Origin of the sequence: Microbacterium sp. AISO3 (assembly GCF_002204305.1) — a bacterium.
GTDB classification, from domain to species: Bacteria; Actinomycetota; Actinomycetes; order Actinomycetales; family Microbacteriaceae; genus Microbacterium; species Microbacterium arborescens.
In genome coordinates, this window is sequence record NZ_NHRF01000010.1 from 1 (window position 1) to 56027 (window position 56027).

A 56027-nucleotide genomic window follows, 5' to 3' on the forward strand; every position below is an offset into this window, starting at 1 on the left:
GACCCACGGCGAGCAGGAACGCGATGACGTTCACGACGATGACCGTCGCAACCGCGAAGCCGGCGGTGAACAGATAGCTCTGCAGGATCGCCGGGTCGCCCGCCGGTGGAACCACCGAGACGGCACCGGCCGAGGGCCTGCCCGCGGTGTTCTGGATCGTCGTCGCGGTCGTCGTGGTCGCCGGTGTGATCGCCCTCGTCATCGCCCTCGTCGCGGCGTCTCGGCGGCGCACCGAGGACTAGGCTGGGAGCATGCCTCACTACAACGTCGTCATCCTCGGCGCGGGCCCCGGCGGGTATGTCGCAGCTGTCCGCGCTGCGCAGCTCGGACAGTCCGTCGCGATCATCGAAGAGAAGTACTGGGGAGGCGTCTGCCTCAACGTCGGCTGCATCCCCTCCAAGGCTCTGCTGAAGAACGCCGACCTCGCCCACACCTTCAAGCACAAGGCCGATCTCTTCGGGATCAGCGGGGATGTGAACTTCGACTTCGGCACCGCGTTCGACCGCAGCCGCAAGGTGGCCGAGACGCACGTCAAGGGCATCCACTTCCTGATGAAGAAGAACAAGGTCACCGAGTACGAGGGACGCGGGTCGTTCCTCGACGCGAAGTCGATCCAGGTGACCAAGGCCGACGGCTCGCAGGAGACCGTCACGTTCGACAACGTCATCATCGCCACCGGCTCGACCGTGCGACTCCTTCCCGGTGTGCAGCTCAGCGACAACGTCGTGACCTACGAGGAGCAGATCCTCACCCGTGACCTGCCGAACTCGATCGTCATCGTCGGCGCCGGCGCGATCGGCATGGAGTTCGCCTTCGTCATGTCGAACTACGGCGTGAAGGTCACGATCATCGAGTTCCTCGACCGCGCCCTCCCCAACGAGGACGTCGAGGTCTCGAAGGAGATCCAGAAGCAGTACAAGAAGTACGGCATCGACATCCTCACCTCGACCAAGGTCGAGCAGATCGTCGACTCGGGCGATAAGGTCACCGTCTCGTACTCGGCCAACGCCGACGGCGCGAAGGGGCAGATCGAGGCCGACAAGGTCCTCATGTCGATCGGCTTCGCTCCCCGGGTCGAGGGCTTCGGTCTCGAGAACACCGGCGTGAAGCTCACCGAGCGCGGCGCGATCGACATCGACGACCACATGCGGACGAACGTCGAGGGCATCTACGCGATCGGCGACGTCACCGCCAAGCTGCAGCTCGCGCACGTCGCCGAGGCGCAGGGTGTCGTCGCGGCGGAGACCATCGGCGGCGCCGAGACGCAGACGCTCGGCGACTACCGCAACATGCCGCGTGCGACGTTCTGCTCGCCGCAGGTGGCATCGTTCGGCCTGACCGAGCAGCAGGCGCGCGACGCGGGCTACGACGTCAAGGTCGCGAAGTTCCCGTTCTCGGCGAACGGCAAGGCCAACGGCCTGGGCGAGCCCGTCGGTTTCGTCAAGCTCATCGCCGACGCCGAGCACCTGGAGCTCCTCGGCGGGCACCTCATCGGCCCCGACGTCTCGGAGCTGCTGCCGGAGCTGACCCTGGCTCAGAAGTGGGACCTCACTGCGCTCGAGGCCGCGCGCAACGTCCACACGCACCCGACCCTGTCGGAAGGCCTTCAGGAGGCCTTCCACGGTCTCGCGGGTCACATGATCAACCTCTGACGCTCGCGTCGCCAGAAGACGAACGCACCGCTCGGCCCCGGCCGGCGGTGCGTTCGTCTTTGCGGCTGATCGAACCCGGGATGCTCAGCGTCCGAGGGCGCGTCCGAGCTTGGATTCGGATGCCGCGGGCGCTCCCCCGGCGGATGCGACCAGCTCGTCGGCAGCTGCGAAGAGCTCGGCGACACCGGCCGCGCTGGCGGGCGCCGCGGGGCCCAGCTCGAGCTCCCACTCCCGCCATGAGCTCGTTCGTCCCGACCGTTCGTCCGTGGCCGTCACCCGATCGTCGACGAACTCCGCGACCAGATCGCCCGCGGCGTCGAGCAGGGCGAAGGCGGTGCGCGAGTTCCGGATGCGGGCGATGACCTCGAAGGGCGGCTGCGCCACCTCGGCGAGCTCGGCGACGATGGCGTCCGGCACGTCGGGTGGGGCCGCCTCATCCGCGTCGTCGAGGGGCCAATGGGTCTCGAGCTTGCCCTCGGGCGTGGACCGCTTCACGTGCCACCCCTCGTCGGGGCCGCCTGTGCGTCGCCGCAGCGCGGTCAGCGCGGCGGCGAGTCGTCCGTCGGCGGTGTCGAGGTAGCGCGCATCGAGTTCACGGGGCTCGGCTGCGCCGACGGTCGCGACGCCGGGGAGGAGCGACCAGTCGGGAACGCTCGCCTCGTCGCCGACGTCGTACTTCCGCTCGACCTCGAGTGAGCTGCGCGGCTCAGTCGTCACTGGTGACGCGGTCGTCGCGCTCGTCGGTCGAGGGGTCGATGTCGCCCTCGGCTTCGACGAAGTGGAACTCCGACGACGTCGGTCCGTCGCCCTCGCCGGTGTTCTCCGGCTCGCCGGAGCGTTCGTAGACCACCTGGGTCTCGCTGTAGGGAAGGATGAGCCGGTCTGACGCGTCGTCGTCCAGCGGAAGGGTCTGCCCGTCGAGGGGACCACCGTGCAGTCGTGCAATAGCCATGTTCTGACCTCCTGTCTCCCGACGATACCCGCGCCGTCCGGACCGGCCGATACGCTTGCGCCATGCGTGCTCGGCGACTACGAAAGCTCCCCTCGGCGTGAAGCCGTTCGTGCTGCTCGCCACCCGGGCCGAAGACGTGCCCGCCGACGAAGAGTACGAGCTCTTCCTACGCCACACCGGGCTCGAACCTGCCTCGCTCCGGCGCGTGCGACTCGAGTCGGAACCGATGCCCGAGATAGACCTCGACGACATCTCGGGCATCTTCGTCGGCGGTGGCCCGTTCAACGCGTCTGATCCGTATGAGCAGAAATCCGCCGTTCAGCGCCGGGTCGAGGCCGAGTTCGCCGACCTTCTGGCACGGGTCGTCGCACAGGACGCCGCGTTCCTCGGTGCGTGCTACGGAATCGGCACGGTGGGTGCGTTTCTCGGGGCGACGATCGACCGACGGTTCGGCGAGCCCATCAGCGTCGTCGACGTCGAGCTGACGGATGCGGGGCGGCGCGATCCGCTCCTGGCGGGGATGCCGCCGACGTTCGCCGGCTTCGTCGGACACAAGGAAGCGATCTCGGCCCTTCCTCCCCGTGCCGTCCTGCTTGCTTCCTCCGAGGCGTGCCCCGTGCAGATGTTCCGGGTCGGCGAGAACGTCTACGCGACGCAGTTCCATCCAGAACTCGACCTCGCCGGCATCACGACTCGCATCCACGCCTACGCCGACTACGGCTACTTCGCGCCTGACGAGCTCGACCTCACCCTGAGCGCCGTGAGCCGCAGCCCGGTCACCCACACGGGGTCGATCCTCCGCGCGTTCGTCGAGCGCTACGCGCGCTAGGTCGCTAGTCTCATGCCGTGATCCATTTGGTGGCTCGGCGTCTTCGCCCCGATCATCGCGAGCGCGTCATCGAGTGGTTGCGCGAGATCGACGGCCCTCGGCGCGCGGAGGCGCTGGAGTCGCTCGCGGCTGAGGGGGTCGAGCACGAGACCGCGATGATCATCGATACGACGGATGGTCCGGTCATCGTCTACGCCATGCAGACCGACGACCTCGCGCGCTCGCAGGCGGTCGCAGATGCGTCGCCTCGTGCGATCGACGCGGAGCACCGTGCGGTGATGCGCGCGGCCGCGGGCGGGCGGGTTGAGAGCGAGGTCGTCCTGGACCTGCGCGCCGGACTGCGCCCTCCTCGGACGAGCTCCGTCGGCGACTGAGGCCGGCGAGTCAGCCGCCCGCTTTCGCGCGTTCCTCGGCCTCGAGCTCGCGCGCCTTCTCGAGCTCCCGGGCGGCGGCGGAGACGGCGTCCTCCGCGCGCTGCACGCGACGCTGCAGGAAGGTGGTGGCGCCGAAGCGCGCCCGAACGCGGTCTTCCTCTTCACGCACGCCCGTGACGATGTAGGCGGTCGCGATGAGGATGACCTGCGATGAAAGGTTGAGCCACAGCAGCAGCGCGATCAGTGAGGCGAACGACGCCAGCAGCGGGTTCGAGGTGGCACCACCGACGAACAGGCCCGACAGTTGCTGCAGCACCGTCAGCCCGGCGGCGCCGAGCAGCGCGCCGCTCCACAGTGCACGCTTTCGAACCTTCACCCCGGACAGGACCCGGAAGAGCACGGCGACAGCGACCGCGTCGAGGGCGAACACCACCACCAGCGACACGGCCCAGCCGCCGAATTGCACGAGCGGGTTCTCGTCGGAGAAACCGAGGAGGTCGGCGAGCAGTCCGACCCCGGCCGTCCCGAGGAACGTCACGCCGGCAGCGGCGACGAGCGCCCCGCCGATGCCGATCGCGAGTGCGAGGTTGCGCAGCAGGACCCAGACGAAAAGCACATCATCGGTCAGTTGATCCGCGATCGCGCGCATGGCGGTACGGAGCGAACCGATCGCACCGATCGCCGCACCGACCAGACCGACGGTGGCGATGACACCCGCGATGGTCAGCCCGGCCGGGGCCTGGATGTCGTCGAGCTTGATGAGGCCGTTGTTTCCGACGAGTCCCGGGATGACACGGTTCACGGCGTCGATGAGCGCCTGCCACGCGACGGGGTCACCGGCAAGCCAGAGCGCCGCGACGGAGAACCCCAACAGCACGCCGGCGAACACGCTGAACAGGGTGCGATAGGTGACGCTGTCGGCGAGCACCGGTCCACGGTGCTCGCTGTACAGCAGGAACGCGCGCACCGGTTTGCGCTGCAGCGCCCACGCGATCGAGCGGGAGATGAACGTGGACTCGGCCATGCCGCCACGATAGCGCGGCGCTCACCCTCGCCCCCGCGCACTTGACACGCCTCAGATCCCGGCCCAGACACCCCCGACGACTGCCCATGCGCCGAGCAGCATGAAGGGGCCGAACGGTATCCGGGTATGCCGGTCGCCGCGGCGGGCGGCGATGACGACGACGGCGACGAGACCGCCGCAGAAGAACGCGAGCGCGGTCGCGACGAGCGGCGCCACCCAGTCGTGCGTGCCCGTGAGCAGCCCGATCGCCGCCGCGAGCTTGACGTCTCCCCCGCCCAGCGCCCGACCGCCCCGGTGCAGGAGGTAGTAGACGACGAACAGCACGACTCCGGCGCCCGCCGCGCCGGCGATCGGCCCCATCGAAGCCTGTTCGATGGCGGAGAGCACCGCGAGGCTCGCGGCCGCGCCCGTCAATCCGAGGACGAGGCGGTTCGGAAGCCGGTGCGTCGCGATGTCGACCGCCGCCAGCGCGACACTCAGCGCGGCACAGGCAGCCACGACCACGATCGTCGCGATCGCCAGCGGCGTCACGCGTCGAGGACCTCGAGTATCACCCGGACGACGCCGTCGGATCCGATCGATTCGGCGCGGCGGATCGCTTGCTTCAACGGGAGGACGTAACCGCCGCGCCCGGCATCCGGAAAGATCGAGGTCTCCCACGTGGAATCGCCGATCGTCGCCCGCACCCGAACGGACCCGAACCCCCGCGGCATCCGCGGGATCTCTCGGATGTCGGCGCTGGGCTCTTCCGGCACCGCCGCGAAGTACCAATCCTGGGTGCGGGCCTCCCAGCGGAACACCTCCGCGTCGAATTCCATCTTCACGCGATCAGCGTAGGCCGCCCCCGAAGCGAGCGTGGCGGGGTGTCCACAGGAGACACCCCGCCACGCCGCTCGCACGGTCACCAGTGCGGGTGGATGTCTGCTCGGAGGAGCTCGTCGTAAACCTCCGCGGCCGCGTCGGAGAAGCCGGTCAGATCGGTGCCGTCATCGAGCAGCGCCGCCGCGGCTGCGTTCGCGCGGGCCTGCTCGGTCGTCCGGGCTCCCGGGATGACGCTCGTGACGCCCGGACGCGACGCGATCCACGCGAGCGTCGCCGCGGGCAGGGTGATGCCTTCGGGAAGGGCAGCCGCAAGCCGCCGGGCTGCCTTGACGCCGGTCTCGAAGTCCACCCCCGAGAAGGTCTCGCCGCGGTCGAAAGCCTCGCCGTTGCGGTTATACGACCGGTGGTCGTTCGCCGCGAACTCGGTGTGCTCGGTGTAACGGCCGCTCAGCAGCCCCGACGCGAGCGGGACGCGCGCGAAGATCGCGACGCCGGCGGCTCGGGCTGCCGGGAGCACCTCGTCGAGCGGCTTCAACCGGAACGGGTTGAGGATGATCTGGATGTTCGTGACGTTCGGCCGCGCGATCGCGGCGAGCGCCTGCGCCGCGGTCTCGACCGAGACCCCGTAAGCGGCGATCGCTCCGTCTTGAACCAACTCGTCGAGCGCGTCGTAGGTGTCGTCCGACTCGATGACGGCCGACGGCGGGCAGTGCAGCTGCACGAGGTCGAGCGTGTCGACGCCGAGGTTGCGGCGCGACCGCTCCGTCCAGGCACGGAAGTTCTCGCGGTTGTAGTTCTCGGGCACCTGCGCCTCGCGGCGCCCCATCTTGGTTGCGACGGTGATGCCGTGGCCGGGTCGGCCGGCGAGGAATCGGCCGATGGTCGTCTCGCTGCGGCCATCGCCGTAGACGTCGGCGGTGTCGAAGAGGGTCACGCCGGCATCGGCGGACGCTTCCAAGACGGCCAGAGCCTGGCCGTCGTCGACCTCGCCCCAGTCGGCACCGAGCTGCCAGGTGCCGAGGCCGATGGCCGAGACGGAACGGGAGGTCGAAGCGAGGCTGCGCTGCTGCATGGCTACAGCGTAGGCGCAGGGCCGGACACCTCGGTCCGGCCCTGCGCTCCGCGGATCGCCGTCAGGCGCCGTGCGCCGCCTTCGCCTTCCCGCTGCCCTTCTTCGCGGGTGCGTCGGGGGTCTGCGCATCGACGGGAGTCGCCGGGAGGGCGGCGTCCGCGGCGACGACGGCCGCGGCACGGGTGGCGCGCACATCGGCGAACGAGGTGCCGTAGTACGCGGCTTCCATGAGCGTCTTCATGTCGTCGATCATCGGCATCCGCGGGTTCGCGGGGGCGCACTGATCCTCGTAAGCGGCCATCGCGAGGCTGTGCAGGTTGTCGAGGAAGCGGGCCTCGTCGACGCCCTGCGCCTGGAACGAGCGCTCGATGCCGACGCGGTCACGCAGATCCTCCACCGCGCGGGCGTAGCTCTCGACACCTTCTTCCGGCGTCGCGGCGGGAAGCCCGAGGTGCTGCGCGATCTGCTGGAAGCGCTCAGGAGCGATGTACCGCTCGTACTTGGGCCAGCTCGTGAGCTTCGTCGGGACGGTGCCGTTGTACCGGATCACGTGCGGCAGGTAGACCGCGTTGGTCCGTCCGTGCACGAGCTTGTACGTGGCGCCGGTGACGTGCGCCATCGCGTGCACGATCCCGAGGAACGCGTTGCCGAAGGCCATACCGGCTATCGATGCAGCGTTGTGCATCTTCTCGCGAGCCTTCCGATCCGCGCTGTCGGTCGATCCCGGTTGCGCCTTCGTGCTGCGCTCGATGTTCTCGAAGATGAGCTTGATCGCGTGCAGGCAGAGCCCGTCGGTGTAGTCGTTGGCGTACACCGACACGTAGGCCTCGGTCGCGTGCGTCAGAGCGTCGAAGCCGGCGTCGGCCACGAGGAAACCCGGAAGCACGCGCGTCAGCTCAGGATCGATGATGGCGACGGACGGTGTCAGCGCGTAGTCGGCCAGCGGATACTTCATCCCGGTGGCGTCGTCGGTGATGACGGCGAATGGAGTCATCTCCGAGCCCGTTCCCGACGTGGTGGGGACGCAGACCAGCTTGGCCTTCTTGCCCATCTCGGGGAAGGTGAACGCACGCTTGCGCACGTCGAAGAACTTCTCCCGCATGTCGGAGAATTCGATCTCGGGGTTCTCGTACAGCAGCCACATCACCTTCGCGGCATCCATCGGTGACCCGCCACCGAGCGCGATGATCGTGTCGGGCTGGAACTGGCGCAGCTGCTCCGCGCCCGCCACGACCTCCGAGACCTTCGGCTCGGGCCGGACCTGGTTCAGCAACTGCACCTGGACACGGTTCTCGCGCCGGTTCAGGACATCGGTGATGCGGTCGACGTAGCCGAGCGAGGTCATGGTCTCATCGGTGATGATGCTGACCCGCTCGACTCCCCTCATGTCGGCCAGGTACCGGATCGCGTGCGGCTCGAAGTAGGTCTTCGCCGGGATCTTGAACCACTGCAGGTTGTTGTTGCGCCGTCCGACGCGCTTGACGTTCACCAGGTTCACCGCCGAGACGTTGTTGGAGACGGAGTTGTGACCGTACGAGCCGCAGCCGAGGGTCAGCGAGGGCAGGAAGGCGTTGTAGATGTCGCCGATGCCGCCGAGAGCCGACGGCGAGTTCTCGATGATGCGGACCGCCTTGACGACCTCCGCGAAGCGGGCGATCACCTCCGCGTCGTTCGAGTGGATCGCGCCGGAGTGACCGAGCCCGTCGAACGCCACCATCTGCCGCGAGAGCTCGATTCCCTCATCCGGAGTCTCGGCACGGAGCACGGCGAGGACGGGGGCGAGCTTTTCGCGCGTGAGCGGCTCGTGCGGGCCGACGCCTGCAACGTCGGCCAGGAGGATGGACGTGTCCGCGGGGACCGTGAAGCCCGCCTGCTCGGCGATCCAGACCGGCGATTGACCGACGACCCGCGCATTGAGCTTCGCGTCGGCGCAGTTGGCGCTGTCGGCGGTGACACCGAAGATGAACTCCTCGAGCATCGCCTTCTCCTCGCTGCTCACCCGGTAGGCGTGCAGGCGGGCGAACTCCTCGAGCGCCTCTTCGGCGATGGGCCCATCCAGGACGACCGCCTGCTCGCTCGCGCACACCATGCCCATGTCGAACGACTTCGAGAGCACGATGTCGTTGACGGCGCGGCCGACGTCGGCGGTGCGTTCGATGAAGGCCGGAACGTTGCCCGCGCCGACACCGAGGGCGGGCTTGCCGCACGAGTACGCGGCTCGGACCATCGCGTTGCCGCCGGTGGCGAGGATGAGAGCGACGCCCGGGTGGTTCATCAGCTCGCCGGACGCCTCCATCGACGGCTCTTCGATCCACTGGATGCAGTCGGCGGGGGCACCGGCCGCGACCGCGGCGTCGCGGACGATGCGGGCGGCCTCCGACGAGCAGCGCTGCGCAGACGGGTGGAAGCCGAAGACGATCGGGTTGCGCGTCTTGAGTGCGATGAGCGACTTGAAGATCGCGGTCGAGGTCGGGTTCGTCACCGGAGTCAGCGCGCAGATCACTCCGACCGGATCGGCGATCTCGGTGATCCCCGTGAGCTCGTCGTGCGCGATGACGCCGACGGTCTTCTGATCGATGATCGAGTGGGTGACGTGTTCGCAGGCGAACATGTTCTTCACGGCCTTGTCCTCGAAGAGGCCGCGCCCGGTCTCCTCGACCGCCATGACAGCGAGCTCGCCGTGGTGGTGCAACGCCGCCACCGACGCCTTGCGGACGATGTGGTCGACCTGTTCCTGGGTGAAGTGCGCGTACTCGTCGAGGGCACGCTGTGCCCGGGTGACGAGGGCGTCGACGGCGATGGACATCGTGAGCCTTCCCGGCGCGGACGGTCTCCGCGTCTGTGTCCGAATCCGGGATGGAGGGACCTCGACCCCGTGTCCCCAGTGTGGCTCATGTGGTCTGACCACAAGAGTCCCCGGGCCGGAACAAATCGAATACGGGTTTTCCCGCTGCCCCGCACTGCCTCGGGCGCTCTACCGGCGCAGACTGGGCCCCGTGGCGCAACTCCCGGTCTACTTCTTCTCCTCGACCTCGAACCTCATCCGCCGCTTCGCGCGTAACCTGCACGACTCGGACGGACGGCCGGTGCGGGACCTGTCCGAGCGGACGGTGCGTGCGAGCGAGGCACCGGGACCCTGGGTCCTGCTGACACCGTCGTACAAGGCGGGCAATGATGCTCACGCGACTCTGCCGGCAGCAGTCCGCGCCTTCCTCCGCTCCCCCGCCAACCGCCGGCGCCTCGTCGGGATCATCGGCTCCGGCAACCGCAACTTCGGAGACCACTACCAGGCGGCGGCCCGCGAGCTCGCCCGGGCGTCGGGACGTCCGGTCGTGTTCGAGTTCGAGCTCGCCGGCACCCCGGAGGACGTGCTGGAGTGCGCTCGTGTCCTCGCCGCTTTCGATGCGCGCTTCGGGAGCGACCCCACCGCGCAGCATCCATGAGTCGTATCGCGTCTTTCGACGACATTGCACGAAGCATCGCCCCACGGGCGTCCGAAATCGCGTAGCATTCGAGAGTCGGTGCGTCACGGCGCGCCTCTCCGTCGGTTCGCTCCGACGTGCACTTCGTTTCATTCCGCCGTCGATCTCACGCACCCGGGCCGTGCTCTCGGCCCCGCGACCGCACCTATCTGGACCGGTCGCCCACACCGGCGAGTATCTGCTCGCCCCCACACACTCCGCAGCGGCCCGGCCGCAGCGGTATCCGGATCATCACAGCGGTGGTCCCAGAACACAGAAGGAAAATGACGACATGGCCACTGGCACCGTCAAATGGTTCAACTCGGAGAAGGGGTTCGGCTTCATCGCTCCGGACGACGGCACCGCGGACGTGTTCGCGCACTTCAGCGCCATCGCCGGCACTGGACACCGCAACCTGTTCGAGAACCAGAAGGTCGAGTTCGACGTGGAGCAGGGCCAGAAGGGCCTGCAGGCGACGAACATCCGCGCTCTCTGAGCGTTCGACGCAGTGAAGGGGTCGGTCCGATCGGACCGGCCCCTTCCGCGTTTCTAGCGGGCTCCGCTGTCCGCGGGTCGATCGACTCGATGCGCGGCGCCGGCCACGAGTGACTCGAGGGGCCCACGGCCGCGGCTGAGAGCCCAGGTCGTACACGCGGCGAGAAGGGCCGCGACGCATCCGATCCAGAACCAGCCGCTGGCGGCGGGGTCGCCGTCCCACGACGCGAGACCCGGCGCGAGCGCGAGCGGCGAGATCAGGACGGCGAAAGAGACGACGTGCGCCGTGTACGCCGTGAGGGGCATCGATCCGACGGCGGCCAGCGGCACGAGCAGCGCCCGGAACGGACTCGCGGCGAGCAGGCAGGCGCCGACGACGGCGAAGGCGAATCCGCCCGACCCGATGATCTCCCATGTCCCTCCCGAGTGCGGCGTCACACCCCACGCCTGAGACAGCGCGGCTCCCAGATCGACCTCGCTCAGCTGTTCGAGATAGCTGCGCGCGTCGGGACGCATCGACGAGGATGATCCCGGCAACAGCGACGACACTCCCGAAGACGACAGCGCGGATGACGACGAGACGCTCCCCGATCCCGTGAGCCACCCGCGGACCGTTCCGTTGAACGCGTCACCCAGGCCGTAGCCGAAGGCGGCGAGCCCGACTCCGGACCCGAGCAGCACCGCCGCGGTCCGCGGCCGGTCGAGTCGCAGCCGCCCGAGCGCCATCCCGGCGAGGACCAGGGGCAGCCACACGGTCAGCGGATAGGAGCCGCTGAGGAGGAAGTCGACCGCGGTGCCGCCGATTCCCTGCGGGATGCCGGCGCCCGAGAGCGTCACCGCACGCAGGAGCGCGACGACGGTCGGCCCCGCCACGGCGATCGCGGCCGCGGTGAGCGCGAGGGTTCGGCGACGCAGGCCCAGGAACGGGATGAGGATCAGGAAGAGGATGCCGTAGATGGGCAGGATGACGGCGATCCCGCTGCCGAGCATTTCCAGCGCCAGCCCGAGGGCGAGAACGACGAGGGCGCGGCCGGCCATGCGCAGACGCGCGGACCGCAGTGCCTCTCCCCGGGGACGCTGTCCGCGTCCGGTCGCGAGAGCGACGGAGATGCCGGCGACCACGGCGAAGAGGATGGAAGATCGTCCCTGGACGATCGCCGCGAGGTCGGGGCCGTCGGGACCGGCGACCATCCACACGATCCCGGTATGCGCGCCGATCATGCCGAAGATCGCGAGGCCGCGCGCCACATCGACGCCCATGAGACGGGGCGGGCGGCCGAAGTCGTGCCAACGGTCGCGGAAGGAACGGCGGGTCGACTCGAGGGCTCGAGCGATCGGGGTGGTCGGCAGGGACACGGCAGGCTCTCCTCGGCGACGGGCCGGATGATGACACGGGCGCGTGCGGCAGATACCGCGCGGCCGGTCGACGGTAGATCGTGGCCCTGTGCGCGAATTAAGCGCGCTGGTCGCGTGCGGCGATCAGGCGGTGCTCGTCGGAATCCGAATCCCGAATCGCGTGCCCGCGCTCGAGCTGGTGACCGAGACCTCGTAGCCCGAGGCTGTCGCGAGCGCCTGCACGATTGCGAGACCGAGCCCGACCGTGGTCCCGCGTGTCTGCGACCGGCTCCCCGCCTGGGTGAAGCGATCGAAGATGGTGGGCAGCGCCTCGGGGTCGATTCCCGGTCCGTCGTCCTCGACGACCACTTCGACGGAGGTCGACGTCGTCTCGATGGACACGGTCACACTGGTTCCGTCCGGAGTGTGGTGCCCCGCATTGGCGACGAGATTCAACAGCATCTGCCGGATCGCGCCCTCATCCCCGACCACCGTGACGTCCTCGTCGGGCAGAGCGATGCGCCAGACGTGCCCGGGATAGGCGAACCTCGCGTCGGAAGCGGTCTCCGCCACGATCATCGACAGTTCGACGTCGTCGCGCGCGACCACCGGGTCGGCGTCGAGACGCGCGAGCAAGAGCAGGTCGTCGATGAGCGCGCTCATCCGCGACGCCTCCGACCCGATGCGCTGGAGGACGCCCTGCGTCTCGAGGGGGTCGGCGCCGGCATCGGGTTGCGCGTAGAAGTCGGCGTAGCCGCGGATGGAGGCGAGGGGGTTGCGCAGCTCGTGGCTCGCCTCGGCGATGAAGCGACGCATCGACTCCTCGGCGCGGTGACGTGCGTTGAGCGAGAGCTCGACGTGGTCGAGGAGGCGATTGAGCGCGTCGGCGACGCGGTCGGTTTCGGACCCCAGATGCCGCACGTCACGGGGAACCCGGCGTTGCGGGGCGATCTCGCCGGATGAGAGCGGTGTGGCCGCCACCTCATCGGCGATCTCGGCGACCCGCTCGAGCGGGTCGAGCTGCTGCCGGGTCCACCGCCAGCCGAACACGGCGGCGAACGCCGCGATCGCGATCCCGACGACCGCGAGCCAGAGGGCGTAGGTGCGGACGACCGTCTCGGTGTCGGTGAGGCCCACACCGCTGACGATGGTGAGCTCCTGCCCGTCCGCCGCCTCGACATCGGAGGCCGTCACGAGGTACCCGCCGTCGTCGGCGACGTCCATCATCGTGGTGTAGCCGCTCTCCGCCATCCCGTCACGAACGTGGGTGAGTTCGCGCTCTGTCATCGGACGGTAGGTGTAGTCACGGGTGAAGAACGCCGACATCGCGACCTCCCCGTCCTGGATGACGAAGAAGAACCCGTCGGAGGGAACTGCGAGTGACACGTCGTCGAACGTCGGAACGCTTCCGCTCGCGTCCACGGCCGTGAGAGTCTGCCCGATGGCTGTGTCGTTCGCGAGGTACAGCGTCGACTCGGCCTGGGTGACGAGACTCTGCCGCAGGATGGCTACGGAGACGACGCCGAAGACGGTGACGGACGCCAGAAGGAGCCCGGAGATCATCGCGACCGAGCGCCCACGCAGGGTGCGCAGGCCTCCCAGCCGCGCAGGCGTCACGATGAAGCCGGAGCGGTCGGAGCTGCACGCAGGATGTAGCCGACGCGACGCAGCGTGTGGATCATGGGCTCACGCCCGTGATCGATCTTCTTGCGCAGATAAGAGATGTAGATCTCCACGATGTTCGACTCCCGTCCGAAGTCATACTCCCAGACGCGATCGAGGATCTGCTCCTTGCTGAGGACCCGGTCGGCGTTGAGCATCAGGAAGCGCAGCAGCGAGAACTCCGTCGCCGTCAGCCGGATCTGCTCCCCTGCCCGCGTGACCTCGTGGTTGTCCTCGTTCAGCCTCAAATCGCCGACCTCGAGCATCGGCGTCGGAGCGCCCTGCATGAGCATGGGGCTGCGCCGCAGCAGTCCGCGAAGGCGCACGACGACCTCTTCGACGCTGAAGGGCTTGGCCACGTAGTCGTCGCCACCGGCAGCGATGCCGGTGATGCGATTGGCGACGGTTCCGTTGGCCGTCAGGAAGAGGACCATGGTCTCGCTCAGCTCGCTCCGGAGCGTACGCAGCACCTCGACTCCGTCGATGTCGGGCAGCACGACATCGAGGACCATCAGATGCGGCCTCATGCGACGCGCGGTCTCGATGGCGCTCGCCCCCGTCGCGGCGACCTCCACCTGCCAGCCCTGCCGAGACAGCACCGCTCCGAGCAGATGGCGGAGGTTCGGCTCATCATCGACGACGAGCACGCGGATCGCGGGATCGGACAGCGGGGACGACGAGAGCGACATGTCTTCATGCTCCCGTGCGACGATATGCGCCCGTTAAGAGAACCCGCGACAAATCTCAGGCGAGCACGAGGTCGAGCTCGGGGTGGCCGGCGAACACGTCCAGCACCAGGTCGAAGTAGGTCTTCCCGGCGCCCCGATCGAGATCGTCCAGCGCGGCGCGTGCCGGCGCCGCCGCGTACACGTCTGGGCGCTCGAGCTTCGCGGCCAGGTAGGCCCGGGTGAGCGGGACGCCCAGTGCCTGCCGCGAGGCGGTCGCATCAGCCCACACGACGCGGGCGGACGACGCGCGGGCGAGGACGCCGAACCCGCCGTAGAGCAGGTCGTCGAGGGCGTCCAGGCTCTCCCCGAGAGTCCAGTCCTCGTCGGGCATGAAGACGCGGTTGAGCTCCGCGTAGAGCGAGGGGATGTCGCGGACGCGCGCCCCCTCGATGCGCAGGTCGACGGCAGCGGACGGCGCACGATTCACACGCCGAGGCTAGCCGCCCATGACGATGACGCGCCCGCGAGGCGAGGCCGAAACAGGCGGGCCACGGCGAGGACCGTTCTGCTAGCGTGCGTGAGAGCGCTCCCTGGGAGCGCTCTCAGGCGAGCGAAGGAGCTTGAATGGAAGCAATGAGACAGCGTCACAGGAGACGCGTGACGTCCGTGATCACGACGGGTTTGCTCGTGGGGGCAGCGATGACCACGGCCCCGCTGGCCGCTGCGGCGGCGCCGGCCGAGCTACTCCGGAACGGGGACTTCTCGACGGGTCATGAGCCCTGGTGGTCGGCCGGCGTCGATGGCTTCGACACCGCGACCGGCGCCTTCTGCGCCGGGGTGCCCGACACCGAGAACCCCTGGGATGTGCTGATCGGTCAGAGCGACCTCGCTCTCGTCGACGGGGCCGCCTACACGCTGACGGCGCGAGTCCGCGCTGATGCGACCGCCACGGTCGTCGCTCAGGTCGCCCCCACCGTCCCCGACGCCGCTTACACGACGTACCTCGCGCAGAGCACCCAGCTGACCGACGACTGGCAGCTGATCCGCGCGGAGTTCACAGCACGCGACCTGGGACAGGGCACCGTGTCGGAGCTGCAGTTCCGCCTCGGCGCGAACGGCGCCACGCGATTCTGCGTCGATGACGTGAGTCTCGTCGCCCACGACGCCTCGACTCCCCCGGTCACCCCGATCGGCGACGACGAGCTGCTCCCGAATCCTACGCTGGACGACAGCACGAACCCGTGGTGGACGAGCGGCCCCGTGTCGCTGTCGAACCCCGGCCAGCGGATGTGTGCGACGGTGACCGAGCAGACGCCGAATCTGTGGGACGTTCTCCTCGGCCACAACGACATCTTCCTGCCCGGTGAGACGGGCTTTCGCCTGAGCTTCACCGCATCCGCTTCGTCCATCGCGACCGCCTCGGCGAAGGTCGGGACCTACACAGGCGCATCGCCGACCGACTGGCTCGAGCAGTCCTTCACACTGGACACCCAGCCGCAGTCGTTCGACATCGCGTTCACGACGACGCCCGCCGCCGACTACCACCTCGGCCAGGTGCAGTTCCGACTCGGCGCGGTGCCCGCCGGCACCGAGATCTGCTTCGACGAGATATCACTCCGGGGCACCGTCTACTCGTACACTGCCGATCCGGGCCCCGCCGTCAAGGTCAATCAGGTCGGGTATCTACCCCAGGGCCCCAAGCGCGCGACCGTCGTGTCCGACGCCGCCGCGCCGCTGCCGTGGACCCTCGAAGCACCGGACGGATCCGTTCTCGCCATGGGCGAGACCGAGCCGGCCGGCTTCGACGCGAGCGCCGGGGCGTCCGTCCACCGGATCGACTTCAGCGACGTCACCGAGGAAGCGGTCGATGTGCGGCTCCGGGTCGGCACGGACATCAGCCATCCCTTCGCGATCTCCGCCGACCTCTTCCAGTCGTTGCGCGCCGACTCGATGCGCTTCTTTTACACGAACCGCTCCGGCATCGACATCGACGGCGACATCGCGGGCGCGGAGTACGCTCGCCCCGCCGGTCATATCGGCGCCTCGCCCAATCAGGGTGACGACAATGTCGGGTGCCTCGAGCCGCAGCCGTGGTCGGACGGCTGGACCTGCAGCGATCGTCATGACGTCCGCGGCGGCTGGTACGACGCGGGCGACCACGGCAAGTACGTCGTCAACGGCGGCATCGCGGTAGCCCAGGTCCTCTCGACCTACGAGCGGGCCGTCGCCGCCGGCACGGCGGACGCGCTGGGCGATTCGACCCTCGCGGTTCCCGAGCGGGGCAACGGCGTCCCGGACATCCTCGACGAGGCGCGGTGGCAGATGGAGTTCCTGCTGCGGATGCAGGTGCCCTCCGGCGACCCGCTCGCCGGAATGGCCTGGCACAAGGTGCACGACCGAGCGTGGACGGGACTGCCGCTCATGCCGCACGACGACCCGCAGGAACGACTGCTGCACCGGCCGTCGACGGCGGCGACGCTGAACTTGGCGGCGACCGCAGCGCAGGCATCCCGCCTGTATGAGCCGTTCGACGCCTCGTTCGCGCAGCGGCTGCTCGAAGCGGCCGAGCGTGCGTACGACGCCGCCCTCGCACACCCCGACCTGCTCGCCCCGGAAGAGGACGGCACGGGCGGCGGCACCTACGCCGATGACGAGGTGACCGACGAGTTCTACTGGGCGGCGGCGGAGCTCTACATCACGACCGGCAGCGACCACTACCGCGCAGAGGTGGAGGGCAACCCGCTGCATCAGGCCGACGTGTTCGAGCCCGGCGGCTTCTACTGGGGCGAAGTCGCGGCCCTCGGACGAATGCAGCTCGCTCGATTCGCAACGGACCTGCCCGACATCGACCGCATCCGCGCGTCGGTGATCGATGCGGCCGAGCGTCTGATCGCCGATCAGCGGGCACAGCCGTTCGGCCAGCCGTACGCGCCGGATGAGGGACTGTACGACTGGGGCTCGAACTCATCGGTGCTGAACAACCAGGTCGTCCTGGGGACGGCGTTCGATCTGACCCAGCGCCCGCGGTACGCCGAGGCGGTCGTCGAGGGCTTCGACTACCTGCTCGGGCGCAACGTGCTCGGTCAGTCGTACATCACCGGGTACGGGACGAACGACGCACGCAACCAGCACAGCCGCTGGTACGCCAATGCCCTCGACCCGGCGTTCCCGAATCCTCCGGTGGGCACGGTCGCCGGCGGACCGAACTCGTCGATCCAGGACCCGGTGGCAGGAGCCTGGCTGCAGGGCTGCGCGCCGCAGGCGTGCTACGTCGACAACATCGGGGCCTGGTCGGTCAACGAGATCACCGTCAACTGGAACTCGGCCCTCGCCTGGGTCTCCTCCTTCGTCGCCGACCTCGGAGACGGCTTGGTCGCCGTCTCGCCGCGCGCCGTCGACGACGTCGCCTCGGGGCCCGCCGGTGGCAGGATCGCCGTGCATCCGCTCGCCAACGACGTCGCCGGCGATGCCGACATTCCGCTCGTGGCGGCGTCGCTCGCGCTCATCGATGCCGACGGCGCGCCGACGACGACCGTCGTCGTCGAAGGCCAGGGGCGATACGAGCTGAACGGGGACGTCGTGTCGTTCATCGCGGATGTCGCGTTCGAGCGAACGGCCGACCCGGTGAGCTACCGCGTCGCAGATGCCCGCGGCACCGAGGTGACCGCGACCATCACGGCGACCGTCACCGCGAGTCCGGCATCCGAAGAGCCCAGCGGCTCCGGTGCTGCGGGCTCCGCGGCACCGAGCGCGACCGGCGGCGTCCTTGCACGGTCGGGTATGGACCCGCTTCCGCTGTGGGTGCTGACCGGCGTCGCCGCGGCTCTCACGGCGGCGGGAGTCTGCTTGCTGCGGCGGCGGCTCGACTGACACCGCACGGGGCGCTCGGAGCCAGGTCGCGAGCGCCCCGTCGCGTCCGTGTTAGCTTTCGAACAGCGCGACCATCATCCGGAACGAGGACATGACCGACACTCCCCCCGCCCGCCGGGCAGCCCGGGTGACGCTGCGGGAGGTCGCGGAGCGCGCCGGCGTCTCACGTTCCGCCGTCTCGTTCGTGATGAACGGTCGCACCGACCAGCGCCTCTCCGACGACGTCTTCGATCGGGTTCGACGCGCCGCAGACGAGCTCGGCTACCGCCCGAACATCACCGCGCAGACGCTGCGCACCGGGCGCTCAGGCACGGTCGCGCTGGTCTCCGACTTCGTCAGCAGCACCTCGTTCGCGAACTCGATGGTGCGCGGCGCGATGCAGGAGCTCCGGGAGCACGACACCCTGTTGTTCACCGTCGACACCCAGGGCGACGCCGACCTGGAGGACCAGCTGCTCCACAGTCTTCTCGGCCGCAACATCGACGGGGTCATCTACGCCTCGATGTTCACGCGGACCGTCACCTTGCCGCGAGTGCTGGAGGGCGTGCCGACGGTCCTGCTGAACTGCGTGACGGTGGACGGGTCGATCGACGCCGTCGTGCCCGACGAGATCGCCGCGGGCCGCGATGCCGCGCGGATGCTGCTGGATCACGGCCACCGCGACGGGATCTGGTTCGTCGGAGACCTGCCGGCGGGCTCGCGAGGCGGAGCCGCCTGGCCCGAGTGGGACCCGATCGCGCTGACCGAGCGGCTGGCGGGGATCGACCAGGCGCTGACCGCGGCCGGAACGACCCTCGCCGGTGTCACCGCGATCGACGACGACTGGGATGTCGCGAACGGTCGACGAGCGGTGTCGCGGATGCTCGCGGAGGCCCGGGGCGCGCCGACCGCGCTCGTGTGCGCGAACGACGCGCTCGCCGTCGGTGCCTATCAGGCGCTGCATCACGCCGGGCTCAGCGTCCCCGCCGACGTGTCGGTGATCGGGTTCGACGGCAGCCCCTACGCCCGCGCCGTCGAGCCCGAGCTCACGTCGATCGCGCTCCCCCACATCGAGCTGGGGCGGCAGGCGGCGGCGATGCTCGCGGCCCCCGGCGATTCGCCGCGGATCGAACGCGTGCCGATGCCGATCCGGGTCGGCGGGTCGGTCGGGGGACCTCCCTCCCTGTAGCGGCTCAGCTTCGTCGCGTCAGCGGAACCCGCCCGGTCCGAACAGGTCGGGGCGTTCGGCCTTCAGATGTGCCAGGAGCTGTCCGTAGCCCGTCATGGCCGAGGTCGCCGTGAAGGCCGTCCGCCGGCCGCGCTTCGCGAGAACCCCGCTGTACCGATGAGCCACGTGCGGGCGCAGCCGGGTGATGTCCGCCAGCTCGACCCGGATCGGCGGCAGGAAACCCCGCGAGACGAAGACCACCTGGGGGGCGACCTCGAGCCGCATCCGGCTCATCCCGTGCGCCAGCCACACGAGCGCCGCGCCGATGAGCAGAGCGCCCAGCCCGACGATCCGCCTCGCGGGCGAGTCCTCCGGACGGGAGAGCGGACCGACGAGATTGATGACGCCGATGATCGCCATCATGCAACCCCCGACGCGCACCATGACCCGCCGCCAACGCTGCGTCGATACGACGAAGAGCACCGTGGCGCGTTCTTGACGCCACGCCGCAGCGACGTCGGACGATCTCGCCAGTACGGCGCTCGCGCCCGCGATCGCCAGCATGACGACAGCGACGGCGAAGCCGATCACGGAGAACAGAGCATCCATGGGCGACGGGCCTCTCGTCAGGATCGGGCGACGCTCGACGGTATCGCATCAGCCGATCCGCTCGACGCGGACGTCGTCGATGTTCAACCAGGTGCCGCCTGCGGCCTCCGAGGAGAACCCGAACTCGAGGGTTCCGTTGGTGACCGGCACCTCGAGCGACACCCGCGTCCAGTCGTTCGGGCTCACCGGCAGTGCCGCCTGACGCTCGGGTACGCCGGAGTTCTTCGCGTAGAGGTACGCGGAACTCTGGCCACCACTGTTGAGCGTCCACGCGGAGACGCGATAGAGCCCCGACGGGAGCCCGCCGAGCGTCTGATAGATCGACGCGGTATAGGCGGTCGACTTCCAGAACGTGAGCTTGAGCGCACCGACGACCGCCGGGTCCTGAGTGAAGACCGCGTTGGCGTGCGCGCCTCCTGGCGACCACACACCCCAGCCGGTCGGCTCGTTCGTGTAACCGTCCTGCTCGAAGCCGCCGTTGACGGCGAGGTTCGTCGGAGGCGTCTCGCCGAACACGTCGAGGGTCGGCAGAGCCGCGCCGCTCCAGTCGAACAGCGTCTGGTTGTCCCACGGGTTGGAGAGGACACCCGGGTCGTCGTTGTCGATCTTCCCGGCCTCGGTCCCCCAGTTGGCGCCCGGGACGGGAAGCCAGCCGGGCTCCCACCAGATGAGTCCGCGCCCCCGCCCGTCGGGCACCGCGCGCACGATGTCGCGGAGGTCACGGAGGAAGGCGGTCTGACCGACGACGCTCGCGGGGTAGCCGCCGGTCGCCGCCTCTGCCGTGTAGAACGAGTTCCCGAGGCCGTCGCCGTCGCCGAGCGTCCAGCCGTACGCGGTCTCGACGATGAGGACGTCTTTGTCGTACCGCGCGCTGATGTCGTTGAGATTGACGGCGAGCTGCCCCATGGTGCCGTGCCAGAACGGGTAGTAAGACAGCCCGATGATGTCGAACGGAACACCCTGCGCCGTGATCGCATCGAACCACCAGCGATACAGCGCGTTGTCGCCGCCGTGATCCAGGTGCAGGACGATCTCGATGTCCTCCCCCGTCCGGAGCGACGCATCGACGCCCGCGATCCCCGCTTTCAGCAGGCCCGCGAGCTGGGTGAAGTCCGAGACGCCATTGCCGACCCGCCCGTGATCCCAGAGGATGCCGCCGGGGATCTCGTTGCCCATCTGGACCATGTCGGGCAGCACCCCGGCCGCTCGCATCGCGTCGATGACGTCTTCGGTGTATGCGCGAACGGTCGACACCAGTTGCGAGTAGGTCAGACCGCGCCATGCCTTCGGTACGGTCTGCGTGCCGGGGTCGGCCCACCAGTCGCTGAGGTGGAAGTCGAGCAGGATGTCCATCCCCGCGGCCTTCGCTCGCTGCGCCGTCGAGATCGTCGTGGCCAGGTCGTTCGTGCCGCCACCGTACGGTTCGCCGGTGACGGTGTACGGATCGACCCAGAGGCGCAGCCGAGCGAGATTCATGCCGGCATCGCCCATGATGTCGATCGGGTCGCCCACGACTCCGCCGCGGGAGAACGTCCCGCCGAGCGACTCGACCTCGTGGATCATCCCGAGATCTCCGCCCATCACGAAGCCGTCGGGTTCGACGGCCGCGGCCCTCGTCGCGGGCAGCGCCGCCCCGACGAGGACGAGCGCCGCCGCCGTGATGAGCGCCGATGCTCGCCGCCGTGCTCTGTGCGTCATGTGTCTTCCTCTCTCATCGGTCGGAGCGGATCCGCCGTCGCCCCCAGTGCGCTCAACGAGGCGAGAGCGCATCCGCCCTCGTCGAACAGCGTCTGATTGGCCCACCCGTTGCCGGGCTCGGCCACGTCGTTGCCGTAAGCCATGCCCGCCGTCGACGCCCAGGATGTTCCCGGAACGGGCAGCCAGGCGGGCTCCCAGTACACGACTCCCCGGCCACGGCCACCGGGCACGTCGCGGACGACCCGGGCCAGGTCGTGGAGGTACCGCGACTGGCCCTCGACCGACGCCGGGTAGACCGCCGCCGGTGAGCTCGCATCGAACATCGACGTCCCCGCCGGGTTGTCAGGTCGGTACGCGTAGGCGGTCTCGACGACGATGACGTCCTTCTCGTAGCGTTGGACGAGCTGGTGCAGGTTACCGCTCAGGTCGGCGAGCGATCCGTGCCACAACGGGTAGTAGGACAGCCCGATCGCGTCGAAGTCGACGGCTCGCGCCGTGATCTGGTCGAACCATCGACGGTAGAGGTCGGCGGCGCCTCCCGCATCGAGGTGGAGCACGATGCGCGAACGGTCGTCGGCGGCACGAACGGCGCTCGAGCCCGCGTGCAGCAAGCGGGCGAGACGGTCGTACTGCTCTCGCGCCTCGTCGGTGGGCACCGCCTCGAAGGCTCGGTTCACGAGGTCGTACCGCGGTGTCCGGCCGAGCGGCCACAGCATCCCGTTCGTCGTCTCGTTGCCGACCTGGACCCACTCCGGGCTGCCGGCATTCGCGCTCACGGCCGAGATGACCTCGGTGGTGTGGGCAGCCACGGCCTCGCACAGGCCGTCGAGGTCGAGTGCCTGCCACGAGCGGGGAAGCGACTGCTTCTTCGGATCGGCCCAGAAGTCGCTGTAGTGGAGATCGATCATGAGGCCGAGGCCGGCGTCGCGCGCACGCTCGGCCAGGCGCACGGTCGTGGCGAGATCGTTCGTGCCGCCCTGATACGGGCGTCCCTCCGCGTCGGTCGGATCCACCCACACGCGAAGCCGCGCGAGATTGACCCCGTGGTCGGCGAGGATCCGGAAGAGGTCCCTCGCGCCCGCGGCATCCGAGAACCACCCCCCGAGCGCCTCGACCTCTGCGGTCATCGATACGTCGGCACCCCGGATCTGCAGTGGTGTCGTCATCATTCCTTCTCTCCTCCCTGAGCGAGCCCCGCGACCAGGTAGCGCTGGAGCACCACGTAAAGCACCGTGATCGGCACCGCGACGAGGATGGCCCCTGCCGCGAACGTCGTGAAGTCGTTCCGGGTCTGATCCGAGATCAGTTGGAACAGTCCTATCGCGACGGTGTAGTTCTGCGGGCTGCTTATCAACAGGCGCGGCAGGATGAAGTCCATCCAGGGGACCGCGAACTGGGTGACCGCGACGAACGTCAGCATCGGGGTCATCAGCGGCAGCAGGATGCGCGTGAAGATCTGCAGATGCGACGCGCCGTCGAGCACCGCCGCCTCGTCGAGGCTGGTCGAGATCCCGTCGAGATAACCCTTGAGAAGCCAGATGTTGTAGGGCACCGCGGCGGCGACGCTCGCGATGATCAGACCCGCGAGGCTGTCGAGCAGTCCGAAATTCAGGTACAGGATGTAGATCGCGATGGCGGTCATGAACGTCGGGAAGATCTGGATGACGAGCATGACCAGCAGGCCGGTGCGCCGGCCCGAGAATCGGAGTCGCGCGAAGACGTAGGCGGCGATCGCCGACAGCAGCACGCTGAGCACCATGTTCGATACCGCGACGATGAGGGAGTTGCCGTACCAGGTCGCGAACGGCGTCTCGGCGAACAACCGGATGTAGTTGGCGAACGTCGGATCGGCGGGGATCGCCGACGCCTGGGCGAGCGAGCGTCCCGAGCCGAGCGATGATCCGACGATCCACGCCAGCGGGTACAGCACGATGACCGCGACGACGACGAGCTCGACGTGGATGAGGACGGTGATGAGACGGCTTCGGGTTCTATGCATCGGTGAAGGCCTTCGAGCGACGCAGGCTCCAGACGGAGAAGCTCCCGACGATGACGAAGATCAGGATCGACATCACCGAAGCGATGTCGTACAGACCGTTGTCGAGGGTGAGTTTGTAGAGCCAGGTGATGAGGATGTCGGTGCTGCCGGCGTACCGGTAGTCGGGGTTGGCCGGACCACCCTGCGTGAGGAAGTAGATGACCCCGAAGTTGTTGAAGTTGGCGACGAATGACAGCACGATGAGCGGCGCCGTGGCCCGCAGGACGATCGGCAGGGTGATGTAGCGCACCTGCTGCGCGGCGGAGGCGCCGTCGATGCGGGCGGCTTCGTAGTAGCTCGACGAGATGTTCGTCAGTGCACCGCTGACGAGTGCCATGAAGTATGGAAAGCCGAGCCAGAGGTTGACCAGCAGCGCGATGATCCGGGCGAGCCACGGATTGGCCGGGTCGGTCAGCCACATGACCCGCTCGGACGTCACGCCCCAGTCGACCAGGGCCTGACTGATCGGCCCGAACTGGCCGTTGAACATCGAGCGGAAGACGAGTGCCGAGATCATCGCCGGCACGGCCCACGGCAGGAAGAAGATGCTTCGCCACACGCGGGGGAAGCGGACGCGCCGACTCGAGACGAGGACCGCCTGCAAGAACCCGAACGCGTAGGTCGTCGCCGTCGCCAGCGCCGCCCATGCGATCGTCCAGCCGAGCACGCCGAAGAACGTCGCTCCCCAGGCGCCCGCGCCGAGCAGCTGCCGGAAGTTCGCCAGCCCGACCCACTCCACGAGCTGCATCGGCGGCAGATTGTCTTTGCTGTAGTCCGTGAAGGCGATGAGGATGCCGAAGGCGACCGGCAGCGCGGTGACGAACAGCAGCAGCACGACGGTCGGCGCGAGCACGAGATACGGGAATGAGCGCTGCCGCGCGTCGCGGACCCAGGCCCGGACAGCCACGCGTTCGCCGGTCTCAAGGAAACGGCGTCGCGTGTTCGCGGCATCGCGCACCGCCCACACCGCGAGGGCGAGGAGCAGCGAGAGGACGAGCACCGCGATGATCCCGTTGATCATCAGGATGATCGAGTGGTCACCCGCGGACAGCCCGGCCACGGTCATGGCCCGCGGCTGCGCGCCCAGCGTCACAAGGCCCCAGAGACCGCGGACGAAGAAACCGCCGTGCGTCCGAGGCGTGTACTCACCGATATCCGCGTAATGCCCCGTCGTGAGCTCGACAGCGACGGCGAGCGCAGCCACGACGGCGAGCGCGATCCCTTTCACCCACTCGCGGTTGAGCACCTGCCCGAGACCGGGCACGAGGGCGGAGGCGAGTCCGATCGACCAGGGCGCCGTCGGGCTCGCTCCGCGATGATGCGGGGTCACTCCCCCAGCCCGGTCAGATCGGCGTACCCCGAGACGGCCTGCCGCTGGGCAGCGGGGGCGTCGAGCACGCCGTCCCACACGCTGGAGACGAGGGTGTTCCCGACGGTCCAGAGCTTGTCGCCGACATCGGAGACGAGGTCCGATCGCTCGGCCTGCGCGAGGATGCCACCGGCGTGCTCGTCGTCGGCGAGGCCGGGAATGGCCTCGGTGTTCTCGCTCGTCAGCGCGGGGATGCCACCCGTCGTCTCATAGAGGGCGGCGGCGGCCTCGTCCGAGGCGAGGAACGCGGCGAAGACCCGCGCGGCACCCGGGTGGGCTGAATAGCCCGACACGACACCCACGCCGAGCCCGGCGAGCGTCGCGGGCTCCTCGCCTCCCTCGACGGCGGGCAATGTTGTCACGCCGAACTCGAACCCCTCGGACTCTCCTGCCGCGGTGAAATCGCCGATCGACCAGGGTCCCGTGATCACGTACGGGGTCTCCCCCTTGGCGAACTCCATCTCGATCGAGTCCCAGGTCGCGTCGGCGGCGTTCACCTGCCAGAGATCGCGAAGACCGCCGTAGTAGGCCAGCGCGGTGGTCAGTGCGGGGTCGTCGAGGCCGGGAGCCGCGGGGTCGCCCGTGAGATGCCACCCCAGCGAGGTCAGCACCGGATAGGCGTAGTAGAGCTCGCCGCTGAGCCAGCGCACGGTCCAGCGATTCGTCCGGGGGTCGTTGTAGCTCGCCGCGAGTTCGCGGATCTGCTCCCAGGTCTGCGCCGGTTCGCTCGAACCCGTGAGCTGTTCCAGGAGGGTCTTGTTGTAGAACAGCGCGATCGACTCGGTCGACACCGGCACGCCGTACAGGTCGCCGTCGCGGCTGACGACGCCGGCGAAGGTCTCGCCGACGCGCTGCGTGATCTCGCTGTCGTACTCACCCAGCGGCGCGGCGACACCCGAGTCGATCGCCCCCGGGAGATCGGTGAAGTTCGTGAAGTACACATCCGCGCCGGTGCCGGCCTCGCCGTCGAGTTCCATCTTGGCGACGGCATCGACCTTCGACACCGTCGTGAGCTCGATGCGAATGTCGGGATGTACCGCGGTGAAGGCCTCCACCAGCGCTTCGCCGTACTCGGGGTACTCCACCCAGACCTTCAGCGGCGCCTCTCCGTTGGCGACGTCGGGCTCGATCTCATATGCCCGCGCCTCGGCATCCCAGGTCAGGGTCGCTTCCTCGTCGGGCGGCGCGCTGGAGCACCCGGCGGTGGCCGCGAGCGAGAGGACGATGGCCGCTCCCACCGTGGTACGGGCAGTGGCTGCTGTGCTTCGGATGGTCATGCAAACTCCCTCGTTGCCGTGACTGTGACCGGTCCCAGTCAACTGTCGCCGTCCATCTGAGTCCATGACAGTAGTGGCCGGATCGCCCCCGCGTGCGGTCTCCCCCTGGGGAGGAGTCGGTGTCCGACGGAGCTCGCGATCATCCGCCGCCACTGGCACAGTGATCAGCGAGAGCAAGGATCGGTGACTATGGAACAACTGGTACTGCCCAACGTGTACGTGCTCGCACGCGAACGCGAGCATCCCTCTCGTGTACTACTGCAGCAACGCTGGAAACCGGACACGGATCCCGCGAACAGCGGGCGCTGGGAACTCCCCGGAGGCAAGTGGCGGGCGTTCGAGACGATCGCCTCGTGCGCCGCACGCGAGCTGCACGAGGAGACGGGCCTCTTCGACGTCGACGTACGGGGCCAAAGCAGCGACCACGAACTCCTCGGCGACACGGTGCAGGTCAGCGAGAGCGTGCAGCTGGTGCAGATGATCGAGGGGCCCTATCCCTCTCTGCTCGCGGTCGTCGACGCCGTCGCGTCCGGGCAACCGCGCGCGACCGGCGACGGGTCACGCGGGGCGCAGTGGATCGAGGAATCGCATCTCCGCGACATTCTCCTGACCGAACCGGAGACGTTCACGGCGTTGAGCTACGCCGCGCTGAGCCACCGGTTCGGAGTGGAGCCGTGACGACTGCCCGACCCGACGCCGCTTGCGCCGGTCGCGTCGTCCGCGGCGCGGCTGGCACAGTGAGGGGATGAGCACGTTGGAAAGCGACATCATCGACGAGCGGGCGCTGAGGTCCGCGATCGCAGGTGCGCCGTTCTCCGGGGTCATCAGCGTCGACTCGGGCGACGCTCCGGTATGGCGGAGCGCGCACGGACTGGCTGACCGCGCGAACGGGACGCCGGCGAGCGAGGCCACACAATTTGCGATCGCATCCGGAAGCAAGACGTTCACCGCGCTTGCGATCATGCGGCTCGTGGAAGAGGGCACCCTCGCGCTCGACACAGCGGTCCGAGACCTGCTCGGTGACGACCTTCCGCTCATCGACCACGCCGTCACCGTCGAGCATCTCCTCGGCCACACGTCGGGGATCGGCGACTACATCGATGAGGACGACGATCTCGATGTGTCGGAGTTCTTCCTCGGAGTGCCCGTGCACACGCTGACGACGGCGGAAGCGTTCCTTCCCCTGCTCGACGGCATCCCGCCCCGGGCCGCTCCCGGCGAGACCTTCTCGTACTGCAACAGCGGGTACGTCCTGCTGGCGATCATCATCGAGCGGGTGACGAGGCGCGGGTTCCACGAGGTCGTGCATGACCTCGTCATCGCCCCGGCCGGCCTCACCGACACCGATTTCCCCCGTACCGACGAGCTCGGCGCGGATCATGCCCGCGGCTACGTCTTCGACGAGGGACTGCGGGTCAACACGCTGCACCTGCCCGTCCGCGCCGGCGGCGACGGCGGCGCTTCGACCACGACCGCCGACGTGCACCGGTTCTGGCGAGCGTTCTTCGACGGACGCATCGTCTCCCCCGCGTCCGTGGCTCTCATGACGGCGCCACGTTCCCGGGTCGAAGACGAGGAGATGAGATACGGCCTGGGTTTCTGGCTGACCGAGACGGGGGCCGGCGTCGTGCTGGAGGGCTGCGACGTGGGAGCGTCGTTCCGTTCCGTGCATCACCCGCCGACCTCGACGACGGCGACCGTGATGAGCAACACGGCCGACGGCGCGTGGCCCGTCGCGCGCGTGCTGGCCGATGCGATGGCCGCGCTCGACGATCGGTAGGCCGCTCAGCCTGCCGGGACGGCTTCGTTCTCGTCGTCTTCGATGACCGGCGGTGCTGCCGCGATGTGCGTGATGGGACGCCACACCAACAAGAGGGTGAGCGCAGCACCCACGAACGCGAACCACCAAGGACCCGTCGGCCCCCAGACCTGCGCGATCACCCCGCCGAGCGCCTGACCGATGACGAGGCCGCCGAAGACACCGACCATGTTCACCGAGGCGATGCGTCCCTGCAGCTCGTGTGGAACCAGGCGCTGGCGGACCGTGGTCGAGATGGTCGCCCAGACGAACGCGTAGGCGCCGAACGCGATCATGATGACGAACGCCACGACGCCGGACGTCGTCAGGGCGAACGCGAGGTGCATGAGGACCTCCGCAGTAAGGCACACCCTCATCAGCGCGGCGAACGAGAAGCGTCGTTCCAGCCTTCCGAACAGCAGCGTCGCCGCCAGTCCCCCGATGGCCGAGGCCGTGGTCAGCGCGCCGTACCCGACGGGACCCATTTGCAGGTAGTCGGTGGCGTACAGCACGAGCACACCCCAGGGCGCGGCCCACGTCACGTTGAAAGTGAGGATGATGATCACGAGCGTCCGCACAGGTGGGTTGCACCACAACCAGCGGATGCCGCTCAGGATGTCGGCGTGCACCGCGGTCCGCTCACGCGCTGCATCCACTGGTTCGACTCTCTTCGTCGCCGTGATTCGCGAGATGAGGACGATCGCGAGCGCGACGCACAGCCCCTGGACGGCGAACGGCCAGAACGACCCGATGGCGAACAGGAAGGCACCGAGGGGCGGGCCGCCGAGCTGGTTCGCCACGAGGAACCCGGCCTGCAGCCGCGCGTTGCCGATCCCGAGGTCGCTCTTGCGCACCATCATCGGCAGCAGGGTGCTGCTGGTCGTGTCGACGAACACCTCGGCGGTGCCGTAGAGGAAGGCCACGATCAGCACCATCCAGATGCTGGCGAGTCCGGTGATGAGGAAGACGCACAGACCGATCAGCACGAGAGCCCGGATGCCGTTGGCCACCATGATCAGGATGCGCCGGTCGACCCGGTCGGCGATCGCGCCGGCGTGGAGTCCGAACAGCAGCCACGGCAGGAACTGCATGACGGCACCGGAGGCCACCAGGATGGGCGAATCGGTCATCGACGCGATCAGGAGCGGCGCGGCTGCGAGGGCGATGCCGTCGCCGATGTTGCTCGTCAGCGACGAAGCGAACAGCCACCGGAAGTCACGGCCGAGGCGCCGCGGCGCGACCCACTCTGCGATACCCACCGCACGAGCCTAGAGCGCACCTCGGACACGTAGGCTTGCCCGATGTCCGGAGACCGCCGCACGACCCCCGATGCCTTCGTCCGTGTGCGCGGAGCGAACGAGAACAACCTCCGGAACGTCGACGTCGACGTTCCGCGCGACGCGATCGTCGCGTTCACCGGGGTGTCGGGCTCAGGCAAGTCGTCGCTCGCGTTCGGGACGATCTTCACTGAGGCGCAACGCAGGTATCTCGAGTCCGTGGCCCCTTACGCCCGGCGCTTGATCCAGCAGGGCCACAATCCGCACGTCGAGTCGATCACGGGGCTTCCGCCGGCCGTCGCCCTGCAGCAGCGTCGCGGTGCGCCCAGCTCGCGCTCGAGCGTCGGCACCGTGACGACGCTGTCGAACTCGCTGCGGATGCTGTTCTCGCGCGCCGGCACGTTCCCCGACGGGTTCACCGACCGGCTCGACTCCGACGCCTTCTCCCCCAACACCGCCGCCGGTGCGTGCCCGGAGTGCCACGGCATCGGCGTCGCGCACACGGTCACCGAGGAGACCCTCGTGCCCGATCCCTCCCTCAGCATCCGCGACGGCGCGATCGCCGCGTGGCCGGGCGCGTGGCAGGCGAAGAACCTCCGCGACATCACCATCGCCCTCGGCTACGACGTCGACCGCCCGTGGCGCGACCTCGACCCCGCCGACCGCGAGTGGATCCTGTTCACCGACGAGCAGCCCATCGTCGAGATCGCGCCGCAGCGCGACCGCGTGGCCAAGCCCTACAAGGGCATGTTCTGGAGCGCGAAGAAGTACGTCTTCCACACCCTCGCCGATTCGAACAGCGCGAAGATGCGTGAGCGGGTGCTGCGGTTCGTCCGCACGGGCATCTGCCCGCTGTGCGGCGGGTCGGGTCTGCGGCGCGAGGCGCTCGCCGTCACCTTCGCCGGCCGCACCATCGCCGAGCTGAACGCCCTGCCGATGAGCGAGCTCGCCGACATCCTGCGTCCCACCACGGAGCTGACGGATGCCGCGCCCGCGCTCACGACGTCATCGTCGGGCGAGCGCACGGATGTCGCCGTCGCGATCACCACCGACCTCGTCGCCCGCATCGAGGTGCTCATCGACCTGGGGCTCGGCTACCTCGGGCTCGGTCGCGTGACCACCACCCTCTCCCCCGGCGAGATGCAGCGCCTGCGCCTGGCGACGCAGCTGCGCTCGGGCCTGTTCGGGGTGGTCTACGTGCTCGACGAGCCATCGGCCGGGCTGCATCCCGCCGACGCCGAGCCGCTGCTCGATGTGCTGGAGCAGCTGGCGGCATCGGGGAACTCGGTGTTCGTCGTCGAGCACAACATGGACGTCGTCCGAGGTGCGGACTGGATCGTCGATGTCGGCCCCGGAGCGGGCGAGGGCGGCGGCGAGGTGCTCTATAGCGGAGCCATCGATGGGCTCGCCGAGGTCACCGCATCAGTGACGCGGCCCTTCTTGTTCCCGGGCACCGAGGGTGGCGCCGTGGAGTCGCGCTTCTTGCGCTCCCCCACCGACTGGCTGACGCTCGAGGGCGCGTCGCTGCACAACCTCGCGAACGTCGACGCCGCGTTCCCGCTCGGGACGTTCGTCGCGGTCACGGGGGTGTCGGGGTCGGGCAAGTCGTCGCTCGTCGGCGGAGTGCTCCACGACGTGGTGCGGCGTCATCTGCGCGGGGATGAGACGGCGGACCAGTCGCACGACGAGACGACGGATGCCACAGAGCCGGGCGAGGCGGGCCCGGTCGAGGCGCTGCCGGACGGGCAGGCCGAGGTCCCCGCGGTGCGAGCGGTCACCGGCCTCGATCACATCGACCGTCTGGTGCGCGTCGATCAGAAGCCGATCGGACGTACGCCGCGCTCGAACCTGGCGACGTACACGGGCCTGTTCGATGCGGTGCGCGCGGTCTTCGCCGGCACCGACCTCGCACACGAGCGCGGGTACACCGCCGGCCGCTTCTCGTTCAACGTCGCGGGAGGCCGCTGCGAGACCTGCCTCGGCGAGGGTTACGTCTCGGTCGAGCTGCTGTTCCTGCCCGGCAGCTACGGAAAGTGCCCGACGTGCGACGGCGCTCGGTACAACGCCGAGACGCTCGAGGTCACCTACCGCGGCAAGAACATCGCCGACGTGCTCGCCCTCACCGTCGATGACGCTGCCGGCTTCCTCGAGCCGGTGCCCGCGGCATCCCGGAGCCTGCGCACTCTGCGCGATGTCGGCCTCGGCTACCTGCGACTCGGTCAGCCGGCCACCGAGCTGTCGGGCGGCGAGGCCCAGCGCATCAAGCTCGCGACCGAGCTGCAGCGCGCCCGTCGCGGTCACACCCTCTACCTGCTCGACGAGCCCACCACCGGACTGCATCCCGCCGATGTGCGCCTGCTGCTCGCGCAGCTGCACACACTCGTGGACGCCGGCAACACGGTGGTCGCGGTCGAACACGACATGGATGTCGTCGCCTCAGCCGACTGGGTCATCGACCTCGGCCCGTCCGGCGGCGACGCCGGCGGGCGCATCATGGCTGCGGCCGCGCCCGCCGAGCTCGTCCGGCATCCCTCCAGCCGGACGGCGCCGTATCTCGCTCGGGTCCTCTCGAACGTCATTTCCGCACCAGCCGAATAGCACGCGGAAGCCGAAAACCGGAAACCGCTTGTAATTAAGGCGAACGCCCGTGTTACTATCGCCACGTATGTAGCCAGATGTGGCAATAGGCCGCACGTGGGGGGTCATCGGTTTCACCAAGCGTGGCAGTTTCGTCGAGTTCTGATGGCTCTTCGTAACCCGCTCACACGCGTCTGATCGCCTGCATTGCCGCCGGGATCCCGGCCACGGGAAGGGGGTGGAATCGATGACTTTGGAACAGCTCGAAGCGCTTGACGCGAGTTCGGAGGCGGCGGAAATGGCCGCCAGCCTCGGCAGCCAGTCCTGCTGACAGATAAGCGGGCGGACGCGACCGCGTCCGCCCGCTCCGCTTCCCCTCGACGAGGAGGTCTTCGTGAACGCATTGACCCGCGTGCTCCATGCCCCGAACACCGCGGCATCGATCGGCGTCCCGGCATGGTTCGACGACGTGGCCGTCGATAACTTCCTGGACAGTGGGTTGGTGGCCGTCACGGACGACGACGCGTGCCACGTCGGCTTCTCGCTCGCGCCCGAGCACCCGACCGCCACATGCTTCGTCGCGATCCCCGACGGACATGACGCGCCCGGCTGGGTGGCATCCGCCTTGACGGAAGCCGCGGCCGGGGCCCGGATGCGCGGGGCCGACCGGTTCGAAGCCTGGGTTCCGGCGTGGAACGCGGCAATCGTGCACGCAGCCGCACAGTCGATGACCCGGGAGGGCGTCCTGGAGAAGGCCGTCTTCGCTTACGGCGAGCGCTGGGATCTGATCCTCTACTCCGTCCCCGGCGGTGGACGATGACGCTCGACGCGCTCGACAATCCCGGCGATCTCGATGTCTCGGTGGAGCGCAGCTTCGAGCAGTCGCTGATCCGCAATGCGCCGCGACTGCTTCACCGGCTGACCGAGCAATGCACACTCCACAGCGCCGAGATCGAGTTGGCGCAGTCTCTCCGGCTCGCACGGAATCTCGAACGGCTCGCGAGCGTTCCGGCTCGGCGCCAGAGCCACCCCGCAACGGTGTACACCTTTCTGCCGCGCAACAATCTTCTGTATTCGATCGCCCTGTACTGCCTGATCCCTCTCTCCCTCGGGCTCCCGGTGCAGGCGCGACCGCCCGCGGCGCTCTCGGGTCTGGTCACCGAGCTCTGGCAGCTGACCGGGCTCGACCGCTTCGGAAGCGCCCACCTTCGCGACGAATCGCAGCGGGATTTCACCTCGCGTTCCTCAGCCGAGGACGTGCTGATCTTCACGGGACGAAGCGAGAACGGCCGCCGTGTCGAGAGGCAGACGTCGCATCGGGCCTTCATCGGATTCGGGTCCTCGCTGAATCCGGCCATCGTGATGCCCGGGGCGGATCTTTCGAAAGCCAGCGACGACCTCGTCTTCGCGCGCCTGTACAACTCCGGCGCCGACTGCCTGGCTCCGGACTCGGTCTTCGTACACGAGTCGGTGTACGCGGAGTTCCACGAGCGGCTGACCGCCCGGTTGACGCTGCTCGAGATGACCGATCGCAGATCCGCCGGCACGATCGCGCATGCTCCGAGCCCAGACGAACGAACCGCGACGCAGGGGCGACAGTTCCTCGCCGAGATGGCGGATCGGACGACATGGTCGGGTCCTGACTGCGACTCGCCCGATTTCGTTCCGACAACCGTGACGACGAGCGACCTCGCCGAGGCCTCGCATACCGAGCTCTTCTCCCCCGTCTTCAACGTCGTGACGTTCTCATCGTGGGAGCGTCTCCTCGAGACCTTCGCCGCTGCACCCTACGCGGGCAGTGAGATGTACCTCAGCCTCTACGGCGGCGCCGGGGGGCCGGTGCCGGACGCCTACCGGCTGTGCCCGTCGTCTACGCCGTTTCACCACGAGGCGGCATTGCGGCCCTTCGGCGGCTACGGTGCGGACGCGACCTGGCTCACGGTCGACGGGATGACGACAGGCAGACCCGTCAGTGTGTTCCACACGCTGAGGAGGGAACTGTGCGCGTGACCATGGTCGCCACGGGGGCTGTCTCCGCCGCGCACTTGCCGATGTACCTCTCCTGGCTACGTCGCCGGGAGGCGCACGGTCTCGAACGCATCGTGATGACCCGCTCCGCCTCGCAGTTCGTGAGTCCCCTGTCGCTGCGCAGCATCGCCCGGGTTCCGGTGATACAGGACGACTGGGAGTCGTTCTCGACCGCCGACCTGCACCATGTCGAACTGGGCGAGTCGAGCGATGTGATCCTCGTCTACCCGGCGACCGTGAACTATCTGATGCGCGTCAGCCTGCTCGCCTTCGACACCCCGTCGGTGGCCGCTATCGCGACGGGCGAATGCACGACGGTTCTCTGCCCGTCGCTACCACCGCGGATCGTCGCGCATCCGTTGTACACGGCAGCGCGGCAGCGGATCGAGTCCGTGCCTCGGTATCGGATGGTCGAGCCGGTCGCCGGGGAGAGCCTCGCGAGCGCGGCGCCCGGATCCGTGCCGCCGCCGCTGTGGGAGTTGTGGCCCGAACTGGAAGGGATGGTGACTCAGCCATGACATACCTCGACGACCTCGCAGACCCCGTGATGACCGCTCCCATCACTCTCTGGCGCCCCGAGGGGCAGGACTTCCCGATCGACCCGCGGTTCTTCGGCCCTCTGGGACAGCGATCGCCGGATCCGACGTCGGATTGGGGCATCTGGCGTGTCATACGCGGGCGCCGCCCGCTGCCCGCTCAGGGCTTCAAGATTCATCTCGCCCCGTGCTTCGACGAGTTCGACGAGGTCCTCGCCATCGCCGAGCGGGTCGCGCAGGAGTTCGAGCTCACACTGAAGCACGTCGCGCGACGCGAGTTCCTGTGGGCGCTGTACTCCAAGAACGCCCCACGGGCGAATGCCGGTAAGGCGATCGTGCTCTACCCGCGACCCGAGGACCTGGCCAGATGCCTCGTGTCGCTCCGGAGGGCGCTCGGTCCGCGTTCCGGGCCTCCTGTCGCCGGCGACCACTCCCTCAGCGACACGATCATCCACTGCAGATTCGGCGCGTTCGAGTTCTCGGATGCGACGGAGTTCAACGAATGGGGACAGGCGCTGATCGAGGGGCCCGACGGGACGCTGCGGCCTGATGCCCGCGCTGTGGTGCCGGTAGCGGCCGATAAGGATCAGCTGTTCGAGCTGACCGGTCTCCGCTTCGACGCTGAGCCTCATGCACTCCCGGACAGGTATCGCGTGCGCGCTGCCGTCGCGGTGCACGCGGGCGGCGGGACCTACCTCGCCGACGACCTCGCAACGGGTGACAGAGTGGTCATCAAACGGGGCATCCGTTTCATCGGCCTCGACGGCCATGGCACCGACGCGGCGCAGCGGATCCGCGACGAGGCGGCGACTCTTCGGTCGATGGCCGACAGCCCCGAGCTGGATGGTCGCGTCCCGCGGCTCGTCGACACCTTCGAGATCGGCACGAGCAGTTTCCTGGTCGAGACCAGGGTCGACGGAGTCACGCTTTTCGAATGGGTGGCCTCGAACAGCCCGGTGTACGCGGGCATCGACCGGGGTACCGACGAGTACCAGGGTCTTGCCGCGACGTATTCCCTGCGCGTAGCGACGATCGGCGATCGATTGCGCGAACTCGTCGTCGATCTGTCGCGAGCAGGCATCACGCACAACGACCTCCAGCCCGCGAACGTGCTCGTCACGGATGCGGGAGTCGCTCTCGTCGACTTCGAAGCGGCGAGCCGCGGGGGGCCGTCGGGTGTCCGCGGAGTGCCGTGGGTGTACGGAACCCGGCGCGAATACTCGACCGGGAGCGATGTCGACGCAGTCGACCGGCTCATGGCCTATGCCTACTGGCCCCCGGTGGTCTCGGCGCACCTCGACCCCGACTGGAGATCGAGGTTCACGGCAGGCGTGCAACGTTACTTCTCCGGCCATGCGCCGACATCGCACGCGACGACCGGCGGTCACGCCGGGTCTCCGGCCACGCCACCCGCGGCTGCGGACATCTATCGGGCTTACGCGAGAGCATGCCGCCATTACCTAGATACCGGAGTCGGTCTACCGCATCCGCTGCGCTCGCCGCGAGGAAATCTCGACAACCGCCCCGTCGCAAGCCTCGGATCGGGCCTCCTCAGCCTGCTCTTCCTCCCCCGCGACGACGACGAGGTGCGCTCGGCGCAAGAACGGCTGATCGACGTCCTCGCAGGGGGCCCGTCTCGGCCGTTGCGTGTCTCCGACCTCGGACTCATCGGCGGAGTCGGCCTGCTCCCGGCAGCTCTCCGACGCCACGGCGAGAGAGACACCGCAGCGCAGTGGTCGGAGGCCTACCTGGACCGCCTCGAGGCCACTGAGGTGGATGCGCTCAGCTCGCGGTTGGACACGGGACTATCGGGCATCCTGACCGCCATTCTCCTCGGCACCGAGGGGCGACCGTCGGGTCGTGCCGCGGCCGTCGCGGACCGCGTCGGGAAGGAGCTCGAGACCCGAGCCCGACATCTGCTGCGCAACGACCTCGGGCGGTCGCCCGACGCCGAGCAGCGTGGCTTGATGGGCGGTGGCCCGGGGATCGCCCTCGCGCTTTCCCTGTGGGCCCGGTCGCACGGGGGCGATGCCGGTCTCTCGTACGACCTCATCGACAGCGAGCGGCGCCGATATCAGGTCGTCAATCGTGCGCTCTACTTCGTGGACGGAGACAAGAAGTTCCGTCCGTACCTCGACCGGGGCAACGCCGGGCTGCTCGTCGCCGCGTCGGCGGTCCTCCCGGCGGACGAACTGGCGAATCCGCGTTGGCAGCGGATCGCCGCCGGGCTCAGGACCGCCCTCGGCGTCGCGCCGGGCCTCATGACCGGAGCCGCCGGGCTGCTGTTCGCCGCGAGCGTCGTCAACGCGCGTCTCGGACACCTTCCGGGCCGGATCGACTCGGCCGGGCTGTTCGCCGACCTCCGATCGATGCTCGTGCAGACGCCCCATGGTCCGTTGACACCGGGGGGCCTCGGCCGCCGGGTTGCCCTCGACGGGGCGACGGGAGCAGGCGGGGTCGCGGTCGCGGTCGCGACTCACCGCGGCGATCTCTCGCTCGCCGGTCTGATCGACAACCGAACCCACTATGGAGAGCGCGCACATGCCCCTGTCACTACCCACTGAGCGCCGACTCGATGGTCGCCGTGTGACCGCGATCGACCCGTCGCTCCCGGCATCCCAGCTGCTCGACTCGTTGAGGGAGCGGTGGGACCGACATGAGGTGATCCTCGTCGACTCCGCGTCAGCGCCCGTCGGCGAGGCCCGGCTCGACGTCGACGGGTCGGATGTGGCGCTGCTTCAGCGCACCAGCGGAACCACGGGCGTGCCGAGGATGTTCGCATTCGCGCGTGCAGGCGTCCGAGAGCACGCCGCCGCTACGGCTCGCGCGATGGACGTGCGGCCGGGATGCCGCGTAGCCATGGCGATTCGCGCGGGGACGGCGTACTACACCAGCGTCGTGCTGATGTCGCTGTTCAACGACACCGCGCTGGTCGTCTTCGACCCGCTCGACATCGACTCGGCGATCCGGGCCATCCTGGAGCGTCGCATCGACACCTTCGACGCCGGTGTGCGCTTCTGGCAGACCATCGCGCTGAAAGCACGGCGCGACCCCGCCGTCCTCGATGCCCTCGCCGACCTCTCCGTGCGCGGGGTCGGCGGCGATCCGCTCCCTCGCTCCGTCGAAGCGCACTACCGAGACAACGGGATACCGCTGGCCAACGGGTACGGACTCACCCAGGCCGGTCCGAATGTCGCGATCGGGTTGCACGCCTCGGCGACGGAGGGCAGCTGCGGCCGACCGCTGGACGGCGTCGAGTGCACCATCCGCGACGGCGAGCTCGTGATCCGGTCACCGTTCGCCGCCCTCGGAGAGGTCGTGAATCACCGGATCGTGGATCCGCCCGAAAGGGACGACGACGGCTGGCTGCGCACGGGCGACGGAGCTCAGATCATCGACGGTGAGATCGTTCCCCTCGGCCGGTTGCGCGATCAGGCGGGAACGGCGTCATGACATCCGCACCGGCACGGGCCGTCATCGCGGCGACCAGCGTGAGCTCGCCACGAAGCGAGCGGTTCGACGTCGGACTTGCCGACGTGGGCGACGATGTCGAATGGGATCCGGATGCCGCCGCGCATGAGCTCCGCGACGCATGCATCAGCAACGCGCTCAACGCGGCTCAGGCCAAGGGCTACGTCATCGGTCGCAGGGTCGTCGTCATCGTCGGCGCGCAGTGCATCGGGGCGGACCCGGCCACCTCGCGCTACTACCCGGAGAGTCCCGAGCGGCATGTGAAGGCACTGCTCCCCGGGTCCGAGGTCACGTCGCTGGTGCTCTCGCATGCGTGCGCTTCGACCGGTGTCGCCGCCGGCGTGGCCGCCGATCTCTGCCGTGCGGGGGCAGCCGACACGGTCGTGGTGTGCTCATCCTCCATCGACGGGTCGCTCGAAGAGGACACGTTCCGAGACGCACGGGCATGGGCGCCCGAGGTGCGCCCCTTCGATCAGGCCGCAGCCGGCACACGCGTCTACGGTTTCGCCGGCGCGTTGATCGTCCAGGCCGCCCCGACTCCCCTCGGTGATGACCCGGTCATCACCGGATGGCACGCACGCAGCATCGGCGGCAAGACCGTCTCGGACCCCGACGAGGAATATCTCGTGATGAGCGAATCCGCACGAAAGGCGGGCCGAGCGCCCACCCTCGTGATCGCGCACGCGACGGGCACGAAGCAGGGCGATCAGGCCGAACTGCAGGCGATCGCACGGTATGCCGAGACGTACGGCCTGGCGGTCGACGTGCTCGCCAACAAAGGCGCCGTGGGTCACGCGGTGTTCGCTGCGGGTGTCGCGTCGATCGTCACCGCCGTGCGCGTTCTCTCCGGTGTACCTGTCGGGGGCAGTTTCGGACTTCGCGAGCCGCTCGCCGCTCCCGGCAGCATCCGGCTTCTCGCGGAGGCGGAGGGCGAAGCCCGCCTCGATCTGTCCGACCGGCACCGGGCGGCATTGGTCAACGGATTCGGATTCTCGGGCAGCAATGTCGCTTTGATCATCGAAACAGAAGGAGAGAACCATGACTGACTCGGAACTGTACGACTTCGTGCGCGTCGAGGCCGGCCGGATCAACGAGGAGAGCTACGCGGATGTCGTCGTCTCCGACGACACCGTCCTCGCCGACGACCTCGACATCGACTCGCTCGCGATGCTCGAGCTGTGCATCCGTGTCGAAGAGGTGTTCGGGGTGGCTGTGGCCGACGAAGTGGCCGCGGAGATCAAGACCGTGGGAGACCTGCGTCGGTTCCTCGACTCCGCCGAGACGGTCAGCGCTTAGCGGCAGCGGAGGAACCGACGTGGAGCCCGACACCAGCTGGCGAAGCCATCTGCACGGCAAGTGGACGTATCTGCGGCGATCTGCCGAGGCGGGATCGTCGCAGGACTACAGCAGATTCGACATCCACCGACTGTCCGACGGCGATCCGGTCGGACGCATCGATTCGCGGCAGACATTCCCCCGCGTGTTCCAGATCGGCATCGAGCTGGATGATCGGGCGCTCTCGAGCGGCGCGGGGCTGGACGCCGCCATCACGTTGGGTGCATGGCTGTTCGACTTCCGCGAGGCGTACGCGCTTGCGGTGATCACCTCGGTCGAGAACAGGCCGCTCGACGGTTTGTTCCGCCTGGGGGTCGCGCGCCAGACGGCAGTCTCGCCGTCGTATCTCGGTCAGGGGTCGCTGTCGCGCACCGCGCGATGGGGCATGGTCACGAAAGAGGATTTCGAGCCGGCCAACACCCTCCTGTCGCGCATTCGGGAGCGGTATCCCCCGCTCCCCTCCCGCGCGATGGCGAGCGAGCCGGCATGACGGTCCTCATCGTCGGCGGCGGCAGAGGCATCGGCGCGTCCCTCGTGAGTGCACTCGACCGCCGCGGCGTCGAGGGCGTGTTCACCTATCGATCGAGCAGAACTCGCGCGACACGCCTGGCCGCAAGATGCTCGGGCTGGCAGGCGCGGCAGCTCGACCTCCTCGACGAGCCCGAGCCCAGGCCCGCCGGGATCCTGGCAGCGCTGGGCGGGAAGATCTCGACAGTGCTCCTGTGCGCTGCGGCGGGCCTCGAGAGCGAGCCCGATGCGACCGGAGCTCGGACAGTCAACGCCACGGCGCCCGCGAACCTGGTCCGCGGCATCGCGGACACGAACCGCGTTCCGTTCGGAGTGGTCTACGTGACATCCACGGACGCCCACAACCATCTGCCGGATCGACCCGACGACGAGGAGCCCGATATGTACGAGCTGACGGCACGCACCAAACGAGAGGGAGAGTCGTTGCTGGCTTCCGTCGCGGACGCATCGAGCACATGCCGTTCGTTCACCGCGGTCGTGGCCGACCTCGTCGTGCCTTCGACCGCCCACACCATCTACCGCCGGCGAGATCCCGACCTTGTCGATCGCTTGGTCTCGGCCGGCCGGTGGGTCGATCTCGCCGCTGTCACCGACCGGTTGGTCGACGCGACACTGATGTCCGAACGCGGCGAACGCCTGCCACGCGTCATCCGGGTGCAGCATGACGCTTGATCTCGACGCACCGCGCACCGCGTTCCCCGGCACGCCTTCCGGACCGGGCGCCTACTTTCTGCCGTCGATCGGCGAGTACCCCATCTACGACGACGACGCCTATCAGTTCATGATGGACGATGAGCCTCGGGTGCGCGCTTTCGAGGAGACTCTGACCGACGCCGTCTCCGCAGACTCGGTCGTCGTCGAGCTGGGCTGCGGCCGGCAAGCCCCGTGGGCGCGCCTCGCGGCACGGCTCGGCGCGCGCCGAGTGGTCGCCGTCGAGCAGCTGGACCACGTCCGCGAGGCCCTGACCGCCGAACTGGCGAACGACCCCCGATATGCATCGATCGATGTTCTCTCCTACGACGAATATGTCGAATCGGAGATCCGCCCCACGATCCTCGTGAGCGAGATCGTCGGTGCCATCGGCAGCTCCGAAGGGGCTGAGCAGGTGGTGGGCCGAGAGATCCGACGTATCGGCGACCCCGGGATGCTCGTCGTCCCGCAGGGCTGGATCACGAGCGTGAGCGCGTTCAGCTGGCGGCGGATGCTGAGGGGCGCCGAGCCCGTGTTCGCGCGCGAAGCCCATCGTTATCGCCGTGCGCTCGCGGAGACCGTCGGCTGCGGCGACGTGCGGCTGTGCGTCGTGGGGCGGCAGGTCCAGCTTGGCCTGCTGTCCCGCCGTACCACCGTGGAGACAGCGAATTTCAGCGGGAGCTTCTCGGAAGTCGCATCCGCTCCGGCCGAGGTGGCGGTGTCGCGTCCGGGGACGCTGGACTCACTGCTGTTGTCGGTGGCGGTGAAGATCGGGACGCACTCCGTCGACAGCCTGAGCTCTCGGTCGAGCTGGTTGCCCGTCGTGGTTCCCCTCGGCAGCACCGAGCTACCGGTACGTGAGGGCGACACGGTCGACGTGCGGATGCACCGGAGGCTCGAGACGAATCCGGTGTGCCCCGACTACATCGTCGACTGGCGTCTCCGACGCGACGGCGAAGAGATCGCTCACGGAACCGCCGAATTGCCCTGGCGACCCGACCCGCACGCCACGAGCAGCGCCCTGCACGTCAGCCTGACGAACAGCGACTCCCCTCTGATCGGAGACAGCCATGACCACTGAGCACACCGTCGCGGCGAATGTCTCGCTGGATTACCCGTCATGGCACGTGACGATGGGCGAGATCGTCCTCGCCGCGTGCCATCTGCACAGCCCCGACCTCGAAGACGATTTCGATGTCTGGTTCGACTGCGGCCCGCTCCTCGACTGGATCTCCGTCGAGTACCCGCGACGCCGATACAGCCCGGGCTACCGCGTCGTGCCCACCGAGCTCATGAACGCGGACGCGTGCCGGGCCTTCGGGCTGCTGGCGAAAGCGGGGTTCGACGGCAGTGCGTTCGCGGTGGGAGCCACCGACCCCACCCTCGTGCATGTCGCCGCCAGCGCCCACGACGGCGAGCGTACTGCGCTCATCATCCGCGTCCGGAGAACGCCCTCGGGCACCTGGGACGTCACTTCCTCGGCTTTGTCGGGACACCCCGCGTGACGTCGGAACTCGCTTGGGGTCCGGCGGCGGCGGCGCTGCGCGACCTGGGCGACCTGCAAGTGTTCGGCCTGCCGCTCGACGCACCAGGCCTCCTCGACGCTTGCACTCGCGAAGAGCGGTCGGTCTTCAGCGACGAGCGCACCGCCGCGTTCGCCGCGTTCGGGCGCGCGACTCTCCAGCCCGACGCGTTGACGGTGCTCAGCCTCGAGACCGGGCCCTCGTTCGTCAACGCGCTCCTCGGGCTGTCCGAAGCAGCGTCAGGTCGCGTGCCCCTGCTGGTCGTCGTCGAGGCGGCCGCACCGGAGCGGCGGGGGTGGGGCGCGTTCCAGGATCTGCCGATAGAGGACATCTGCCGATCCCTGAAGATGCCGACGAGGACGATCGAGAACTCAGCCGATCTCATCGCGGGGATCACCGCCGCTTCGCGGCAGGCGTTCCGCCACCGCTCGCCGGCGGTCGCGGTGGTGCGCACGCGCACGGGGTCGGACGAGGAGCACGGAGACGGGACTCGGCGCCGGTGGTCTCGCGATCGGAGCGTTTCGATCCCGGCAACACGGGAATCGATGTCCGCTCTGCGGGCGGTCGACGAGCTTCGGGATGCCGCGGCCCAACGCGCGCGGATCGCGGTGATCGTCGGCGGGGGCGCGAAGCGGGCGCACGTCCGCGGCGGGGATCTCGACGCCTTCGCGGCTCAGCTCGGCGCGTCGACGCTGGTGACCGCTTCGGGCCGAGGCGCGATCGACGAGTCGAGCGAGAGCTTCGTCGGCCTGGCCGGGCTCTATGCGACGCCGGAAGGCCTCGATGCGCTCGCGGCGGCAGATGTCGTCGTGTCGCTCGGATCAGCGCTCGAGGAAACCGTGCGCGAGAGGTGGGCGCCGAAACAGGGCGCCACGCTCCTCGTGGTCGACGAGTCCGAGGTCAGCTGCCCGGCCCACGACGGCCGGAGGATCGACGTCACGTCCGACGCAGCGGCGTTCTTGGCGCTCGCCCGCGACGGGCTCGTGGCCTCCGCAGCTCCGCCCCCGCTCCGCGGGGCCCGGCCGATCAGGCAGCAGGGCGTGTCCGAGATGGCCGCGACATGGGCTCAGATCGAGGGCATCATGGTCGATGGACACTTCGACATCGTCTGCATCGAGAACGGTCTCACGGACATGTGGGGTTACGACCCGCGCTTCCTCACGGTTCCGCCGTCGACGTCACTCGTCGTCGCTGCCGAGCAAGCGGCCATGGGTGCCGCGCTCTGCGGCTCGCTCGGCGCGAAGCGCTCGCAGAAGGCCCTCGTGATCTGCGGCGATGCGACCCTCCGCATGCATCTGGCGGCCGTGACGGACGCGGTGGAGAATCACCGGCCCATCGCTTACGTCGTGTCGAGCAACTCCGGAATGGGCTGGCCTTCTCTGTCGAGGACCGACCCCGAGCTCACGACGTTCGCGTGGAACCGTCGTCTGCCCGCCGTGCTGTCGTCACTCGGCGTCGATGTGATCACACCCGCAGAACTCCGGTCACAGAAGCACCTCTCGGCACCCGCTGCGACATTTTTCGACGTCCATCCTGCGGCACCGCCCTGGGAGTCATGACGCTCCGGCGCCGATATCGACCCAGCCGAGATTCGCCACCGCGTTCACCGCGAGCAGGAACCCCACAATGCCGATGATCCAGGCTGTCGTCGCCTGAGCGTTGCGCGTGAGCCACCGATCGAGCCGCGTGAGCGGTCCTTCGAGCGCATCGTGCGCAACCATCCGCCCGACCAGGAGGACGAGGGCCGGCAGGACCATGACGACGCAGTATCCCGCGATCGTCACCACCGACAGGCCCGGGCCGACGCCTGCGGCCGCCACGATGCCGATCGCCGCGAGATAGGGAACCATCGTGGCGAGTTCGAGCACGACCGCTACGAGTGCCAGACTCACCAGACCGAGCGTCGCCCCGCGCGTGCGCCCGTCCTCCATGATCCGGTTCCGCCAGTTCAGAATCCTTCCGCCACCGGCCGCCGCGCGCTCCGCCGCGCGAGCACGCGCCTTCTTCGTGTCCATCAGCCAGCTCACCGCCATCAGCACGATGCCGAGCACGAGGACCGCGATCAGGAAGCCAGGCGAATCCCATACGGCTCGCGTTCGCGTGACGATCGCGGAGAGACCGAGATACAGGAGAACTCCCACGAGGAAGTAGGCCGCAGCGACGGTCGCGAGGTATCCGACGACGCGACCTGCGCGGACCCGTCCCGGAGCTGTGAGAAGCCACACGGGAATCAGCAGCGTGCCGAAGCTCGTCGAGTCGACGAGCGCAAGGACGACGAGGGTTCCGAGGGTGCCGACATCCATCAGGACGGCCCGAGCTGGAGCCTGCGTTCGCACACCGCGGTCGAAGCGCCTCCCTCGGCACGGTGGGTCGCGACTTCTTCACCGTCGACGATGATGCGACATTCGATCCACGTGGCCCCCGGTCCCGCGTCGACCTCGATCCGACTTCCGCGGAACGGGAACGCCACATCCGTCGGCACGCTGAATTCGTGCTCGAACGGCAGCTCGACCGAGTCCTCCGCGAAGCTCTGACTGTCGCGGGGCGCGTCGACGGTCACCAAGATCTCGCCGGACTTCGCGGCGTCGCTCGTCACGATCGCGGTCACCACGATGTCGGTGCCGGTGCCCTCGGACCCATCGCCCCCGGCAGGCGGGGCGGGCGTCGCCGGACCGGTCGCCGTGAGTCCTTCGATGGTGTCGTCGATCACGCCGCATCCGGACGCTGCCACCGTCAGCCCGCCGACCATCGCAACCGCCAGGATCGTCTTCCGGAGTGCCTTCATCGCGTCGCTCCCCTGCCTTGGTCATCATCGCCGGCATTACTAAGTCGTTCGCACCAGTTAATCATGGCACGAACGGGCATCCATCTCGCTCTAGCGTTACCTGTGTGCCATAAATAAGCTGACCGCATGGCTTACTCGCATCGATCAGCTGCCATCTCAGGAGCGGTCGGCGCGAGTCTGGACGATCTGCTCGGTCCCGCATCCGAGCGCTACCTGGCGAGCCGATTCCGACACGTCGCGCGAGCATTCACCGGCTCTGCGACGCGCTCCGGCGATCAGCAGCTCGCCCTCGAAGGCCGCGCCGCCCTCGAGTATCCCGAGACCTGGACGGTCAAAACGGGAAGATCACCCGCGCCGCATTTCAGCTCCATCGATGCGATCGTCCTGACTGCGGCACTGTGCTCGCACCCGGCACCGATCGACGGTTCCTCGTCGCCCACGCCCCCGCGCTTACGCAGCGTCAGTCTTCGTGCGGGGACGACGGCGGATGTCGAACTCGAGAGCGTTCCCGTCTCGGGCACGCTCGGCGCGCTGGGTTCCACGGCGGGCGTCGAAGCACGGCTCACCCTGGGCGCAATGCGCACCGTCGCGCACCTGGATCGTCCGCCTGCGCTGATTCAGGCGACACCGTCGGACGGAAGCCCCCTCTCCGTCGAGCTCGCCGCCGACTGCGCCGTGGAGCACGTGTGGAAGTCCCGGTTGACACGCATCGAGGCGGGGCGCTCGGTCGAGTTCCAGCACGAGATCGCGTCCGACTGTCCCCCCGCCCGAAGAGTCGTCACCGTGCTCGACCTCCTGCGCCTCTCCGCGCAGCAGGCGCAGGCGCTGATCTACTGCAGCGACGGACTGGATCGGGCGTCTGCCAACTCCATCTGGATGCGGAGCGCGTCGTTCGACGTCGGCGAGCGTCGACAGCTGCACGGACCGCTCTTTCTGGAGGTCAGTATCGCCCGAACCCAACGGATAGACCGCGCGTCCGTGCGGTGGAACGTGTTCGACGTCGTCGCGCGCGGCACCGGAGGCCTCCAGGCTGCAGCCTCGCTCGCCTACTCTCGTTAGGCGGGCCGGAATGCTGCCTCGACGGCGGCGACGGCGGCATCGCGATCCGCCGGGGGCACCATCGCGTCTACCGCAAAGAGCCACATATCGCGGAGACCGGCGAGCAGGTCGTCACGTGAACTCATCGCCTGCGACATGAGCTGCACACCGGTGAAGAAGCCGATGAGCGTCTTCGCGAGGGTCTCGGGAGACAGCCCGCTCGTGAGCTCGCCTCGTTCCAGCGCAGGTGCGAGCATCGCACTCGTCATCTCGACCCAGTTGAGGTAGAAGTTGCCGGCCGGCGCGCCGAGGGCGCCTTCTTCCATCGCGAGCCGGATTCCGGCCCGCACGACGGCATCGTGACGCAGCTGGTCCGCCATGGCGCGCGACACCGCGACCAGCCTCTCGAAGACGCCGGGCGAGGTGTCGACGGCATCCGTCAACAACGGGAGCGAGCGCGCGTGCTGCTCGTTGATGACCGCGAGCGCGATCTGCTCCTTCGATTTGAAGTGGAAGTACATCGACCCCTGGGAGATCCCCGATTCCTCGACGATCATCGAGAGACTGGCTTTGCCGTATCCCTCGCGGTCGAACACGTTCGCGGCCCCCTCGACCACCGCGCGCTGGGTCTCCTGCGACCGACTCTGCTGCGGCGTCCGCCGAACAGCCGTCGAGACCTCGCGGTTTGCTTCATCCTTGCGCACGAGAGCCCATTATCCTCTGGCCGATCCGCGGCCGGTGCTCACACGTTCAGCGCGCCGACCGCCCGTGCTGGACGTACCACGACAGCGCCGCATCGGTGAGGTGAACATCGCGGCTTCCCGCATCGGGCACGAGATCGCGGAGGCGCTCGGACGAGAGAAAGTAGTCGTGGGCGAACTGCGCGACCTTGCGCGCTGGGATACCGCGCGCCTCGAGTGCCGCACCGGCATCGGCGGCGCTCAGCGACCGGGAGGGAAGTATCCCCCACTCGGCGAGGATCGGCGAGAGGAGGTCTCTCACGGCGACGGGCCGATCCGGCACGACATGCACCACCGCACCCGCTCCACCTTCCAGGCGATGCCGCACGGCAGCGACGGCTGCCCGGGCGACGAGGCCGGCAGATGCCACCGACAATCGGGCGGCACCGTCTTCGATCCATGCTCCGAGCGCGGCGTGGGCGGAGAGCAGCCGCAGAAGAAAGTGCCCGTCCCCCACTCCGGTGATGAACAGGGGGCGCAGCACGGACGCGCCTGAAGCGGATGCGACCGCGTCGCCTCGCGCTCGCGTCGCGCTGAGCTCGGACTCCGGGTGAACCGGATACTGCCCCTCCCTGCCGCCTGAGAATGCGAGTGCACCGTAGATTCCCGCCGTGCTGACGTGCACGAGGGGGATGCCGAGCGACGTCGTCGCCTCGGCGGTATGCGTCACGCCGTCGACGTTCACGCGGCGCTGCTCCCGTGCATCATCTCCGACGTGACTCGCCGCATTGATCGCAGCGATCGACCCGGAGATCGCCTTGCGGAGAGATTCCGCCCCGTCGGCGATATCGACGACGCGACTCCTGTGATCGGATCGCAATTCGGCGTTCCGGCCTCGACTGAGGATGAGCGGGTCGAATCCCGCATGCGCGAGCTCTTCCGCCACATGACGACCGACGAATCCCGTCCCGCCGATGACCGCGACTGAATTCGCCATAGCTTCCCCCACCACGACTCGAACCCCCTCAGAACATACAAGCAGCTATCCGCTCAGTTCGGCGAGACCGTCATGAGGCGGCACGGTCACGTCCACGTTCCCGCGAGCGGTTCTGTCATCATCGGCGGCGCTCGAATATCCATGCACGGCGAAGATCACCTTCGAGTTCCTGCCGCCCCTGACCGTCGACGGATGCCGCCCACGCCGGCGTACCGGGCGCGCAGCGGCAAAGTTCACACCGGTAGCCGACTACGTAGCATGAACGGCCCTTCGCGTCCCGGCTCATGCCCCTGTCATATGCATCGTTGGCAGTGGTCATACATTCATCTCTGTACCATGTAGGCAGTTCTCACCAGGCCCTGCGACCCCACTCGCGGCGAGTGTCATGGTGGGGGAACCCAATTCCGGTCGGAGGTGTCAGCCCCCATATGGGCAAGCAACAGCGGAGCGGGGAGACCCGTGAAGCACTGCTCGAATCCGGGAGCCGGGTCTTCGCGACCATACCGTTCGACAAGGCCCGCATCGCGGATGTGATCGAACCACTCGGAGTCACGCAGGGTGCCTTCTACTTCCACTTCGAGAACAAGCACGAGCTCGCGCTCGAGATCATCCGACGTGAGCACGCGATGATGGTCGACCTGAGCGAGCGGGTCCTCAGCTCCGCGGGAGGCGGTCTCGCCGGCCTGCACGAGGTGTCGACGGGGCTGGCGGAACTGGTGCGCGCGGATGTCACGGTGCAGGCGGGGCTTCGCCTCACTTCCCACACTCCTGAGGAGTTCCCGGAGTTCCTGGGCGCGTCGTTCACCATGTGGAACGACGCCATCGGGAAGTTCCTTCTGCGCGCACAGGGGGCAGGCGAGGTCCGCTCCGACGTCGAGATCGAAGCCGCCTCCCGGTTCGTGGTGGCCACCTTCGTCGGCGTGCAGGAGATCTCCGCCATCGCCACGCGCTGGGCGGACCTCGACGAGCGTATTCGCGAGGTCAGCTCGCTTGCGATCCGGGGGATCGCCACCGACGAGGGATACGAGGCCTTCACTGCGTCGCTCTCGCCGACAGCCGCGCGATGATCTGACGGCGTTCATCGCTCTTTGAACAATCGGAACAGGTCCGCTTCGCGCACAGTGAGAGTCCCGAGGAAAACGCCCGCGAGCGCCGTACCGAAGCTCGCGACCAGCGACGGCAGCATGGCGGCCGGGACCCAGGCGACGTCCTCCGGGGCGAGAGCTCCTGCACTGAGGTAGATGACTGCTCCTGCGAAGACGGCGCCGGCCAGAGACCACACGACGGCTTCGAGGACCGCTGTCGAGGTCATCGCGCCGCGTGACTGGCCGGCGTGCAGTGCCGAAGCGTGCTCCAGGCGACGGGCGCGTACGGCGGCGAACCCGATGAGCAGCCCCGCGGCCGCGGCGACCGCGGGCGCCCATCGGGTGAGGCGGTCGTCGAACATCGCTGTGCCTGTGAAGCTCGTACCCATGCTGCGGTTCAGCTGAGTCAGCGACACCTCGGTCCCGGTGCTTGCCTCGGACGCGAGCGCCTGGCGGAGGAGGCCATCGTCGTCGGGGCCCTGAGGCCAGGCGCGCATCCAGCACTCGTCGAAGACCCCGGCACCCTCGACGGGCATGACAATCGCGTACTCCAGGCGAGCGTCACGTCCGTCGTCGGGGTAGGCGAAGATGCCGGCGACTTTGAGGTCCCGGCCATCCGTGGCGAGGGTCGAACCGGTGGCGACCCCGAGGGACTCCGCGAGAGGCTCCGAGACCCAAGCACCCTCGGAGGCGGACTCCACGTCGAGCAGGCTTGCAAACCCGGCTGTCACCTCGTACACAGGGAACCCGGCGCCGGCGAGTGCGTCCAGTGGCAGGTCTTCGGCCTGACGCAATGCACCGGAGGCCTGCACGCTCCGGTACCAGTCGAGGGATTCGCAACGGGCGCGGTCGACGCTGTCCTCCGCGACCAGCATGCGGGTCGCCCCGCCGCCGGTGATGAACGTACGGGCCTGGTTCTGCAGCCCGTGGACGGCCGCGACGTCCGCCCCCGCGGCGAGCCCCGCCGTCAGCGCGAGCAGGAGACCGAGAAGCGGCACGTGCGCGGTCCCGGAGACGACGTTCCGCAGGACCTCGGAGGCGATGCTGCGCATCTTCATGCGGCCACCCCCCTCGTGGGGGCGTAGTCCTCGAGCTGGATGACGCGGTTGCACGCATCCCGTGTGCCCGGGTCGTGCGTGGCAATGAGGACGATGGCGCCCTCCTGCGCGACCGCACCGAGGGTCTGGTTCACGGTCTCCGAGGTTCGGAGGTCCAGCTGCGCCGTCGGCTCGTCGACAAGGAGCAGGGAGGGCCTGGTCGCGACGGCGCGGGCAAGCATCAGGCGCTGCGCCTCCCCTCCGGAGAGCTCTCGGAAGGAGCGGTCGGCGACGGCGGTCAGCTTGAACGACGCGAGTATCGGACGAGCGAGCTCGACGGCCTCGCCGCGCGTGCTTCCCGCGGCGAGGAACGGGAAGACGACATGGTCGATCGCCTTGCGGTGCGCGACGCCGTGCGGGTTCTGGAACACCCAGCTGGTGCGCGTGATGCGCACGCGTTCGACCCGACCCATCGATGGCGTCTCCCACCCGGCGAAGATGGATAGGAGCGTGGACTTGCCGCTCCCGGAAGGACCGCACAGTCCCACCACGTCGCCCGGGCGCGCCTCGAAATCGAGGCTCTCGAACAGCAGCGGTGTGCCGGGGAAGCCGTGCCCGAGCCCGATGGCGCGCACCGCACGCCCGTCATTCACAGTGCACCCCTTCCAGCGCGCTCCCGATCGCGACGCTCTCCGGCACTTCGCCTTCGAACGCGACCACGGCCGCGCCGAGGGAGGAGCCCAGAAGTTCTGTCCTCACGGTGCCGGCGCTTGTCTTGACGCAGCTGCTGTCACCGTCGTAGATCAGCGCGCCGGCGGGAATGGAATAGGCGTCGATCGGCGACGCGAGCGCGATGGTCGCGGTGACAGTCGCCCCGGGATCTTCGGCGAGGCCGGAGATCAGCCGCTCATCGCCGGCGAGCTGGGCGAGGAAGGCCGGGTCGGAGGCGGTTCCCTGCGCATCGAGAGGGCCCCGCACCGACCCGATCTTGATCGTCCGGTCGCCGGGCGTGAGGTTGTCGGGGACAGACTGCACCGTCACGCGTTCGAGGGCCCCGCGGGATGTTGCGATGGCACTCCCTTGCGAGACGGCGTCGCCGACTTTCACGGCGCATGCGATGCCGGTCAGCTGCGGCGACGGCAGCCAGATGAACTCCGCGCGCTCAGCGAACCGCTCGCCCTCCTCGACTCCGGCTCTTACCCTCAGGTGTTGCAGAGCCCGTCCGGTGCGGCTGCCGAACTCCCCATCCACGGTTTCCGCGTCGAGGTGGCCCAGGCGGATGAGCTCGGTCTGCAGCGCGGCCACGTCGGCGCCGTCGTCCCCGACGGACAGGTCGCGGTAGAGCGGGACCGTAGTGTGCAGTGCGATGAGGGGGCGCTCGTCGACGTGCGCGACGACGGTGCCCGAGGTAACCTCCCCCCCGTCGCGGCACCAGGACGCTGTCAGCGTGCCCGACGTCTGGATGGCGAGGGTCTGGTCGGCGCCGCTGACGAGCTTGACCTGCACGCGCCGACTGTCGTCGAAGGTCTGCGCGACCACCGGCGCCGATGTCTCTTCACTGCCTGCACGCAGCAGCTCGGGTTCCGGGACTGGTCGGAGCGCGTACCCGAGGGAACCTGCCGCGCCGATAACCACCAGTGTGGTCACAGCGATCAGTGAGGCCGTCCGGCGGAACGTCACTGCTCCTCCTCCTCGAATGCGACGGCGTAGCCGCCTGCTGAGAAGCACTCCTGCACGGTGGCGTCGTTCGGGTCGTACTCCGCTTCCTCGAAGCGGTTCTCGAGGTCCTCGGCGAGGTCGGTGGTCGTGTACGTGGCCTCGACGACCTGGTTGCGCTTGAAGCAGGCCACGACGATCTCCTCGCCGTTGCTGAGCAGGTCGGGGTTGCCCTGCTGCGCTCGGTACAGGGCCTCGATCGGCGCGAGCTCGTCGGCACACTCCCCGGCGGTGTCGATGTACTTCTGCGCTTCCTCAGCGGACATCTCCGGGGGCGTGATCTGGATGATGCCGGAGGCGAGGCGCTTGTGCTCCTCCTCGTAGCCGGCGTTGACCATGCACTCGGTGTACATGCGATGCGCCTCGTCATACTGAGCCTGCGTGATGCCGCCGGTGTCGATGGCGCTCGTGAGTACGTCGATGACGTACGGGTTCTCCTCGCCTTCGAGGTACTGCTCCAGGAGCTCCTCGAAGCTACCCGCCAGACGCTCGCCTTCCGGAGCAGCCTGACCTTCGCCGTCCGCTCCGGAGGTACAGGCGACCAGCGCCGAGCCTGCGAGGACGAGTGCCACCATGCCGCTGACGACCCGCGTTGATGCTGTGGTTGTTCGCATGAGAACGCTCCGATTCCTCTGAATTGCCGTGGTGTTACCGGTCTATCCACGGCGGGTCTCGGTACGGTTAGCGCTCTCCTAACCTGGCCCTAACCGCCTCCGGGAAGACTGCGTATGTACCTGAGGAAGGGAGCACGCGATGCGAATACTGCTGGTCGAAGACAACGTCGACCTGTCCGCAGCGATCACCATGTCTCTCGCCCGCGACGGATATACGATCACCCCCGCGTACGACGGCGTCCAGGCACTGGACCGCCTCATCGACTACGAATTCGACGCCGTCATCCTCGACCGCGACCTCCCGCGCATGAGCGGAGACAGCGTCTGCCGCGAGATCCGCACCTCCGGTCAGGACATCCCCATCATCATGCTCACCGCGCTGACCACTGTGCGCGATCGCGTCACCGGGCTCGACCTCGGCGCAGACGACTACCTCACCAAGCCATTCGCGTACGAGGAGCTCGCCGCCCGCCTGCGGGCGCTCCGCAGGCGCGGAACCGCGCCCATCTCGGATGAGATCACCGTCGGCGCGCTCACCGTCGATCGAGCCCGCGGTAACGTCATCTTCGACGGCCGGAGCATCCGTGTCTCCCCCAAGGAATTCGCCGTCATCGAGGCACTCGCCCGCGCCGAGGGACGGCACTTGACCGTCGAACGCCTACTCGACGTCGCCTGGGACGCCCCCGACGACATCTCCCGCAGCGTCGTGAAAGTGACGATGCACTCGCTGCGCCGCAAGCTCGCTCCCGACCTCATCGTCCATGACCCCGGTTTCGGGTATCGACTGGAGACAAGCTGATGTCCCGCAGGAGCTCTCTCGCCGCGCGCATCGCCGTGCGGTCCGCAGCGATCTTCACCGCGATCTCGGTTCTGGTCTTCGTCGCGGTCTGGGCGTCCCTGACCTCTGTCGCCTCCTCGAGCATCACCGTCGTCCCCGAAAACGGAGCCTCCTCCGCCCCGGAGGTCGTGGAAGCCGTGTTCCGACTCACCAACCAGGCGAAGACGATGACCATGACCGTCACCGGCTCTGCACTCGCCCTGATCACCGCCCTCGGCACCTTCCTCACCTATCGCGCAGCGCGGGCCTCCCTGCGCCGCGTCTCCGACATCACCCAGCACACCCGGCGCATCACCGCCAGCACTTTGGACGAGCGTCTCGCCCTCCGCGGGCCTGATGACGAGATCAAGGACCTCGCCGACACGATCGACGACACCCTCAGCCAGCTCAGTGACGCCTTCGCCCAGCAGGAGCGGTTCGCTGCGAACGCCTCCCACGAGTTGCGCACCCCACTCGCCGTCGTGCGGACGTCCCTGGAGTCGATCGGCGGCCGCATTGCCCATGACGAGGATGTCGACCGGTCCCTCCGGAACGTAACCCGCATGGACGAGACGATCGACGCCCTCCTTCTGCTCGCTCAGACCCGGCGCCTCCCCGAAGACAGGCGCTACCCGGTGGACGTCGCAGGGGTGGTCCGCATCCTCGCCGACGATCTCGCCCCGGCTTTCGCGGCCCGTGGCGTCAGCTTCGAGGTGAAAGCTGACCAGGTCGCCATCGTCGATGGGGATCAGACACTGCTCACCCAGGCCGTGCACAATCTGATGCGAAACGCCGCTCAGTACGCCCCAGCCGACGGGCATGCGACCTTCGAAGTCACCGCGTCGCCGACGGCCGTGACCGCCCGCTTCGCGAATGATGGATCCGCTTACACGGACGAAGAGGTCGCACAGTTGCTCGAGCCGTTCAGCCGCGGCGCCCAGACACGCGCTGGCGACGTCACCGGGCACGGACTCGGGCTGTCGATCGTTGTGAGCATCGCACGTCAGCATGGCGGTACCTTCGAACTGGAACCGCGCCAGGAAGGCGGCCTCGTCGGCACCCTTCGCCTCCCGCCGGCAACAGAGGAGGCCGGGGATGCGACCCCCGGCCTCCGTTCAGCTCAGCCCACTCAGGCGATCACCTGAACGAGTTGTAGGCGTAGCTACCCGTGTCCACGCCACAGGCCGCCCACGCGTATCCGCCGCTGGTCGTCCAGCCCGAGGTGGCCGTCTTGCAGCCGTGTTTGGCGAAGGACAGCCCCTGTGTGCCGCCCCACACATCGTGCTCCGCGCTGGCGTTGAAGGGACCGGCGAACCACGTGCCGCTCTGTCCTGCGTAAGCCGGGGCGGCGCTCAGCGCACCGCCGACGGCCAAAGACGCCGCGAGGACGACCGCCCCGAAACCCTTCTTGAACTTCGTCTTCATGTGAACCACTTCCTTGTGAGTGAGGTTGGGCCGGCACCCTGCCGGTGAGGTTCACCCTGGCAGAACGAAAACATAGATACAAGCATGTATGTTTTTCGCTCACGCCCGAGGTCGGTTTAGCAGACCTCGTCTTCATCGAACGAGAAAGCGCCGAGCGCGAGGTCAAGCGGCGGGAGATGATGCGGTCAAGCGGCGGGAGATGATGCGGTCAAGCCAGCTGTCGATCCCCTTGCCGGCCGTCGACTTCGCGCGGGACAGCTCCAGATAGACCATGCCGTCGCGCTCGTTGTAGAGCAGGATCCAGAGATACTTCATTTCGATCTCGGCGCCGTCGGCCGTCGGCTGGTCGAACAGTGCACCTCGGCCGTTCTCATCGACGCGCTTGCCGAACGCGCAGCCCTTCGGGTTCCTGGCATCAGCTGGTCGTGCATGAACACGACGGTTCGGGACCAGCACGAAACGACGAAAGGCCCGGATTTCTGCGATCCAGCAGGAATCCGGGCCTTTTTTGTCGGGATGACAGGATTTGAACCTGCGACCCCTTGACCCCCAGTCAAGTGCGCTACCAAGCTGCGCCACATCCCGGTCCGCTGTCCGCACGCGGACAACTCCCCTATCCTAACCGGTCCTGAGCCCGCTCGCGAACCGGCGCACCCGGGCGCGTTGCGGGGCTTCTGCGACGACCGATCGTTGCCCGGTGTCGGGGGCGGGCAGTACCGTCTGGCCATGAGCGAGACGACGATCGTGCCGGTGACGCCCGGCAGCTTCAGCGATGCCCAGCACGCGATGAGCGGCGGCGGCGATGGGCACGAGTGTCAGTGCCAGTGGTGGACGATGACGAACGCCGACTTCCAGCGCACCGATATCGACGGCCGTGCCTCAGCCTTCCGAAGCGAAGTGGATGCCGCGCCCTCCCCCGGACTCATCGCCTACGTCGACGGTGATGCCGCCGGCTGGGTGCGTGTCGGCCCGCGTACCCGTCAGATCCGGTTGAGCAAGACACGCGCCTACGCCGGCGCGACCGAAGAGCCCTGGGACGACGCGGATGTCTGGGCCGTCAGCTGCTTCGCGGTGCGCAAGGAGCATCGCGGCTCGGGCCTCAACGCGGCGCTTCTCCATGCCGCGATCGCCTTCGCCCGCGAGAACGGCGCACGCGTGGTCGAGGCGTACCCCGTTGACCCGGATGCGGGGCGAAAGGTGACGTCCAACGAGCTGTACCACGGCGCTCTGTCCACGTTCCTCAGCGCGGGCTTCCGCGAGGTCGCGCGCCCCAAGCCGCACGTCGCCGTCGTCTCGCTCGACCTCGCCGACACCCACGAGACGGGCACCGGAGAGCACCCGTGACGCTTCGGCGAGAATGGAACGCATGACCGCATCCGATGCCCCCGTCCGCGTGGACTCGTGGCTGTGGGCGGTCCGCATCTACAAGACCCGCTCAGCGGCGACCACGGCCTGCCGCGCCGGTCACGTCCGGGTCAACGGGGAGAAGGTCAAAGCGTCGCAGTCGGTGAAGCCCGGCGACGAGCTACGAGTGCGGATCGCGGGTTTCGACCGCATCCTCGTCGTCCGGCAGACGCTCACCAAGCGCGTCGGTGCGCCTGTTGCCGCCACCGCGTTGGAAGACCGCACTCCCCCGCGCGAGCCGATGGCGATGCTCGCCGTCCGCGACCGCGGCGCCGGCCGACCGACGAAACGCGAACGCCGCGAGATCGACCG

57 protein-coding genes, 1 tRNA gene and 1 pseudogene (1 of these 59 running past the window's edge) are annotated in these 56027 nt (G+C 68.5%); 29 read left to right on the plus strand and 30 right to left on the minus strand.

Annotated elements, in window-relative coordinates; all coding sequences use genetic code 11:
- Window positions 1-202: pseudogene (locus CBF90_RS18810) on the minus strand (sugar ABC transporter permease); the annotation flags it as partial.
- 49 nt (window positions 203-251) lie between these two features.
- On the opposite strand from CBF90_RS18810, the gene lpdA reads away from it, so the two are divergent.
- Entirely contained in the window at window positions 252-1652 is a 1401-nt protein-coding gene (gene lpdA / locus CBF90_RS13600; RefSeq protein WP_023951600.1) for a dihydrolipoyl dehydrogenase, read from the plus strand.
- A gap of 84 nt (window positions 1653-1736) precedes the next feature.
- On the opposite strand, the gene CBF90_RS13605 is transcribed toward lpdA, so the two are convergent.
- Both CBF90_RS13605 and CBF90_RS13610 read right to left on the minus strand, forming a co-directional pair.
- Window positions 1737-2369 (minus strand): CYTH domain-containing protein, encoded by a 633-nt coding sequence (locus CBF90_RS13605; protein WP_023951602.1) that lies wholly within the window; start codon window positions 2367-2369, stop codon window positions 1737-1739.
- A complete protein-coding gene (locus CBF90_RS13610) occupies window positions 2359-2604 on the minus strand; it encodes a hypothetical protein (RefSeq protein ID WP_023951604.1) in 246 nt (81 codons plus the stop codon). Before CBF90_RS13610 ends, CBF90_RS13605 begins: the two co-directional genes overlap by 11 nt.
- Window positions 2605-2701: 97 nt before the next feature.
- Between CBF90_RS13610 and CBF90_RS13615 the strand changes: the two genes are divergently transcribed.
- Window positions 2702-3433 carry a glutamine amidotransferase gene (locus tag CBF90_RS13615; protein ID WP_064956860.1) on the plus strand — a complete coding sequence of 244 codons (732 nt, stop codon included), beginning with the start codon at window positions 2702-2704 and terminating at the stop codon, window positions 3431-3433.
- Window positions 3434-3450: 17 nt separating this feature from the next.
- A complete protein-coding gene (locus tag CBF90_RS13620) occupies window positions 3451-3807 on the plus strand; it encodes a DUF6176 family protein (RefSeq protein WP_141097167.1) in 357 nt (118 codons plus the stop codon).
- Window positions 3808-3817: 10 nt separating this feature from the next.
- On the opposite strand, the gene CBF90_RS13625 is transcribed toward CBF90_RS13620, so the two are convergent.
- The 5 genes from CBF90_RS13625 to adhE form a co-directional block, all read right to left on the minus strand.
- On the minus strand, window positions 3818-4831 hold the full coding sequence (locus CBF90_RS13625; protein ID WP_064956862.1) for a YihY/virulence factor BrkB family protein: 1014 nt from the start codon (window positions 4829-4831) through the stop codon (window positions 3818-3820).
- A 51-nt stretch (window positions 4832-4882) separates the two neighbouring features.
- A complete protein-coding gene (locus CBF90_RS13630; protein WP_064956863.1) occupies window positions 4883-5362 on the minus strand; it encodes an A24 family peptidase in 480 nt (159 codons plus the stop codon).
- On the minus strand, window positions 5359-5655 hold the full coding sequence (locus CBF90_RS13635; RefSeq protein WP_064956864.1) for a DUF1905 domain-containing protein: 297 nt from the start codon (window positions 5653-5655) through the stop codon (window positions 5359-5361). Before CBF90_RS13635 ends, CBF90_RS13630 begins: the two co-directional genes overlap by 4 nt.
- 77 nt (window positions 5656-5732) lie before the next feature.
- Window positions 5733-6725 (minus strand): aldo/keto reductase, encoded by a 993-nt coding sequence (locus CBF90_RS13640; RefSeq protein ID WP_088380848.1) that lies wholly within the window; start codon window positions 6723-6725, stop codon window positions 5733-5735.
- 61 nt (window positions 6726-6786) lie between these two features.
- A complete protein-coding gene (gene adhE / locus CBF90_RS13645; protein ID WP_064956866.1) occupies window positions 6787-9531 on the minus strand; it encodes a bifunctional acetaldehyde-CoA/alcohol dehydrogenase in 2745 nt (914 codons plus the stop codon).
- Between the two features lie 190 nt (window positions 9532-9721).
- Here adhE and nrdI point away from each other — a divergent pair, with 190 nt between their 5' ends.
- Complete coding sequence (nrdI, locus tag CBF90_RS13650) at window positions 9722-10168, plus strand: class Ib ribonucleoside-diphosphate reductase assembly flavoprotein NrdI (protein WP_088380849.1); 447 nt, start codon at window positions 9722-9724, stop codon at window positions 10166-10168.
- Between the two features lie 310 nt (window positions 10169-10478).
- Window positions 10479-10682, plus strand: a complete 204-nt coding sequence (locus tag CBF90_RS13655) for a cold-shock protein (RefSeq protein ID WP_023951622.1) — start codon at window positions 10479-10481, stop codon at window positions 10680-10682.
- A 53-nt stretch (window positions 10683-10735) separates the two neighbouring features.
- On the opposite strand, the gene CBF90_RS13660 is transcribed toward CBF90_RS13655, so the two are convergent.
- From CBF90_RS13660 to CBF90_RS13675, 4 genes are all read right to left on the minus strand, one after another.
- Window positions 10736-12037, minus strand: a complete 1302-nt coding sequence (locus tag CBF90_RS13660; RefSeq protein ID WP_242435682.1) for a heparan-alpha-glucosaminide N-acetyltransferase domain-containing protein — start codon at window positions 12035-12037, stop codon at window positions 10736-10738.
- Window positions 12038-12160: 123 nt separating this feature from the next.
- On the minus strand, window positions 12161-13633 hold the full coding sequence (locus CBF90_RS13665; RefSeq protein ID WP_141097168.1) for a HAMP domain-containing sensor histidine kinase: 1473 nt from the start codon (window positions 13631-13633) through the stop codon (window positions 12161-12163).
- Window positions 13630-14367, minus strand: a complete 738-nt coding sequence (locus tag CBF90_RS13670) for a response regulator transcription factor (RefSeq protein ID WP_023951628.1) — start codon at window positions 14365-14367, stop codon at window positions 13630-13632. Before CBF90_RS13670 ends, CBF90_RS13665 begins: the two co-directional genes overlap by 4 nt.
- 55 nt (window positions 14368-14422) lie before the next feature.
- Window positions 14423-14833, minus strand: coding sequence for a barstar family protein (locus CBF90_RS13675; RefSeq protein ID WP_172407848.1), 411 nt, complete (start codon window positions 14831-14833; stop codon window positions 14423-14425).
- Window positions 14834-15003: 170 nt separating this feature from the next.
- Here CBF90_RS13675 and CBF90_RS13680 point away from each other — a divergent pair, with 170 nt between their 5' ends.
- Both CBF90_RS13680 and CBF90_RS13685 read left to right on the plus strand, forming a co-directional pair.
- Window positions 15004-18216: a glycoside hydrolase family 9 protein gene (locus CBF90_RS13680; protein WP_172407849.1), complete on the plus strand. Its 3213-nt coding sequence runs from the start codon at window positions 15004-15006 to the stop codon at window positions 18214-18216.
- Between the two features lie 91 nt (window positions 18217-18307).
- A complete protein-coding gene (locus CBF90_RS13685) occupies window positions 18308-19384 on the plus strand; it encodes a LacI family DNA-binding transcriptional regulator (RefSeq protein WP_088380852.1) in 1077 nt (358 codons plus the stop codon).
- An 18-nt stretch (window positions 19385-19402) separates the two neighbouring features.
- Here the strand turns inward: CBF90_RS13685 and CBF90_RS13690 are convergent, their stop codons facing one another.
- The 6 genes from CBF90_RS13690 to CBF90_RS13715 are packed head-to-tail and all read right to left on the minus strand — an operon-like array spanning window position 19403 to window position 26354.
- Complete coding sequence (locus tag CBF90_RS13690) at window positions 19403-19972, minus strand: hypothetical protein (RefSeq protein ID WP_088380853.1); 570 nt, start codon at window positions 19970-19972, stop codon at window positions 19403-19405.
- A gap of 48 nt (window positions 19973-20020) precedes the next feature.
- Window positions 20021-21670: a glycosyl hydrolase 53 family protein gene (locus CBF90_RS13695; RefSeq protein ID WP_064956872.1), complete on the minus strand. Its 1650-nt coding sequence runs from the start codon at window positions 21668-21670 to the stop codon at window positions 20021-20023.
- A complete protein-coding gene (locus CBF90_RS13700) occupies window positions 21667-22839 on the minus strand; it encodes a glycosyl hydrolase 53 family protein (protein ID WP_242435683.1) in 1173 nt (390 codons plus the stop codon). Before CBF90_RS13700 ends, CBF90_RS13695 begins: the two co-directional genes overlap by 4 nt.
- Window positions 22836-23669, minus strand: a complete 834-nt coding sequence (locus CBF90_RS13705) for a sugar ABC transporter permease (RefSeq protein ID WP_088380854.1) — start codon at window positions 23667-23669, stop codon at window positions 22836-22838. Before CBF90_RS13705 ends, CBF90_RS13700 begins: the two co-directional genes overlap by 4 nt.
- Window positions 23662-25038: a carbohydrate ABC transporter permease gene (locus tag CBF90_RS13710; protein ID WP_197690585.1), complete on the minus strand. Its 1377-nt coding sequence runs from the start codon at window positions 25036-25038 to the stop codon at window positions 23662-23664. The genes CBF90_RS13705 and CBF90_RS13710 overlap by 8 nt, the downstream gene beginning before the upstream one ends.
- A complete protein-coding gene (locus tag CBF90_RS13715) occupies window positions 25035-26354 on the minus strand; it encodes an extracellular solute-binding protein (protein WP_172407850.1) in 1320 nt (439 codons plus the stop codon). Before CBF90_RS13715 ends, CBF90_RS13710 begins: the two co-directional genes overlap by 4 nt.
- Before the next feature lie 189 nt (window positions 26355-26543).
- Here CBF90_RS13715 and CBF90_RS18900 point away from each other — a divergent pair, with 189 nt between their 5' ends.
- A complete protein-coding gene (locus CBF90_RS18900) occupies window positions 26544-27032 on the plus strand; it encodes an NUDIX domain-containing protein (RefSeq protein ID WP_088380856.1) in 489 nt (162 codons plus the stop codon).
- A gap of 67 nt (window positions 27033-27099) precedes the next feature.
- Window positions 27100-28134: a serine hydrolase gene (locus CBF90_RS13725; RefSeq protein ID WP_088380857.1), complete on the plus strand. Its 1035-nt coding sequence runs from the start codon at window positions 27100-27102 to the stop codon at window positions 28132-28134.
- Between the two features lie 5 nt (window positions 28135-28139).
- Here CBF90_RS13725 and CBF90_RS13730 read toward each other — a convergent pair whose 3' ends face one another.
- Entirely contained in the window at window positions 28140-29411 is a 1272-nt protein-coding gene (locus tag CBF90_RS13730; protein WP_088380858.1) for an MFS transporter, read from the minus strand.
- 42 nt (window positions 29412-29453) lie between these two features.
- Between CBF90_RS13730 and CBF90_RS13735 the strand changes: the two genes are divergently transcribed.
- The 14 genes from CBF90_RS13735 (at window position 29454) to CBF90_RS13790 (ending at window position 43676) form a co-directional block, all read left to right on the plus strand.
- Complete coding sequence (locus CBF90_RS13735; RefSeq protein ID WP_088380859.1) at window positions 29454-32027, plus strand: excinuclease ABC subunit UvrA; 2574 nt, start codon at window positions 29454-29456, stop codon at window positions 32025-32027.
- A gap of 226 nt (window positions 32028-32253) precedes the next feature.
- On the plus strand, window positions 32254-32337 hold the full coding sequence (locus CBF90_RS18930) for a microvionin family RiPP (protein ID WP_368730587.1): 84 nt from the start codon (window positions 32254-32256) through the stop codon (window positions 32335-32337).
- A gap of 63 nt (window positions 32338-32400) precedes the next feature.
- The gene (locus CBF90_RS13740) at window positions 32401-32826 is read left to right on the plus strand and encodes a hypothetical protein (protein WP_023951649.1); all 426 of its coding nucleotides are present in this window, start codon (window positions 32401-32403) and stop codon (window positions 32824-32826) included.
- Complete coding sequence (locus CBF90_RS13745; RefSeq protein ID WP_088380861.1) at window positions 32823-34016, plus strand: aldehyde dehydrogenase family protein; 1194 nt, start codon at window positions 32823-32825, stop codon at window positions 34014-34016. The genes CBF90_RS13740 and CBF90_RS13745 overlap by 4 nt, the downstream gene beginning before the upstream one ends.
- A complete protein-coding gene (locus CBF90_RS13750) occupies window positions 34007-34552 on the plus strand; it encodes a flavoprotein (protein ID WP_088380862.1) in 546 nt (181 codons plus the stop codon). Before CBF90_RS13745 ends, CBF90_RS13750 begins: the two co-directional genes overlap by 10 nt.
- The gene (locus CBF90_RS13755) at window positions 34549-37134 is read left to right on the plus strand and encodes a phosphotransferase (protein WP_088380863.1); all 2586 of its coding nucleotides are present in this window, start codon (window positions 34549-34551) and stop codon (window positions 37132-37134) included. The genes CBF90_RS13750 and CBF90_RS13755 overlap by 4 nt, the downstream gene beginning before the upstream one ends.
- Window positions 37135-37156: 22 nt before the next feature.
- Complete coding sequence (locus tag CBF90_RS13760) at window positions 37157-38023, plus strand: AMP-binding protein (RefSeq protein ID WP_172407851.1); 867 nt, start codon at window positions 37157-37159, stop codon at window positions 38021-38023.
- Window positions 38020-39087 (plus strand): hypothetical protein, encoded by a 1068-nt coding sequence (locus CBF90_RS13765; protein ID WP_088380865.1) that lies wholly within the window; start codon window positions 38020-38022, stop codon window positions 39085-39087. Before CBF90_RS13760 ends, CBF90_RS13765 begins: the two co-directional genes overlap by 4 nt.
- Window positions 39080-39337, plus strand: coding sequence for an acyl carrier protein (locus tag CBF90_RS13770; RefSeq protein ID WP_023951661.1), 258 nt, complete (start codon window positions 39080-39082; stop codon window positions 39335-39337). The genes CBF90_RS13765 and CBF90_RS13770 overlap by 8 nt, the downstream gene beginning before the upstream one ends.
- Before the next feature lie 19 nt (window positions 39338-39356).
- Window positions 39357-39866 (plus strand): hypothetical protein, encoded by a 510-nt coding sequence (locus CBF90_RS13775; protein ID WP_064956882.1) that lies wholly within the window; start codon window positions 39357-39359, stop codon window positions 39864-39866.
- On the plus strand, window positions 39863-40576 hold the full coding sequence (locus CBF90_RS13780; RefSeq protein ID WP_064956883.1) for a hypothetical protein: 714 nt from the start codon (window positions 39863-39865) through the stop codon (window positions 40574-40576). Before CBF90_RS13775 ends, CBF90_RS13780 begins: the two co-directional genes overlap by 4 nt.
- Entirely contained in the window at window positions 40566-41675 is a 1110-nt protein-coding gene (locus tag CBF90_RS13785; RefSeq protein ID WP_088380866.1) for a hypothetical protein, read from the plus strand. The genes CBF90_RS13780 and CBF90_RS13785 overlap by 11 nt, the downstream gene beginning before the upstream one ends.
- Window positions 41665-42099, plus strand: coding sequence for a hypothetical protein (locus CBF90_RS18445; RefSeq protein ID WP_023951669.1), 435 nt, complete (start codon window positions 41665-41667; stop codon window positions 42097-42099). Before CBF90_RS13785 ends, CBF90_RS18445 begins: the two co-directional genes overlap by 11 nt.
- The gene (locus CBF90_RS13790) at window positions 42096-43676 is read left to right on the plus strand and encodes a thiamine pyrophosphate-binding protein (protein ID WP_172407852.1); all 1581 of its coding nucleotides are present in this window, start codon (window positions 42096-42098) and stop codon (window positions 43674-43676) included. The genes CBF90_RS18445 and CBF90_RS13790 overlap by 4 nt, the downstream gene beginning before the upstream one ends.
- On the opposite strand, the gene CBF90_RS13795 is transcribed toward CBF90_RS13790, so the two are convergent.
- Both CBF90_RS13795 and CBF90_RS13800 read right to left on the minus strand, forming a co-directional pair.
- Window positions 43671-44420, minus strand: coding sequence for a GAP family protein (locus CBF90_RS13795; protein WP_088380868.1), 750 nt, complete (start codon window positions 44418-44420; stop codon window positions 43671-43673). The two genes, CBF90_RS13790 and CBF90_RS13795, sit on opposite strands and share 6 nt — an antisense overlap.
- Complete coding sequence (locus CBF90_RS13800) at window positions 44420-44902, minus strand: hypothetical protein (protein WP_023951673.1); 483 nt, start codon at window positions 44900-44902, stop codon at window positions 44420-44422. Before CBF90_RS13800 ends, CBF90_RS13795 begins: the two co-directional genes overlap by 1 nt.
- Window positions 44903-45028: 126 nt before the next feature.
- Between CBF90_RS13800 and CBF90_RS13805 the strand changes: the two genes are divergently transcribed.
- Window positions 45029-45961: an AvrD family protein gene (locus CBF90_RS13805; RefSeq protein ID WP_088380869.1), complete on the plus strand. Its 933-nt coding sequence runs from the start codon at window positions 45029-45031 to the stop codon at window positions 45959-45961.
- On the opposite strand, the gene CBF90_RS13810 is transcribed toward CBF90_RS13805, so the two are convergent.
- Window positions 45958-46644 carry a ScbR family autoregulator-binding transcription factor gene (locus CBF90_RS13810; RefSeq protein ID WP_023951675.1) on the minus strand — a complete coding sequence of 229 codons (687 nt, stop codon included), beginning with the start codon at window positions 46642-46644 and terminating at the stop codon, window positions 45958-45960. The two genes, CBF90_RS13805 and CBF90_RS13810, sit on opposite strands and share 4 nt — an antisense overlap.
- A 46-nt stretch (window positions 46645-46690) precedes the next feature.
- Entirely contained in the window at window positions 46691-47617 is a 927-nt protein-coding gene (locus CBF90_RS13815) for an NAD(P)-dependent oxidoreductase (protein WP_088380870.1), read from the minus strand.
- A 428-nt stretch (window positions 47618-48045) separates the two neighbouring features.
- Here CBF90_RS13815 and CBF90_RS13820 point away from each other — a divergent pair, with 428 nt between their 5' ends.
- The gene (locus CBF90_RS13820) at window positions 48046-48684 is read left to right on the plus strand and encodes a TetR/AcrR family transcriptional regulator (protein WP_023951677.1); all 639 of its coding nucleotides are present in this window, start codon (window positions 48046-48048) and stop codon (window positions 48682-48684) included.
- 11 nt (window positions 48685-48695) lie between these two features.
- Here CBF90_RS13820 and CBF90_RS13825 read toward each other — a convergent pair whose 3' ends face one another.
- From CBF90_RS13825 to CBF90_RS13840, 4 genes are read right to left on the minus strand one after another with little or no spacing between them, the layout of a single operon-like run.
- Complete coding sequence (locus CBF90_RS13825; protein ID WP_071918334.1) at window positions 48696-49760, minus strand: hypothetical protein; 1065 nt, start codon at window positions 49758-49760, stop codon at window positions 48696-48698.
- Entirely contained in the window at window positions 49757-50392 is a 636-nt protein-coding gene (locus tag CBF90_RS13830) for an ATP-binding cassette domain-containing protein (RefSeq protein ID WP_023951679.1), read from the minus strand. Before CBF90_RS13830 ends, CBF90_RS13825 begins: the two co-directional genes overlap by 4 nt.
- Window positions 50385-51419, minus strand: coding sequence for a peptidoglycan-binding protein (locus CBF90_RS13835; RefSeq protein WP_114598613.1), 1035 nt, complete (start codon window positions 51417-51419; stop codon window positions 50385-50387). The genes CBF90_RS13830 and CBF90_RS13835 overlap by 8 nt, the downstream gene beginning before the upstream one ends.
- Window positions 51416-52069, minus strand: coding sequence for a hypothetical protein (locus CBF90_RS13840; protein ID WP_141097169.1), 654 nt, complete (start codon window positions 52067-52069; stop codon window positions 51416-51418). Before CBF90_RS13840 ends, CBF90_RS13835 begins: the two co-directional genes overlap by 4 nt.
- Before the next feature lie 139 nt (window positions 52070-52208).
- Here CBF90_RS13840 and CBF90_RS13845 point away from each other — a divergent pair, with 139 nt between their 5' ends.
- Window positions 52209-52868 (plus strand): response regulator transcription factor, encoded by a 660-nt coding sequence (locus CBF90_RS13845; RefSeq protein WP_064956894.1) that lies wholly within the window; start codon window positions 52209-52211, stop codon window positions 52866-52868.
- A gap of 206 nt (window positions 52869-53074) precedes the next feature.
- Window positions 53075-54031, plus strand: coding sequence for a HAMP domain-containing sensor histidine kinase (locus tag CBF90_RS13850; RefSeq protein WP_141097170.1), 957 nt, complete (start codon window positions 53075-53077; stop codon window positions 54029-54031).
- On the opposite strand, the gene CBF90_RS13855 is transcribed toward CBF90_RS13850, so the two are convergent.
- The 3 genes from CBF90_RS13855 to CBF90_RS13865 form a co-directional block, all read right to left on the minus strand.
- A complete protein-coding gene (locus CBF90_RS13855) occupies window positions 54024-54311 on the minus strand; it encodes a hypothetical protein (RefSeq protein WP_023951689.1) in 288 nt (95 codons plus the stop codon). The two genes, CBF90_RS13850 and CBF90_RS13855, sit on opposite strands and share 8 nt — an antisense overlap.
- A 162-nt stretch (window positions 54312-54473) precedes the next feature.
- A complete protein-coding gene (locus CBF90_RS13860) occupies window positions 54474-54767 on the minus strand; it encodes a hypothetical protein (protein ID WP_088380873.1) in 294 nt (97 codons plus the stop codon).
- A 55-nt stretch (window positions 54768-54822) separates the two neighbouring features.
- Window positions 54823-54896: transfer RNA gene (locus tag CBF90_RS13865), tRNA-Pro, on the minus strand.
- Window positions 54897-55037: 141 nt separating this feature from the next.
- Here CBF90_RS13865 and CBF90_RS13870 point away from each other — a divergent pair.
- A complete protein-coding gene (locus CBF90_RS13870) occupies window positions 55038-55655 on the plus strand; it encodes a GNAT family N-acetyltransferase (protein WP_036304621.1) in 618 nt (205 codons plus the stop codon).
- Window positions 55656-55677: 22 nt separating this feature from the next.
- A protein-coding gene (locus tag CBF90_RS13875) for an RNA-binding S4 domain-containing protein (protein ID WP_023951692.1) crosses the window boundary here: on the plus strand, window positions 55678-56027 show its 5' portion. The gene runs 19 nt beyond the window's last position; only the first 350 of its 369 coding nucleotides appear in the window; the start codon lies at window positions 55678-55680; the stop codon falls past the right edge of the window.

What these genes read in the sequence shown, in the direction of transcription:
- CBF90_RS13800 (WP_023951673.1), bottom strand. Translation starts at nt 44,902, where the DNA reads ATGAAGGCACTCCGGAAGACGATCCTGGCGGTTGCGATGGTCGGCGGG.
- CBF90_RS13610 (WP_023951604.1), bottom strand. Translation starts at nt 2,604, where the DNA reads ATGGCTATTGCACGACTGCACGGTGGTCCCCTCGACGGGCAGACCCTT.
- CBF90_RS13755 (WP_088380863.1), top strand. Translation starts at nt 34,549, where the DNA reads ATGACATACCTCGACGACCTCGCAGACCCCGTGATGACCGCTCCCATC.
- CBF90_RS13840 (WP_141097169.1), bottom strand. Translation starts at nt 52,069, where the DNA reads ATGCGAACAACCACAGCATCAACGCGGGTCGTCAGCGGCATGGTGGCA.
- CBF90_RS13735 (WP_088380859.1), top strand. Translation starts at nt 29,454, where the DNA reads ATGTCCGGAGACCGCCGCACGACCCCCGATGCCTTCGTCCGTGTGCGC.
- CBF90_RS13695 (WP_064956872.1), bottom strand. Translation starts at nt 21,670, where the DNA reads ATGACGCACAGAGCACGGCGGCGAGCATCGGCGCTCATCACGGCGGCG.
- CBF90_RS13765 (WP_088380865.1), top strand. Translation starts at nt 38,020, where the DNA reads ATGACATCCGCACCGGCACGGGCCGTCATCGCGGCGACCAGCGTGAGC.
- CBF90_RS13625 (WP_064956862.1), bottom strand. Translation starts at nt 4,831, where the DNA reads ATGGCCGAGTCCACGTTCATCTCCCGCTCGATCGCGTGGGCGCTGCAG.
- CBF90_RS13640 (WP_088380848.1), bottom strand. Translation starts at nt 6,725, where the DNA reads ATGCAGCAGCGCAGCCTCGCTTCGACCTCCCGTTCCGTCTCGGCCATC.
- CBF90_RS13715 (WP_172407850.1), bottom strand. Translation starts at nt 26,354, where the DNA reads ATGACCATCCGAAGCACAGCAGCCACTGCCCGTACCACGGTGGGAGCG.
- CBF90_RS18445 (WP_023951669.1), top strand. Translation starts at nt 41,665, where the DNA reads ATGACCACTGAGCACACCGTCGCGGCGAATGTCTCGCTGGATTACCCG.
- adhE (WP_064956866.1), bottom strand. Translation starts at nt 9,531, where the DNA reads ATGTCCATCGCCGTCGACGCCCTCGTCACCCGGGCACAGCGTGCCCTC.
- CBF90_RS13745 (WP_088380861.1), top strand. Translation starts at nt 32,823, where the DNA reads ATGACGCTCGACGCGCTCGACAATCCCGGCGATCTCGATGTCTCGGTG.
- lpdA (WP_023951600.1), top strand. Translation starts at nt 252, where the DNA reads ATGCCTCACTACAACGTCGTCATCCTCGGCGCGGGCCCCGGCGGGTAT.
- CBF90_RS13795 (WP_088380868.1), bottom strand. Translation starts at nt 44,420, where the DNA reads ATGGATGTCGGCACCCTCGGAACCCTCGTCGTCCTTGCGCTCGTCGAC.
- CBF90_RS18930 (WP_368730587.1), top strand. Translation starts at nt 32,254, where the DNA reads ATGACTTTGGAACAGCTCGAAGCGCTTGACGCGAGTTCGGAGGCGGCG.
- CBF90_RS18900 (WP_088380856.1), top strand. Translation starts at nt 26,544, where the DNA reads ATGGAACAACTGGTACTGCCCAACGTGTACGTGCTCGCACGCGAACGC.
- CBF90_RS13850 (WP_141097170.1), top strand. Translation starts at nt 53,075, where the DNA reads ATGACCATGACCGTCACCGGCTCTGCACTCGCCCTGATCACCGCCCTC.
- CBF90_RS13870 (WP_036304621.1), top strand. Translation starts at nt 55,038, where the DNA reads ATGAGCGAGACGACGATCGTGCCGGTGACGCCCGGCAGCTTCAGCGAT.
- CBF90_RS13785 (WP_088380866.1), top strand. Translation starts at nt 40,566, where the DNA reads ATGACGCTTGATCTCGACGCACCGCGCACCGCGTTCCCCGGCACGCCT.
- CBF90_RS13845 (WP_064956894.1), top strand. Translation starts at nt 52,209, where the DNA reads ATGCGAATACTGCTGGTCGAAGACAACGTCGACCTGTCCGCAGCGATC.
- CBF90_RS13780 (WP_064956883.1), top strand. Translation starts at nt 39,863, where the DNA reads ATGACGGTCCTCATCGTCGGCGGCGGCAGAGGCATCGGCGCGTCCCTC.
- CBF90_RS13690 (WP_088380853.1), bottom strand. Translation starts at nt 19,972, where the DNA reads ATGGATGCTCTGTTCTCCGTGATCGGCTTCGCCGTCGCTGTCGTCATG.
- CBF90_RS13855 (WP_023951689.1), bottom strand. Translation starts at nt 54,311, where the DNA reads ATGAAGACGAAGTTCAAGAAGGGTTTCGGGGCGGTCGTCCTCGCGGCG.
- CBF90_RS13820 (WP_023951677.1), top strand. Translation starts at nt 48,046, where the DNA reads ATGGGCAAGCAACAGCGGAGCGGGGAGACCCGTGAAGCACTGCTCGAA.
- CBF90_RS13770 (WP_023951661.1), top strand. Translation starts at nt 39,080, where the DNA reads ATGACTGACTCGGAACTGTACGACTTCGTGCGCGTCGAGGCCGGCCGG.
- CBF90_RS13815 (WP_088380870.1), bottom strand. Translation starts at nt 47,617, where the DNA reads ATGGCGAATTCAGTCGCGGTCATCGGCGGGACGGGATTCGTCGGTCGT.
- CBF90_RS13705 (WP_088380854.1), bottom strand. Translation starts at nt 23,669, where the DNA reads ATGCATAGAACCCGAAGCCGTCTCATCACCGTCCTCATCCACGTCGAG.
- CBF90_RS13670 (WP_023951628.1), bottom strand. Translation starts at nt 14,367, where the DNA reads ATGTCGCTCTCGTCGTCCCCGCTGTCCGATCCCGCGATCCGCGTGCTC.
- CBF90_RS13700 (WP_242435683.1), bottom strand. Translation starts at nt 22,839, where the DNA reads ATGATGACGACACCACTGCAGATCCGGGGTGCCGACGTATCGATGACC.
- CBF90_RS13725 (WP_088380857.1), top strand. Translation starts at nt 27,100, where the DNA reads ATGAGCACGTTGGAAAGCGACATCATCGACGAGCGGGCGCTGAGGTCC.
- CBF90_RS13685 (WP_088380852.1), top strand. Translation starts at nt 18,308, where the DNA reads ATGACCGACACTCCCCCCGCCCGCCGGGCAGCCCGGGTGACGCTGCGG.
- CBF90_RS13655 (WP_023951622.1), top strand. Translation starts at nt 10,479, where the DNA reads ATGGCCACTGGCACCGTCAAATGGTTCAACTCGGAGAAGGGGTTCGGC.
- CBF90_RS13825 (WP_071918334.1), bottom strand. Translation starts at nt 49,760, where the DNA reads ATGAAGATGCGCAGCATCGCCTCCGAGGTCCTGCGGAACGTCGTCTCC.
- CBF90_RS13805 (WP_088380869.1), top strand. Translation starts at nt 45,029, where the DNA reads ATGGCTTACTCGCATCGATCAGCTGCCATCTCAGGAGCGGTCGGCGCG.